Genomic DNA, 51,166 nt, shown 5'->3' on the forward strand with positions numbered 1-51,166 from the left:
TGCCAGGAGTTCATCGCCCAGTTGGGCCGCAACTTCCAGGTGATCTACGAGCAGGCCAACACCCACGGCCAGAAGGTCCAGTCGGCCGGCAACAACATGGCGCAGACCGACAGCGCCGTCGGGTCCAGCTGGGCCTGAGCCTGACACATTGACGGCGGCGGCAATTTATTTGCCGCCGCCGTTGCTATTGGCGGCACCTTCTACGGCGTGACCAGGATCTTGCAGTGTCGCCCCGGATCAGCGAGATCGTCGAAAGCGGCACCTACGCCGGCCAAATCGACCTCGCCGGTGATCATCGGGGCGACATCGATGCGGCCCTCGGCGATCGCATGCAACGCCTCGACGAATTCCTCTGGTGTATAGGCGTTGACGAATTGCAAATTGAGCTCCTTGGCGATCGCGAAGAACGGATGCACGGTGTCGGGCTGCATGCAGACACCCGCCACCACCACCCGGGTGCCGTTGCGCGCCCGCTGCATGATGTCGTCGATGATGCCGGGCACCCCGACCGCTTCGAAGACCACCCGCGTCTTGACGGTGTCGAACGGCGAACCCTGCGCCGGGTCCACCGTCTGGTGAGCGCCCATCTTGGCTGCCAGCTCACGCCGCTTCGGCGAGAAGTCGGACGCCACAATGTTTTCCACACCACGCACCCGCAGCGACGCGATGATGGAGATGCCGATCGGCCCGCAGCCGATCACCAGGGCCGTCTCACCGGCTCCGATGCCGGATTTATTCACCGCGTGCAGTCCCACCGCCATCGGTTCGGCCAGGGCGGCATGCCTGGGGTCCAGGCCGTTGGGGATGGCGAGCAACAGCCGGGCCGACAGCAACATCCGCTCGGCGTAGCCCCCGAGCGTGGTGTTGCTGAATACGATGGGTTCAACCCCCTTGTCGGACAACACCACCGGAATGGACGTGACCAGGGTCCCGGGGGGATGGGTTGCGGTATCGGGGCCGGCTTCGAGCACCTCGGCGCTGAACTCGTGACCCATGAAGACGTCCTGATCGAGATCCAGGTCCATCGCACCCCGACCGCGGGCCAGTTGATTGCTCAGCGCCACCACCTCGGCGCCGTGCGCTGCGAAATGCAGGTCAGAGCCACAGATCCCGCAGCATCGGACCGCGACGACGACCTGTCCGGGACCCGGCACGGGTTCCGGCACGTCGTCTCGGTAGACCATCCGTCCGTCGCGCAATACCGACGCGCGCATCAGGTTGGCGTACCGTCGTGTTCGGCAACATGCTGGGAGATCGCCTGCACGACGGCCTGTCCGGCACGCCCGATCAGCTCCTCACGCTTGTCTTTGGCCCATTCGTGGGAGGCGCGCGGTGCTTCCAGCTGGCCCTTGAAGTAGGGAATGACCTTGCGGGCGAACAGATCATAAGAGTGGAAGGTCGCCTGCGGTGAGGCCCAGTCGTGCCCGAGCAGCAGCAAGGTGCCGAAACCGCCCGAACGGTTCAGCAGGTCTTCGATGTGGGCGATCGCGTCCTCGGGCGTGCCGATGCAGCAATTCCCTTTGGCGGCATAATCTTCGACGAACTCGCGGGGTGACTGCGTGCCTTCGACGGTGTTCGACAACGGCACAAAGCCCGCGGCGCCGAAGTACTTGGCGAAATCCATCAGCCCGTAGGTGCAATCCTCGATCGCCTGATCACGCGTGTCGGCGATGTGCATGATGCTCAATACCCGCCAACCGGTGCGGTCCGGCTCGGGACGCCCTGCCTTGGCGGCCTGCTCGCATACCACGTCCCAGGTGTTCTCAAGGGCGGCAAAGCCACCCGGAACCGACATCGACAGCGACAGCAGCGACGTGCCCAGCGCGCCGGCCAGGCGCGGTCCGGACGGTGAAATCATTGCGGCAGTGGATATCTCGGGGTAGGGCCAGGTGTAGGGGCGGATGTGCAATTGGGCGTCGCGCAGGGTGAACCACTCCGCGTGACGGTCGATGCGCTCCTCGGGCGCCGCCCGGAACAACGCGAGGATCGCTTCGAGGGATTCCTGCATCATCCGGCGCTGGTCAACCGGGTCGATGCCCATCATGTACGCGTCGGAGGGCAGCGCGCCGGGTCCGGTGCCGAACATGACGCGGCCCCGGGTCAGGTGATCCAGTAGTACCCAGCGATCGGCCACCATCAGCGGATGGTGATAGGGCAGTGATACCACGCCGGTACCCAGTCGAATGTGCTTGGTGCGTTCGGCAGCGGCCGCGATGAAGACCTCGGGACAGGCGATCAATTCGTAACCACCGGAATGGTGTTCGCCGAACCAGGCCTCGTCATAACCCAGGCGGTCCAGCGCGACGACCCGCTCCATGTCGTATTCGAGAGCCACCGTCGGAGATTGTCCGGTCGGATGAAACGGCGTGATGAAGACGCCGAATCGCATTGGTGCGCTCACCATTCCACTCCTTCGAGGAATTCCAGCAAGGCCGAGTTGACTTCGTCGGGCCGTTCCTGTTGCAGCCAGTGCCCGGCGCCGTCGATCATGAGCTCGCGGTAGGGTCCGCTGACCACTTCCGCGGCGCGGTCGCTACGCGTGAATGCCAGCACCGGATCGGCCGTGCCGCCGATAAACAGGCACGGCACCGCAATCTTGGCGCCGTCGAGTTCCGCCGTCGTCTCCCAGTTGCGGTCCATGTTGCGGTACCAATTGAGCCCGCCGGTGAAGCCGGTGCGAGTGAATTCGGCGACGTAGTGCTCGATTTCGTCCTGGCTGATCCAGTCGGGCAGCGAGTCGGGTTCCGGAAGCCGGTCGATGAACCCCTCCGGCCCGGGCGCCACCATCCGTAAAGCCGCGTCCTGGTCGCCCGTCAACTGCAGACTGCCCATCATTCGGCGCATTACCCGCGCAGGGTCGCCGTTCAGTTCGGCGTCGGCGACGCCGGGTTCCTGGAAATACAGGATGTAGAAGAAGTTCTCACCGAAGGTGCGCCGCAAGGCAACGGTAACCGGCCGCTTGGCGCGCGGCACCGGGGGAACGCTCAGTGCTGCCACCGCGGCGACGCGATCGGGATGCAGCAGGCCCGCGTTCCACACCACCATGGCGCCCCAGTCGTGGCCGACCCACGCCGCGCGCTCGGCGCCGACATCGTCGAGCAGTCCCACGATGTCGGCGGTCAGGTGGTGGATGTCGTAGGCGTCGATCGCCTCCGGGGATGACGAGCCGCCGTAACCGCGCTGGTCGGGTGCGAGCACGTGGTAGCCGGCGTCGGCGAGCACCGGGATCTGGTGTCGCCAGGAGTAGGCAAGTTCGGGAAAGCCGTGACAGAGCACGACGACGGGCGCACCTCGGTCTCCGGCCTCGACCACCCGTAACCGCACACCGTTGGTGTCAACTAACCGTTCGGTTGATTCGCCCATCGTCTCACCAAATCACAACACCACCGGCCTGAGAAGGGGCGTTGTCGGTTCTCGACCGCTCGGCGGCGCATCATGGCTTCATGCGGCTGGACCATGTGGTGCTCTGGACGAAGAACCCGGCCAGGGCGATGGATTTCTACACCCGGGTGGTCGGACTTGCGCCGGTCCGATACGAGGAATTCCAGGCCGGTGAGGCACCTTTCCCCAGTGTGCGCGTCAGCGACGACGCCATCATCGACCTGCTGCCGGCCGACGGTGCGCCGGGCACCGAGGCGATGACGAAAGTCGAGGGCAGTGCGGGACATCCGGTCAACCACGTCTGCCTGGCCATGACGAAGGACGAGTACAACGAGCTGGACCGCCGCCTGCAGGCTGAGGGCGTGGATACCAGTGCGCGGCTGAACCACAGCTTCGGAGCTCGGGGCTGGGCGCCGCAGGGCTACTACTTCGCCGACCCGGACGGCAACGTGATCGAGGCCCGCTTCTACGAGTAGCTCCTTCGCCGAGCGTGAAGCTGGGCTTCACGGTCGATGAGTCGGGAACTCGCGATCGTTGACTAGGAGACATGCGCGATCCGCTGCGCTCCGGCGCTGCCGGAGCTTGCGGTCACCACTGGAACAAGGGTGGTGACCCGCTGCGCTCCGGCGCTGCCGGAGCTCGCGGTCACCACTGGCGGTAACCTGGACATTTCCAGCTGCGTTAATCGGAAGGACCTGGCCCCCTCGGCCGATGATTGATGAACCGTAAAAACGTGATCCGCACCGTTACGGCAGTCGCCGTGGTGGTGCTGCTCGGCTGGTCGTTTTTCTACTTCAGCGACGACACCCGCGGTTATAAACCCGTCGACACATCGGTGGCGATGGCCCAGATCAACAGCGACAACGTCAAGAGCGCGCAGATCGACGACCGCGAACAACAGCTGCGGTTGACCCTGAAAAAGGGCAACAACGACACCGAGAACTCCGACAAGGTCATCACCAAGTACCCGACGGGCTACGGGGTCGACCTCCTCAAGGGGCTGACGGCCAAGAACGCCAAGGTCAGCACGGTCGTCAACGAAGGCAGCCTGATCGGCGAACTGCTGGTCTACGTGCTGCCCCTGTTGTTGCTGGTCGGCCTGTTCGTGATGTTCTCCCGCATGCAGGGCGGCGCCCGGATGGGCTTCGGCTTCGGCAAATCCCGCGCCAAACAGTTGTCCAAGGACATGCCCAAGACCACCTTCGCAGACGTCGCCGGCGTCGACGAAGCGGTCGAAGAGCTGTACGAGATCAAGGACTTCCTGCAGAACCCGACGCGCTATCAGGCACTGGGCGCCAAGATCCCCAAGGGTGTGCTGCTCTACGGCCCGCCCGGCACCGGCAAGACTTTGCTGGCCCGCGCGGTCGCGGGCGAAGCGGGCGTGCCGTTCTTCACCATCTCCGGCTCCGACTTCGTCGAGATGTTCGTCGGCGTCGGCGCATCGCGGGTGAGAGACCTTTTCGAGCAGGCGAAACAAAACAGCCCCTGCATCATCTTCGTCGATGAGATCGACGCCGTGGGCCGCCAGCGAGGTGCGGGCCTGGGCGGTGGTCACGACGAGCGGGAACAGACCCTGAACCAGCTGCTGGTCGAGATGGACGGCTTCGGCGATCGTGCCGGCGTCATCCTGATCGCAGCCACCAACCGCCCCGACATCCTGGACCCCGCCCTGCTGCGGCCCGGACGCTTCGACCGCCAGATCCCGGTGTCCAACCCGGACCTCGCGGGGCGCCGGGCGGTCCTGCGGGTGCACTCCAAGGGCAAGCCGATCGCCCCCGACGCCGACCTGGACGGGCTCGCCAAGCGGACCGTCGGTATGACCGGCGCCGACCTGGCCAACGTCGTCAACGAGGCGGCGCTGCTGACCGCCCGGGAAAACGGCACGGTGATCACCGGCGCGGCGCTGGAAGAGGCGGTCGACCGGGTCATCGGCGGCCCGCGCCGCAAGGGCCGCATCATCAGCGAGCAGGAGAAGAAGATCACCGCCTACCACGAGGGCGGGCATACGCTGGCGGCCTGGGCGATGCCGGACATCGACCCCGTCTACAAGGTGACCATTCTGGCCCGGGGCCGCACCGGCGGACACGCGGTCGCCGTGCCGGAAGAGGACAAGGGCCTGCGGACCCGCTCGGAGATGATCGCCCAGCTCGTCTTCGCGATGGGTGGGCGCGCCGCTGAGGAACTGGTGTTTCGCGAGCCGACCACCGGCGCGGTCTCCGACATCGAGCAGGCCACCAAGGTCGCCCGGGCGATGGTCACCGAATACGGCATGAGCGCTCGCCTCGGCGCCGTCAAGTACGGCACCGAACACGGCGACCCGTTCTTGGGCCGCACGATGGGCAACCAGCCCGACTATTCCCACGAGGTCGCCCGCGAGATCGACGAAGAGGTTCGCAAACTCATTGAGGCCGCGCACACCGAAGCCTGGGAGATCCTCACCGAATACCGGGACGTGCTGGACACGTTGGCCGGTGAATTGCTGGAAAAGGAAACCCTGCACCGGCCCGAGTTGGAGGCCATTTTCGGCGACGTCGAAAAGCGCCCGCGGCTTACCATGTTCGACGACTTCGGTGGCCGGATTCCGTCGGACAAGCCGCCCATCAAGACCCCCGGCGAGCTGGCGATCGAGCGCGGCGAGCCGTGGCCGCAGCCGGTGCCCGAGCCGGCGTTCAAGGTGGCGATTGCTCGTGCCAGCAAGGCCGCCGAGGAGGCCCAAGCCGAACAGGGCAACGGCGACAGCCCGAATGCCCGGGGCGCCAATGGTTCGCACGGCACCACCCAGCCCGACTACGGTGCGCCAGCGGGGTGGCACGCACCCGGCTGGCCGCCGCCCGCGTCCGACCGGCCCCAACCCGCGCCCGGTTACACCGGTCCGGACGAGTCTGATGCCGAGGAACCCTCCGGTCAGCGGGACAAAGATGTGACTCGGTCCAACCCACCGGCCCACGGCTGACCAACGGAGGGTTCGATGACACAGCTGGAATCCAGAGAGACCGGCGCCCGCCCATTCGACCAGGAACGCGCCGAGGCTGCGGTGCGCGAGCTGCTGATCGCGCTCGGCGAAGATCCTGATCGCCACGGTCTCCGCGACACCCCGGCTCGCGTGGTGCGCGCCTACCGGGAGATCTTCGCCGGGCTCTACACGGAGCCCACCTCGGTGCTCAACGCCATGTTCGACGAGAACCACGATGAATTGGTGCTCGTCAAAGGGATACCGATGTACTCCACGTGCGAGCATCATCTGGTGGCCTTCCACGGGGTGGCCCACGTCGGTTACATCCCGGGAGTGGACGGCAGGGTCACCGGCCTGTCGAAGATCGCCCGGCTGGTTGACCTCTACGCCAAACGTCCACAGGTCCAGGAGCGACTCACCAGCCAGATCGCGGACGCCCTGGTCAACAAACTGGACCCGCGTGGGGTCATCGTCGTGGTCGAGGCAGAGCATCTGTGCATGGCGATGCGCGGCGTCCGCAAACCTGGCGCCACCACGACGACGTCAGCGGTGCGCGGCCAGTTCAAGACCGACGCTGCGTCCCGGGCGGAAGCGCTCGATCTCATCTTGCGTAAGTGAGTTCGGCACCCGTGCAGGTGATGGGGGTGCTCAACGTCACTGACGACTCGTTCTCTGATGGCGGGCGTTATCTCGATGCGGACTGCGCCGTCGAACACGGGTTGGCTTTGGCCGCCGCAGGTGCCGACATCGTCGACGTCGGGGGAGAATCGACCAGGCCCGGAGCGACGCGGGTGGCCCCCGAGGTGGAAACCGCGCGTGTGATCCCCGTTGTGAAACAGCTTGCGGCACAAGGAATCAGGGTCAGCATAGACACCATGCACGCGCCGGTGGCGCGGGCGGCGCTGGACAACGGTGCGCAGCTCGTCAACGACGTGTCGGGCGGCCGTGCCGACCGGGCCATGGCGCCGCTGTTGGCCGAGGCCGGTGTGCCCTGGGTGCTCATGCACTGGCGGCCGGTATCGGCGGACCACCCGCACCGGGTGCCGGAATACCGCGACGTGGTGGCCGATGTGCGCGCTGACCTGCTCGCCAGTGTGGACGATGCGGTAGCGGCCGGCGTTGACCCGGCCAACCTGCTGATCGACCCCGGACTGGGTTTCGCCAAGACGGGACAACACAATTGGGCTCTGCTTCGCGGCCTACCGGAGTTGGTGGCCACCGGCTTCCCCGTCTTGCTGGGTGCCTCCCGAAAACGGTTCCTCGGTACGTTGCTGGCCGGGCCCGACGGTACGCCGCGGCCGGCTGACGGCCGCGAGACCGCGACAGCGGTGATCTCGGCATTGGCGGTGTTGCACGGGATTTGGGGGGTGCGTGTGCATGACGTGCGCGCATCGGTCGACGCCCGCAAGGTCGTCGAGGCGTGGCAGGGTGCGGAAGGGACGACGACCGGTGGCTGACCGAATTGAATTGCGTGGCCTCAAAGTTCGCGGACGCCACGGCGTATTCGAACACGAACGGCGCAACGGGCAGGACTTCGTCGTCGACATCACGGTGTGGATCGACCTGGCCCGGGCGGCGGCCAGCGATGAGCTGGACGACACCTACGACTACGGAGCGTTGGCGCAGTTGGTGGCCGACATCGTCGGCGGAACGCCGCGGAACCTCATCGAAACGGTGGGAGCCGACATCGCCGAGCGGGTCATCACCGACGAGCGGGTGCACGCCGTCGAGGTGACCGTCCACAAGCCGCAGGCCCCCATCTCGCAAGCCTTCGACGACGTGGCCGTGGTGACCCGGCGGTCCCGGCGCGGCGGGCGCGGCTCCGTGATCCCGGCGGGCACGGTCGTATGACAAGCGATGAGGAGGAGCGGCGGCTGTGACTTCCGCCGGCGACGATGCAGAGCGAAGCGATGAGGAGGAGCGGCGGCTGTGACTTCCGCCGGCGACGATGCAGAGCGAAGCGATGAGGAGGAGCGGCGCCTGTGACACGAGCGGTGTTGTCCATCGGCTCCAACCTGGGTGACCGGTTGGCCCATCTACAGTCAGTCGTCGAGGGGCTCGGCGACGCGGTCGTTGCGGTCTCGCCGGTGTACGAGACCGACCCGTGGGGTGGCGTGGAGCAGGAGCCGTTCCTCAACGCCGTGCTGATTGCCGAGGACCCGGCCCGCGATCCACACGCTTGGCTACGCCGGGCTCACGAGATGGAACAGGCGGCCGGACGGGTGCGAGAACGCCGTTGGGGGCCGCGCACGCTCGATGTCGACCTGGTGGTCTGTTACGGACCACAGGGCCAGATCACCGTCGACGACCGCGACCTGACGTTGCCGCATCCGCGGGCCCATCTGCGGGCCTTCGTGTTGGTGCCGTGGCTGGACGTTGATCCGGCCGCCGAACTGTCCCGGCCGGTGCGCGAGTTGCTGACCGAATTGGATGGTGACGTGGTGCGCCCGACTGCACTGGCGCTGGGAGCCTGATGGGCCCAACGCGCAAACGTGACCTCACGGCCGTGGTGCTCGGTGCCGCGTTGCTGGGCTACCTGCTGATCACCGTGCTGTACCGGTACTTTCCGCCGATCACCGTGTGGAGTGGGGTTTCGTTGCTGGTGGTCGCCGTCGCGGAAGCCCTGTGGGCGCGCACCGTGCGCGCCAAGATCAATGACGGTGAGATCGGTGACGCCCCCGGTCGGCTGCACCCCCTGGCGGTGGCGCGCAGCCTGATGGTCGCCAAGGCGTCGGCTTGGGTGGGAGCGGTGATGCTGGGTTGGTGGCTGGGAGTCCTGGTGTACTTTCTGCCACGCCGGTCCTGGATGCGGGCCGCCGCCGAGGACACCGGGGGCGCGGTGGTGGCCGCGGCCAGCGCACTGGCTCTGGTGATCGCGGCGATGTGGCTGCAGCATTGCTGCAAGTCGCCTCCGCAGGACTCGGGCGAGCCCGGCGAGGGGGCCGAGACGTAGCCGCCCGGTCCACCTGACAGCTCTCGTCGAGAATCGCCGGACTGGCGCGACACGCCAAGTGACCTCGCCCGGGTACAGTCAGGGGCCATGACCGTTCTGTCCCGCGGCGCCCGGGTTCGGCGCGGCGGCCGCAGGCCGGGGTGGGTGCTCTTGACGACGTTGCTGGTCCTGGCGATCGGGGCCAGTTCCGCGCTGGTTTTCACCGATCGGGTGGAACTCCTCAAGCTCGCTGTGATCCTGGCGTTGTGGGCCGCCGTGGCCGGCGCCTTCGTGTCGGTGCTGTACCGCCGGCAGGCCGAGGCCGACCAGGCCCGGGCGCGGGACATGAAGCTGGTGTACGACCTGCAGTTGGACCGTGAGATCTCGGCGCGGCGCGAGTACGAGTTGACGGTCGAGTCGCAGTTGCGCCGGGAACTGGCTGCCGAGATACGGGCGCAGGCGGCCGACGAGATCGCGGCGCTACGGGCCGAGCTGGCGGCATTGCGGACCAACTTGGAGATCTTGTTCGACACCGACCTCGAACATCGTCCGGCCCTCGAGACGCTGAACAGGGAAGCGGCGCGAGCGCTGACCGATCGGTCAGCCAACGGCGTCAGAAACGGCGAGAGCCCGCCCGCGGACTGGGTGACCAGCGACCGGGTCACCGCCGTACGAAAGGACGAGCCGGAGGAACCGGAAGCCCGCGAGGAGGAAGTCGCGATCATCGACGTGCCCGAGGAACCGTTGCTGCCACCGCGCCAGCCCGTCAACGTCCGGGAGTATGCGCCGCCGCCGCAATCGCCGCCGCCCCCCGGACCTCTCCCGCCGCGACACCGGCCGCCGCCACCACCCCAACCACAGCCACAGCCACAGTTCCAACCGCAGCCGCAGTTCCAACCGCCGCCGCCCCAGCCGCAACCCCAGCCGGTGGCCTGGCAGCCGGCACCCGCCGAGGGGCAGTGGTTGCCACCCGGGGCGCCCGGCAGCCACTGGGCGCCGGCAGATGCCCCGGCAGTCGCGCCCCGCGTCGAGCCGGAGGGACGCAGAAGGCGATACCGGGACGACTCTGACGAGCCAGGTCCCGGCGCCGTCGGCGTCACTCACGACGAGCCCGCCGCGCAATACGGTGGCCGGCGGTCGCGGTCAAGGCACTCAGCGGAGTACCGGGATTACGGCGTCGGGAACCTCTCGCGGCCCCGAGACCTTTCACCCGAGCAGACCCCGGAGCCACCGGCCCCACCCGCGCCGCCCCGGCTTGCCCCCGCACCGCCGGCTCCGCGGCACCGCAGTGCCGAAGAGCCGGTTGCGACTCAGGAAGACACCGACACCCCGAGCGGTGGTCAATCGGCCGCCGACCTGCTAGCGAGATTCCAGGTGCAGCCCAGCGGAGGCGGGCGTCGGCGCCGGCGTGACGCCTGACACGCTGCGCTCGATCTGACGCATCGACTACAGTCGTAGTGACCGTCCGGTACCCCGCAGCGGGACTGGAACGTACGAAAGAAATCTGTGAGGTCGTCTGCGATGGAGCAGTTCGACGGATTGCGCCCGGCCAGGCTCAAGGTGGGAATCATCTCGGCCGGCCGGGTCGGCTCCGCGCTGGGGGTTGCGCTGGAGCGCGCCGACCACGTCGTGGTGGCGTGCAGCGCCATTTCCCGCGCGTCTGTGCAGCGGGCGCAGCGCCGGCTCCCCGATACGCCGGTGCTCTCGCCGCCAGATGTCGCCGCCGGTGCTGAGCTGCTGTTGCTGGCGGTCACCGACAGCGAGCTTTCCGGTCTGGTGGCCGGGTTGGCCGCGACCTCGGCGGTGCGGCCCGGCACCATCGTGGTGCACACCTCCGGCGCCAACGGCATTGCGGTCCTGGAGCCGCTGACCCGGCAGGGTTGCATTCCGCTGGCGATTCACCCGGCCATGACCTTCACCGGCGCAGACGAAGACATCGCCCGGCTGGCGGACACCTGCTTCGGGGTCACGGCGGCCGACGAAATCGGATACGCCATCGGGCAGTCGTTGGTGCTGGAGATGGGCGGGGAGCCGTTCTGCGTGCGTGAGGACGCCCGCGTGCTCTATCACGCCGCGCTGGCGCACGCGTCCAATCATCTGGTGACCGTGTTGGCCGATGCCCTCGAGGCCTTGCGGACCGCGCTCAAGGGGGACGAGTTGCTCGGCCAGCAGCGCGTCGACAACCAACCGGGCGGAATCGCCGAGCGTATCGTCGGCCCACTGGCCCGCGCGGCGCTGGAGAACACACTGCAGCGCGGTCAGGCCGCGCTGACGGGCCCGGTAGCGCGCGGCGACGCCGCCGCTGTGGCCGGGCACTTGAGCGCACTCGGGAATGCCGATCCTCAACTCGCCCAGGCGTACCGGGTGAACGCGCTGCGCACCGCGCAACGCGCACATGCCCCCGATGACGTCGTCGAGGTGCTGGCGCGATGATCGGCAACAAGAAGCCGCCTGCGTTCAAGCCCGGCGAACTCAACATGTACTCGGCGCCGGCCGACGTCACCGACGTCGCCCGCGCGCTGCGGCACACCGGGCGGCGGATCATGTTGGTGCCGACCATGGGAGCGTTGCACGAAGGTCACCTGACGCTGGTCCGCGCCGCCAAGCGGGTGCCGGGTTCGGTGGTGGTGGTGTCGATCTTCGTCAACCCGCTGCAGTTCGGCGCGGGCGAGGATCTCGACGCCTACCCGCGCACCCTCGACCAGGATGTGGAGCTGTTGCGGGGTGAAGGTGTCGAAATCGTCTTCGCGCCTTCGGCGTCGCAGATGTATCCCGATGGGCTGCGCACCACGGTGCAACCGGGCCCGCTGGCTGCTGAGCTCGAAGGTGGTGCGCGTCCAACACATTTCGCCGGTGTGCTGACAGTCGTGCTCAAGCTGCTGCAGATCGTGCGGCCGGACCGGGCGTTCTTCGGAGAGAAGGATTATCAGCAGCTGGTATTGATCCGGCAGATGGTCGCCGACCTGAACGTCGACGTGCAAGTGGTGGGGGTGCCGACGGTGCGCGAACGCGATGGGCTGGCGATGTCCTCGCGCAACCGTTACCTCGACCCGGCGCAACGTGAAGCGGCGGTGGCACTTTCGGCGGCACTGAGCGCCGGTGCGCATGCCGCGACCTATGGCGTGCAGGCGGCGCTGGACGCGGCGAACGCGGTGCTGCAGGCCACGCCCGAATTGGTGGTCGACTACCTGCAGCTGCGGGACACCGAGCTGGGGCAGGTCCCCACCGGCGGATCCGGCCGGCTGTTGATCGCGGCGCGGCTGGGCACCACCAGACTACTGGACAACGTGGCAATCCAAATCGGCACTTTCGCCGGCACCAGCAGTGGGCCGGACGTTCAATCACAGTGGAGGAATTGATGTTACGGACGATGTTGAAGTCGAAGATTCACCGCGCCACCGTCACCCAGGCCGACCTGCACTACGTCGGATCGGTGACCATCGACGCCGATCTGATGGACGCCGCGGACCTGCTGGAGGGCGAACAGGTCACCATCGTCGACATCGACAACGGCGCCCGGTTGGTCACCTACGCGATCACCGGTGAACGAGGCAGCGGAGTGATCGGAATCAACGGTGCCGCAGCGCATCTCGTTCACCCCGGTGATCTGGTGATCTTGATCGCGTACGGCACCATGGAGGACGCGGAAGCGCGCGCCTATCGGCCGCGGATCGTATTCGTCGACGCGGACAACAAGCAGATCGACCTGGGCAGCGACCCCGCGCATGTGCCCGACGGCGTGGACGAGTTGCTCGACCCCCGGATCGGTGTGCGGTAACCGTGCTGCTGGCTATCGACGTCCGCAACACCCATACGGTCGTCGGCCTGGTATCGGGAGTCAAGGAGAACGCGAAAGTAGTTCAGCAGTGGCGGATACGCACCGAGTCTGAAGTCACTGCGGACGAGCTGGCGCTCACCATCGACGGTCTGATCGGTGAGGATGCGGAGCGACTCACCGGCGCCGCGGGACTGTCCACCGTGCCGTCGGTGCTGCACGAGGTCCGGGTCATGCTGGACCAATATTGGCCGTCGGTCCCGCACGTGCTGATCGAGCCGGGGGTGCGCACCGGCATTCCGCTCTTGGTGGACAACCCGAAAGAGGTGGGTGCCGACCGGATCGTCAACTGCTTGGCGGCCTTCCACAAATTCGGCAAGGCCGCCATTGTGGTCGACTTCGGATCGTCGATCTGTGTGGACGTGGTGTCGGCCAAGGGCGAGTTTCTCGGCGGTGCCATCGCTCCCGGCGTGCAGGTGTCCTCCGACGCCGCGGCTGCGCGCTCGGCGGCGCTGCGCCGGGTCGAACTGGCCCGGCCGCGATCCGTTGTGGGCAAGAACACTGTTGAATGTATGCAGTCGGGTGCCGTCTTCGGCTTTGCCGGATTGGTCGACGGCCTGGTGGGCCGGATCAGGGACGACGTGACCGGATTCTCCGCTGATGACGACGTCGCGGTGGTGGCCACCGGCCATACAGCGCCGCTGCTGCTGCCCGAACTGCACAGCGTGCAGCACTACGACCAGCATCTGACGCTGCACGGATTGCGCCTGATTTTCGAACGAAACCGCGATGCCCAGCGCGGCCGGCTCAAGACCGCGCGCTGAGGGACGGCGCGATCTCATTTAAGCTGGCACGTCGTGAGTGCCGCCGATCGAGATCCCGTCGAGGATGTTCCCGAGCAGTTCCGGATCCGTCGGGACAAGCGAGCGCGCCTGCTCGCCGAAGGCCACGATCCCTACCCGGTGGCGATAGAGCGGACGCACACGCTGGCCGAGGTTCGTGCCGCCCACCCCGACTTGCCCGTCGACACCGCGACTGACGATGTGGTCGGTGTGGCGGGTCGGGTGGTGTTCGCCCGCAACACCGGAAAACTGTGCTTTGCGACACTGCAGGACGGCGACGGTGCCCAGCTGCAGGCGATGATCAGTCTTGATCGGGTTGGTCAGGCGAGCCTGGATGCCTGGAAGACCGACGTCGATCTCGGCGACATCGTCTTCGTGCACGGCACCGTGATCAGTTCACGCCGAGGTGAACTCTCTGTCCTGGCCGATTCCTGGCAGATGGTCGCCAAGTCACTGCGGCCGCTGCCGGTCGCTCATAAAGAGATGAGCGAAGAGGCGCGGGTGCGCCAGCGGTATGTCGACCTGATTGTGCGTCCGCAGGCGCGTTCGGTGGCCCGCCAGCGCATCGCTGTAATACGCGCTATCCGAAATGCACTGGAGCGACGCGGGTTCCTGGAGGTCGAAACTCCGATCCTGCAGACGCTCGCCGGCGGTGCCGCGGCACGGCCGTTCATCACTCATTCGAATGCGCTGGACATCGACCTTTACCTGCGGATCGCGCCGGAACTGTTCCTCAAGCGCTGCATCGTCGGTGGTTTCGACAAGGTCTTCGAACTTAATCGGGTCTTCCGGAACGAAGGAACCGATTCGACGCATTCACCAGAATTCTCGATGTTGGAGACGTACCAGACGTACGGGACCTATGACGATTCGGCGGTCGTCACCAGGGAGCTTATTCAAGAGGTGGCCGATGAGGCGATCGGCACCAGGCAACTCCCGATGCCCGACGGCACTGTGTACAACATCGACGGAGAATGGGCAACTCTGCAGATGTATTCCTCTCTGTCCAAAGCTCTGGGAGAAGAGATCACGCCCGAGACTACGGTCGAACGGTTACGTGAGATCGCGGCCCAACTGGACGTGGAGATTCCCGACAATCGTGGCTTTGGTCACGGCAAACTCGTCGAGGAACTCTGGGAGCACACCGTCGGCAACACGTTGACCGCACCGACATTTGTCAGGGACTTTCCGGTGGAGACAACCCCATTGACCCGGCACCACCGCAGCGTCGGCGGGGTCACCGAGAAGTGGGACCTATACGTGCGCGGAATGGAGCTGGCCACCGGCTACTCGGAATTAAACGACCCGGTAGTGCAACGGGAGAGATTTGCCGATCAGGCCCGCGCCGCAGCGGCCGGGGATGATGAGGCGATGCAACTTGACGAGGATTTTCTGGCCGCGCTCGAGTTCGGGATGCCGCCGTGTACGGGAACGGGAATGGGTATCGATCGGTTGCTGATGTGTTTGACCGGGCTGTCAATTAGGGAGACTGTTTTGTTCCCGATTGTTCGCCCGCACTCCAACTGAACTGCACAAGTTGTGTCTAGATTGAGTAATCTGCGTTTCTATGGCAGATTAGGTCAGTGGGGAGTCTATACAATCTGGATCTGTAACCGCACGGGAAGAAACGCGAGGGTAAGCCAATGGCGAAGAAAGTGACCGTCACCTTGGTCGATGATTTCGACGGTGCCGGCTCCGCCGACGAAACGGTCGAATTCGGGCTTGACGGGGTGACCTATGAGATCGACCTTTCCAGTAAGAATGCGACCAAGCTGCGCAATGACCTGAAGCAATGGGTTGCGGCCGGCCGTCGCGTCGGCGGTAGACGGCGCGGGCGTTCCGGGTCGGGTCGCGGCCGCGGCGCGATCGACCGCGAACAGAGTGCCGCGATCCGCGAGTGGGCGCGTCGCAACGGGCACAACGTGTCGACCAGGGGGCGTATCCCGGCCGACGTGATCGACGCGTTCCACGCCGCCACCTAGGCACGCACCTTCCGGCGTCCAGGCTCCAAGCCTGGGCGCCGGATTTGTGCTTTTCGCTCGTGGCGAACTGATCGGAGCCCAGACCGGGAAACGCATTGGCGCTTTTCCTCGTTAAACCGGATACGTCCAGGAACCGCTTGCGCACTGCGAGGTATGAACCCCGGCAGGCCGACCATTACAGTGGACGGCAGGTACGCGGTGCGGGCCCGGCGTCGACAAAAGGTCGGCGACGGCCGGCAAACGCCTTTCCGAGACGGAGTACCTAATGGTGAGGGAGAGCAGGTAACCGACGATGTTCGAAAGATTTACCGACCGTGCCCGCAGGGTCGTCGTCCTGGCGCAAGAAGAGGCCCGGATGCTCAACCACAATTACATCGGCACCGAACACATCCTCCTGGGTCTGATCCACGAGGGCGAGGGTGTCGCGGCCAAGTCGCTGGAGTCGCTGGGAATCTCGCTGGAGGGCGTGCGCAGCCAGGTCGAGGAGATCATCGGCCAGGGTCAGCAGGCACCGTCCGGGCACATCCCGTTCACTCCGCGGGCCAAGAAGGTCTTGGAGCTGAGCCTGCGTGAAGCCTTGCAGCTCGGTCACAACTACATCGGCACCGAGCACATCCTGCTCGGCCTCATCCGTGAGGGCGAGGGTGTGGCGGCTCAGGTGCTGGTCAAGCTGGGCGCTGAACTGACCCGGGTGCGCCAGCAGGTGATCCAGCTGCTGAGCGGCTACCAGGGCAAGGAGGCCGCCGAAGCGGGCACCGGTGGCCGGGGCGGCGAATCAGGCAGCCCGTCGACATCGCTGGTGCTCGACCAGTTCGGCCGCAACCTCACCGCCGCCGCCATGGAAGGCAAGCTCGACCCGGTCATTGGCCGTGAGAAGGAAATCGAGCGTGTCATGCAGGTGCTGTCCCGGCGCACCAAGAACAACCCGGTGCTGATCGGCGAGCCCGGCGTCGGCAAGACCGCCGTGGTCGAAGGACTCGCTCAGGCGATCGTGCACGGCGAGGTGCCCGAAACGCTCAAGGACAAGCAGCTCTACACCCTGGACCTGGGATCGCTGGTCGCGGGCAGCCGCTACCGCGGTGACTTCGAGGAACGCCTCAAGAAGGTGCTCAAGGAGATCAACACCCGCGGCGACATCATCCTGTTCATCGACGAGCTGCACACGCTGGTCGGTGCGGGTGCCGCCGAGGGCGCCATCGACGCGGCCAGCATCCTCAAGCCCAAGCTGGCCCGCGGCGAGCTGCAGACAATCGGCGCCACCACCCTCGACGAGTACCGCAAGTACATCGAGAAGGACGCCGCGCTCGAGCGCCGCTTCCAGCCGGTGCAGGTGGGCGAGCCGACGGTGGAGCACACCATCGAGATCCTCAAGGGCCTGCGCGACCGCTACGAGGCCCACCACCGGGTGTCCATCACCGATGGCGCGCTGGTGGCGGCGGCAACCTTGGCCGACCGCTACATCAACGACCGGTTCCTGCCGGACAAGGCGATCGACCTGATCGACGAGGCCGGCGCCCGGATGCGGATCCGCCGGATGACCGCACCGCCAGACCTGCGTGAGTTCGACGAGAAGATCGCCGATGCACGCCGGGAGAAGGAATCGGCGATCGACGCTCAGGACTTCGAAAAGGCCGCCAGCCTGCGGGACCGGGAGAAGCAACTGGTCGCTCAGCGCGCGGAGCGTGAAAAGCAATGGCGCTCAGGCGACATGGACGTTGTCGCCGAGGTGGATGACAACGAGATCGCTGAGGTGCTGGGCAACTGGACCGGCATCCCGGTGTTCAAGCTCACCGAGGCCGAGACCACGCGTCTGCTGCGCATGGAGGATGAACTGCACAAGCGGATCATCGGCCAGGTGGACGCCGTCAAGGCGGTCTCCAAGGCGATCCGCCGCACCCGTGCCGGGCTGAAAGACCCCAAACGCCCGTCGGGCTCGTTCATCTTCGCCGGCCCGTCCGGTGTCGGTAAGACCGAACTGTCCAAGGCCCTGGCCAACTTCCTGTTCGGCGATGACGACGCGCTCATCCAGATCGACATGGGCGAGTTCCACGACCGCTTCACCGCGTCAAGGCTGTTTGGTGCCCCTCCGGGCTACGTCGGCTACGAAGAGGGTGGTCAGCTCACCGAGAAGGTGCGGCGCAAGCCGTTCTCCGTGGTCTTGTTCGACGAGATCGAGAAGGCCCACCAGGAGATCTACAACAGCCTGTTGCAGGTGCTCGAGGACGGCCGGCTCACTGACGGACAGGGTCGCACGGTCGACTTCAAGAACACGGTGCTGATCTTCACGTCCAACCTGGGCACATCCGACATCTCGAAGCCGGTGGGTCTGGGCTTCACCCAGGGTGGTGGCGCGAACGACTACGAGCGGATGAAGCAGAAGGTCAACGACGAGCTGAAGAAGCACTTCCGCCCGGAGTTCCTCAACCGTATCGACGACATCATCGTCTTCCACCAGCTGACGAAGGACGAGATCATTCAGATGGTCGATCTGATGATCGGCCGCGTCGCAAACCAGCTCAAGGCCAAGGACATGGCGATGGAGCTGACCGACAAGGCCAAGTCGCTGCTCGCCAAGCGCGGCTTCGACCCGGTGCTGGGTGCCCGTCCGCTGCGGCGCACCATCCAGCGGGAGATCGAGGACCAGCTGTCGGAGAAGATCCTCTTCGAGGAAGTCGGCCCGGGTCAGATCGTCACCGTCGACGTCGACAACTGGGACGGCGAGGGCAGCGGTGAGGACGCGGTGTTCACCTTCACCGGAGCGCGCAAGCCGCCGGCCGAGCCGGACCTGGCCAAGGCCGGCGCACCCAGCGCCGGCTAGGGGCGGGAAGCGCCGTAGCACCCGCCTGAGAAGACGCGGCAGAGAGCGGTCACCGAGCCATTCGGTGACCGCTCTTGCCATGACGACCACCGGGCTGCCTTTGAGACAGGGTGCCTGGTGTAGACGGGCGGCGGAACCAGGGGGAGCTCGAGACGTAAGCTGACCCGAGAGCGCCCAACGCGGGACGCGAGATCCCCAGAAGGAGTTGATCGTGGCGAGTTCTGAGACGACGCGGGTCGGAGCGGTTGACCTGTCGGCGGCCAATGCGGCGCTCTGGTTGGCGGCGACCGCCTTCCTGGCGCTGCTGGCGATCTACTTCGTCGGCATCGACCAGGGTGCCGTGTCGCTGTTCGGCCGCGACACCCATGTGCACGAGTTCTTCCACGACGCAAGGCATTTGCTCGGCTTTCCCTGCCACTGATCCGCAGTCGTGGAAAAGCGTCTGATAGCGCGCGGTGTGCTGGCGGGTGCGGTCGGTGCCGTGCTGGCATTCGTATTCGCAAGGCTGTTCGCCGAGCCGGTGATAGGCCGCGCCATCGAGTTCGAGGGTGCGCACGAGCACGGTGCGGAGCTGTTCTCCCGCGGCGTCCAGGGCAACGCCGGATTAGGTTTCGGCGTGCTGGTTTTCGGTGTCGCGATGGGCGCGTTGTTCGCGGTGCTGTTCTGCGTCTACTACCCCGGATCGGGACACGTTGCGCCGCAACAACTGTCGATGAGGTTGGCGGCTGCGGCGTTCGTGGCGGTCTATCTGGTGCCGTTTCTGAAGTACCCACCGAACCCACCCGCCGTCGGCCGGGAAGAGACCATCGGCGCGCGCACACTGGAATACCTGGTGATGGTGCTGGCTTCGGTTGGGCTGGCGATCGCCGCCCGGTGGCTGGCGCGGCGCTTAGTGGAGCGGTTCGGTACGTTCAACGCCAGGCTGCTCGCGGCCGGCGCCTACGGGGCGGCGGTCATTGCCGTCATGCTGGCGTTGCCAAGCGTGGCCGAGGTGCCACCGGGCTTTCCTGCAGCCGACCTCTATGAGTTCAGGCTGGTTTCGCTGGGCACCCAGTTGGTGCTGTGGGCGAGCCTGGGTCTGGTCTTCGGCGCGCTGGCCAGGCGGCTGCTGCGCGAACAAACAAGGGCGCAAAGCGTCGTCGGGGCGTGACGCGGCCCAGCGCCCGCCTCACGTTCATCTCGCATGCGATGACCGACGCGATGGCGGGTGGACGCTTTCCGGACGACGAACCGCTCAGCGCGGCCGGCCGTCGTCAGGCCGGCCCCCTGCACACAGCTGGGCGGGCACTTGCCGGACCGGAAGTGCGGACCCGGCAGACCGCGGAACTGCTGGGTCTGCGCGCCTGCATCGAGCCGCAGCTGGCTGACCTGGACTGCGGGAATTGGCGCGGGCGGGCACTGCACGACATTGCGCCCACCGAGCTTCGCGCATGGCTGAGCGATCCAGGGCTGGCGCCGCACGGCGGGGAGTCCATCGTCGAGCTGATCGACCGGGTCGCAACGTGGCTGACGCAGTACGGCGACGCGGGTAAGACGGTCGCCGTCACTCACCCCGCGGTCATCAGAGCCGCGATCCTGGCCGCCTTGGATGCCCCGCCAAAGTCGTTCTGGCGCATCGATATCGCACCCGTCAGTCAAACCGTCCTGCATCACCGGGACGGGGCCTGGACAGTGCGGTTGTAGTCAGCGCGGTGCCACCAGCGCGAAGACCTGCTGTGCGACCTTGAGCATCCAGCTGGTCACCGTCGGCCCGTGGTCGTGCGGCCAGTTCAACTGGAAACTGACCACCCATGGCTGTCCGGTCTTGTCGACGGCGTACCAGCTGAACGTCAGATCTCCGGGCAGCCCACCGGCTTTCGCGCCGATGTAAGGCCATGCGGCGGCGTCCAGCCGGATGCCGGCGACCGCGGACAGGATCTGCCGCACCGGTGCCGCCGCGCCGACGGCGTCGGCCTGCAACGCGACGTGAACGCGGCAGATGTCCTCGGCGTTGCCGTACCACTCGGCGCCGTAGGCCGAGGCCGGCGTGTGGGCGCGGAAGGGGTCCGGTTTGTAGTCAGTGGAGTTCGCCTGCTCCAGCATCGTGGCGCGCTCCTGCTGCGAGGCGTTCTTCCACCGCTCGCGCACATCGGGCTGGCCCCAGCCGATGGAGAACAACTCGTACATGGTGGGAAAGGGCGTCATGCTGGCCGGATCGTGGTGCCCGGCGCTGGCCAGTGCCTGCTCGATGGCGCGTGTTCCCACTCGCTCGATCAGCATGTCGGTGGCCATGTTGTCACTGGTGGCGATCATCTTCTCGGCGGCCTTGCGCACCGAAACGTGGTCGCCCACAGCCAATTCGAGGCCAGACGATCCGACGGCCTTGCCCTTGGCGGTCACCGTCAACTGGTCGTCCCAGGACACCGTGCCGTTCTTGACCGCGGTCGCCACCGCGTGCAGGACATACAGCTTGAATATCGATGCCAACGGCAAGGGCTGAGCGGTGTTGGTGCCGGCTACCCGGTCGCAGTGACCGTCGTTGACCTTGGCCACCTGATAGGAGTAGCGGGCGCCGGTCTTGCCCAGCACCGCGTCCACGTCCGACCAGGTGTTGATCGGCGGCGGCGGTTGCGTGTCGAGTTCGAACCGGTCGACTTCGCCGGTATCGCCGGTATGAATCCGGACGTCTTGGCGTGCGCCGTAGGAGGAGATCAACTGCAACGTCGCCACGTTGGCCCCGATGACCACCGATTCGAGCGTGAACGGCCGATCCCACCACAGGCTCTCCATGGTGGCTTCCACGGACTCGACCTGGTCGGCAACGGCCAGGGTACGTACCCCGTCCGGGCCGATAGGCCACTCGGAATTCAGCATGTCCAGGGTCTGCTGAGCCCGCAGGCCCGGGGGAGTGGTGGTGTCGATCCGGTGGCCGACGTTCGCCGCATTCGCCGACGGCGTCGGTGAGGAGGAGCAGCCGGACGTGAGTGTCACGACCAGAGCGGCGGCGGCGCTCAGCGCCAGAGCCCGGCGCGGCGCCGCGCGCCGCCTACTTGGCCTGGGTGTTCCCGGCAACGCCGAGCACGACCTCGAACTCCAGCAGCGACGCGCCGCTGGCCACGGGGTTGGCACGCTCACCTGCATGGGCTTCTTTCGCGGGCCCGTTCGCCCAGGCCTGGAACGCTTCATCAGACTCCCAATGTGTCACCACAAAGTAGCGGTCTTCACCTTTGACCGGGCGGAGCAGCTCAAAGCCGAGAAAACCGGGCTGGTTGTCCACCGCGTGCGCGCGATGGGCGAAGCGTTTTTCCAGTTCGGGGCCAGCGCCGGCGGGCACCGAGATTGCATTGATCTTCACCACTGGCATGTGGCTAGGCTACCGTGCCGAACATGCCCGACGATCTGCTGACCCATCGCGGCGGGGCGGGCAGGCCGTTGGTTTTGGTGCACGGACTGATGGGACGCGGCACCACCTGGCCGCGGCAGCTGCCGTGGCTCGCCCGGCTGGGCGCGGTCTACACCTACGACGCTCCGTGGCACCGCGGGCGCGACGTAACCGACCCCTATCCGATCAGCACCGAACGCTTCGTCGCCGACTTGGGCGACGCCGTCGGCTCGCTGGACACTCCCGTCGTCCTTATTGGGCATTCGATGGGGGGCTTGCACTCCTGGTGCCTGGCCGCCGAGCGGCCGGAGCTGGTGAGCGCGCTGGTGGTCGAGGACATGGCCCCGGATTTCGTGGGCCGGACGACCGGGCCGTGGGAACCTTGGCTGCACGCCCTGCCCGTCGAATTCGATTCTGCCGAGCGGATATTCGCAGAGTTCGGGCCGGTCGCCGGACAGTACTTCCTGGAGGCGTTCGACCGTACCGACACGGGCTGGCGGTTGCACGGGCACACCGCCAGTTGGATCGAGATCGCCGCCGAGTGGGGAACACGCGACTACTGGGCGCAGTGGCATGCCGTGCGCGCTCCGGCGCTGCTGATCGAGGCCGGCAATACCGTCACGCCGCCCGGGCAGATGCGCCAGATGGCTCAAAGGGATTTACCGACAACGTATTTAGCGGTACCGGAGGCCGGCCACCTGGTGCATGACGACGCGCCCGAGGCATACCGCCGGGCTGTGGAATCGTTCCTGGCTGACACAGACCGGTAAAGCGAACACCGTCTCGCCACCCTCCGATCGGCGGCTGGCCTGCTCTTGTCAGGCGCGGTACCGGCCGGCGCGGGTGGTGCTACCGGAACGGGTTGGTTCCGGCGCGCGGCGCGCGGGTGAATTGGCGAAGCCGTTTACGCGAATCGGGCATGGGTATCATCAAGCGGTGGCTGTTGCGGGGAAACGCAGGGGGATAGCGCCGCCTGCGCTGGAAATGCAGGACCGGAGCTGGACGTTCCTGACCAACCACGCGCACGTCCTGCTCTGCCTCTCGACCGGCGAGGAGTTGACGGCGCGCGAATTGGCGCTGCGCGTCGGTATCACGGAGCGCTCGGTGCAGGCCATCTTGACCGACCTGACCGCCGAGGGTTACCTGACCAAGGCCAAGGTCGGCCGCCGCAACGTCTACGAGGTCAATCCCCACGGCAGACTGCGCCACCCACTCGAAGCCAACCACACTGTCGGTGAGTTGGTCGCCGCGCTGTCCTGACCGGCGCTAGGACCGACGGCCACGACCCGCTGCGCGCGGCAACGCCGCGCTTGCGGTCGCGGCTAGGGCCGATGGCCACGACCCGCTGCGCGTGGCAACGCCGCGCTTGCGGTCGCGGCTAGGACCGACGGCCGCGACCCGCTGCGCGTGGCAACGCCGCGCTTGCGATCGCCGTTAGGGATTGCACTGCGGACAGTAGCGGGGCTCGGCCGTCCCCGTGCGGGGCGTCTCGCTGCGATACTCACACGCCGGGCACCCGAGGACGTCAGCCGCGATGAGCGTGGTAGGGGATCCGCACGCTCGGCAGGGTAGCCCCTCGCGCACTGCGACCCTTCCGTATCCAGGCCCTAGACAGCCGGGGCACGGCGTGGCGAGCCGGCCGGCGAGTCGACTCGCCAGGGCCGAGAGCACCTCCCGGCGACTGGGGTTGTAGTGCGCCCGCAGATCGGGCTCCAGCCAGGCGCGGTGGTCGTCGGCAGCCGCCACCGCCGCATCGACGACCTCCACGAGCGCGAACGCGTCCGTGAGTCCTTTGCCGAATACCCGGATGCCTCCCTCAATAGTGGCTTTGACCACAGCGCCTTGCTCGGGAAACCCGAATCGCCGCGCCTCGTCGACGGCTTCGTGCCCGCTCTCGACCAGCTTCGGCAGGCCCGGGGCACGGGGGACGTTGACGCCTTCCAGCACCTGGATGCCGCGGGTGTCGTCGATGAACACCAGAATTTCCTGGTGCACGGCCAGCACGCCGTACCACGCGTCATAGCTGGCTTCGCTGGCCACGCCATAGGGCACCTTGGCCGCACTCATCGCCAGCCGGGCTTTAGCGGTGGCGGCTGCCACCGGCGTCAGCGTCCTGGTGACTTCACCGGCGAAGGTGCCGAATCGGTCGGTGTCGATCCCGGAGGGAACGATCACCTGAGCACCGAACTCCGCGGCGAAAGCAGGTGCCACCTGGCGCTCCTTGCCGTGCATGGTGCCCATGGCGATCACCGTGCCGGCGTAGCCGTCATCGCGTGTGTTCATGCGAGGTTGGCAGCAAGCTGCCGGCCCGGCGGAATCCGCCGGGCCGGGCTGCCCGTACTTCTCACACCACCCGCAGCAATGGTGTCTCACTGTCGGAAACCTGTCCGATGGTCCCGCAGACCTGGACCCGGCCGTCTGAACGGTCGAGTACGGCGCAGACGATCGCGCACCTTCCGCTGTCGACGGCCTTGGCCACCAGCGGCGATTTGTGCAACAGCGACACTCCGACGTGCGCCACGTGAGCTGTCGTCAGGTCATCGGCGGTGTTGATACCGGCGTCTTTGCGAGCCAGAGAGGAAACCGCCTGTTCGACGACGGCGCGGGTGGCGCCGTCGGGGAATTTGGCGGTGTTCCATGCATCAAGGGCCGTCTGCATGGCGCTGGAGTCCGAGTGGCCGAGGATAACGATCAAAGGCGCCTTGAGGGTGCCTACGGCGTACTCGAGGGTGGCCAGGACGCCGGTGTCGATGACGTGTCCCCAGTTGCTGATGTCGACGAGGGAGCCCCAGCTTTGACCGAACACCACCTGACTTGGCACGTCGGAATCTGCGGAGCGGAACACGACGGCGGCGGGCGGCTGTTCGCTGGCAGGGCTGTGTTGCTTGCGTAAGGTGTTGTGGAAGTGCTGATTTCCGGCTTGCAGGCTCTGCCAGGCGGATGAGGGGTTGGACATGATATTTCCTTTCTTGGTGGGTTTCAGCTGATCAGCTGAAGTACTCGGGACGGCTGACGTAGGTCTCGGTCACGAACATGACCCCAGGTGAGCCGTCCAGCAGGCGGCGCATCCCGGCGATCAGCGCCTCGGACTTGCTGTCCGGGACGACGGTGATGAGCAGCTCCAATGCCGCCTGCTGGTTGAAAAGCAGCCGGCCTTGGTGGTAGCCGTGGTGGCCCAGGCCCGAGACGCCGGAGACGCTGGTGAACCCGGTGGCTCCGGCGCTGCGGAACTGCTCGCGGACCGCGGAAGCGTGTTCGCCGGCGACGACCACTTCGATCTTGGTCATCTTGGTCAGTCCGTTCAGCGGCATGGGATTACCTCCTCAGTTGCGGTGTTGATGTCGATGTCGGCGTCCCAGCGCCGCCAGCCGGCGCGGGTCCAGCGCTGCCAGTCGTGTCCGGGGCCTTCCCGGGCCGCCAGCGCAACCCAGTCATTGCCGAACAGGTGCATGAGCACCGGGTTGCGCTCGACGATGCTGTCGATGCGCTCTAGCGGCGCCTCGACGACGGTCAGCAGACGCATCGGCTCGTGCCCGAAGGACTGACCGTCGGTGAGTGACTGCCGGGGCAGGCCCAGCTGCAGGTCGCCACCGTGGCCCGCCAGCACGCCCACGCCGGCGACGACGTTGTGGATCGTCTTGGTGCCCGCTCCGAACAGCTCGGGGGCGACCGTCGAAAAGAAGTACTGGCAGTTGATCCACTGTGCGACCACCATGGGCGCGGTCAGGATGGTTTCCAGTGCGGAGCCGTCCGGGTCCACGTCCGCTTGGTAGGAGTGCAGAAACACCCTGCGCTGCAGGTCGATCCCGCGGGTCACCGTACGAGGCCCGACGATGAAGGCGGCGTTGCCAGCCAGCCCCCACTCGGGAAAGACCTGTGCCCAGTCGGTCGATCGGTTGGCGACGTGGCGCGCTGCCCGCGTCGGGTCCGGACGGGCCGGCCCGCCCGGTAGCACCGCGCAGCGCTCGGCTGCCAACTCGGCTCCGGCCGCGGCGAGATCTGCGGTCAGCCGGGACAGGTCGGCGCGGTGACTAGCTGGGACGAGATGCTCGTCCAGGACGGTCACCCGGTCGGTGGCGGTGTCGTGCAGCGCCGCTACGAACCAGGTGTCGTCCGGAACGTCGATGCCGCGTTCGCTCAACTCTGCTCGGACGTCGGTGTTGTTGAGGATCGCCGCCGCGGTGCGTGCATTGGGACCGCCGGGCTGCCCGCCGCAGGCCCCGCAGTCCAGCGCGGCCTGGTAGGGGTTGTTCTCGGTGGTGCTGCCATGTCCGCACATCACCACCAGCCGGCCAAATTCCTTGGTGAGCCCCATGGTGGTGAGCGCCACCTGTGCGTAGAGACCGCGGTGCGCCAGGTCGACGGTGTCGTTGACCGAAAGCACCGTGGGTACCGGCGGGGCCAGCCGGTCGCGCAAGCGCCGACGCAATGTCCCGGTGGCCGTCGGACTCAGCGTCTTGGCCGCCGCCCAGGGACCGGCGGCCCAGCCGGAGGCCTCGGCCAGGGTGAACGGAGCCAGCAGCGCCTGCTTGGCGGTGTGGAAGGCCGCATCGGCACCGGCCATGATGGCGCTGCCCGCCCGCAACCGGCGAGCCGCGGCGGCGGCTGTGGCGCTTTCGTGCACCTCATGCTCGGGGCGAATCAAGACCGGGCACAGGTCGTTAGGCGCTCCGCCGACCAGGCTGGTGAACCGGATAGCGACCGCGAAAAATCCAGCGAAACCGAGCGTTTCGTACCCGTCCCGGCCCTCGATGTGGCGCCGTAGGCCCTCGGAGCGAGTGTCGATGCAGCACACGAGCTGGGTGTGCGGCCGCTCGCCGGATCGATGGGCGGTGTTGTGCGCCAGCGAATTCAGCAGTGAATCCCGGTAGTGCGCTTCGTAGGCCTGTTGCCATACCACTGACCGCGCGGTGACCGGCAACGCTGCCAGTATCCTTGCGGCAGAGTCCAACTCAGTGTCGCTCACCTGATCGAGTTGCCACTGACCGGCCAATTCCGCGGCCCGCTCCCGTGCCGACGGGATAGGCCGGCGGGTGGTCCGCCCCGGCTCAGGTAGCGGCCCGGAAGCGTGGTGCGACAACAACACTGATTCATAGGAAAGCCGCATCGCCAGGTAGTCGAGCACATCCGCGCCGACGACCCGCTCGGCATACCACCGGATATGGGCGGCCCAGCCCGGAAGCCGGGTCAGATGCGCCTGCAGGTAGGTGATGCGTTCGTCCTCGGTGACGCCCAACCGCTGCAGAGCCTGCAGAGCGGCGTCGTCAGCCCGGTCTGGCACCCTGCGCAGCTCGGCGCGCACCTGGCGGCCCAGCTTGTGGTCGCCGGAAGCCAGGGCGCGCCAGGCGTGGAAGAAGCCGCGCTCTCGTCCGGGCATCGGCCAGCCGGCCGCAGGCGAGCCGAAGAAGGCCGCACACCACTTGGCGGACTGGGCATCCACCTCCTCGGCTACCTGTGGTGCCGCCAGCTCGGCGCGGGTGACGTTGCGGCGCAGCGGCTTTGCCGCGACACGGCCGTGCAGCAGGTCGCCTAGCAGCAGCTCGGCCGGCGTCACCGTCCGAGTTCCGAGCTGGACGGGTTCCCCGTCCAGCAACGCGGGGTAGCGCAGGCGCAGTGTCGATTTGAGGTCGGCATCGGTGATCCGCCCGCGACGGTACAGCTCGCGGTAAGCGGTCTCGTCCAGCAACCCGGCCGAGCCGTAGAGATCACCGGCGCGAAGCACGGCCTGCTCGAAGGGCATCGTCTCGAGTCCGGCCAGTGGGTTGACCGCGATGAAGGTCTCCAGCGGGTAGTGCGTCGGAATAACCCGGGCCGCGAGGTTGACCTCACTGCGTAGCTGTGCTCGCAGCGTATCGGTCGAAATGTGCTCAGAAACGATGGTCATCGGGGCGCTCCTGTCAGTTGTGGAGTCAGGCGGATTGCTGGAACGTTGCCGGCCACAAGGGCTTTGGTGTAAATGACGCGCTGGAGGCGGCCAACCCAGCCGTCGCCGGGAGCCTGGCGCAGCAGCGCCAGCACCCCGAGGACGACGGCCATCACGACGATGCCGAGTGCGGAGGCAGACGGCACGGTGACCGGTGGTATCGAGGGGGCGAGGAACCCGGTCACCGCACCGAGCAACGCCAGGTAGCCGATGGCCGCGCCGAGCAGGGCCACCGCCGCGGCCATGACGGCGCGCGCGTTCGGCGACCGGCCTAGCCAGCCCAGCAGCGCCGCGGCAGCCGTGGCCCAGGCGAAGATCAGCAGCGCTTGGGCCGAGCCGTGCTCGGTGCCGTGCAGCGGCACCACGACGGCGGCCAGGTAGAGGGCGATTGCCGGTAACACCAGCGCGGTGAGCTGCACGGCTACTCGCCGGGCCGGGGTCAGCACCGGAGCAGCTGGCCGAGCGGCCTTTTGGCGTCGTTTGGCTATGGCCGACCCGGACGACAGGAAGAGGGTGGCCTTGTAGAAGCCGTGTCCCACCAGGTGGAATACCGCCGCAGCGGAGAGGCCGAGGCCGCAGGTGACGACCATGAAGCCCATCTGGGCCATCGTCGAGTATGCGAGTGAGCCCTTGATGTCGGCCTTGGTGAGCATGACGATCGCCCCGTAGACCATGCTGAGCAGGCCCGCGGTGAAGGCGATGCCCATCGCGACGGGCGATCCGCTGACTATCGGACTCAGGCGGACGAGCAGCACACCGCCGGCGTTGACGACGCCCGCGTGCAGCAGGGCCGAAACCGGGGTCGGCGCCGCGAGAGTGGCCGGCAACCAGCGGTGGAACGGAATCTGCGCTGACCGGGACAGAGCCGCCGCGACGATCAGCACCGCTATCGCCGCCAGTATTGACGAGTTCCCGATCAGGTCGGCGTTCAGCGCCGACAGACTCCGGTTGCCCCGCAGCAGCGTGATCAACGCGACCGCCGACCACAGGGCAGCGTCGCCGATCAGGAAGGCGGTGACCGTTCGGCGCACCCCGTCGCGGGCAGCCGGCAGCTCCCAGTAGGTCGCAAGCAGCAGGCACAACGCGGCGCCGGCCACGCTCCAGCTCAAGGCCAGGCCGATGAGCGTTCCAGCGGTCATCAGGCCCGCCGAGGCCGAGGTGAGCAGGCCGGTGGCGGCGGTGAACCAGCCGGACCGCCGGTCGCAGGCGAGATAGCGCAGGGCGAACAGCTGCACGACGGCACTGACCCCGTAGACCAGCACCAGCAGCAGGGCGCTGAGCCGGTCGGCTCCCACTTCGGCGATCAGGGTGCCTCGGCCGGTCTGCAGGGTGGCGCGAATGGGCCCGTGCAGCAGCACGTCGACCGTCGTCACGCACGCGGCTAGGAAGCCCGCGCCGGCGGCGGCGGCTCCCAGTCGGCTGACCCACTTTCGTGGGCCGGCTACCAGTGCGACGAGCGAGGCGAGCAGGGGCACGGACAAGGCGGCGAGGAGAACGGCGCTCGAGTACATGCGATGCAAATTACGCGAGATAAAATACGTCTGTCAAGACTCATGAAATATATTTCGTATAACACCTGGTCCGGTGCGGTCTATCCCTCCCCTGCCAGTGCAAACCGCCCGTCCGCTGTCTGGGTGACCAGACCGTCGATCAGCAACGAATACAGTGCGCGGTCGCGTTGGGCGGTGTCGGTCAGCCAGGCCACATCCAGCTGGGCACGGGTGACGGGAGAGTTGTTGTCGCGCAACACATCCAACAGCCGGCCGCGGACCTGCCGGTCGGTGCCCGCGTAGCTCTGGGTGCGCCGCGCCGGGGCGCTGTCGGCGGGAAAACCCGCCTCCCGCCACGCGCAGTGCTGCAGCGGGCACAAGCCGCACTTCGGTGCTCGCGCCGTGCACACCGTCGCACCCAGTTCCATCAACGCCACCGAAAAGGTCGGCGCCACATCGACATTCGGCAGCAGGGCGGCCACGTCGGCGTGATCGCGGGTGGCCGACGGGTTGCCGGCGTCGGCCCGGCCGTGCACGGCGCGGGCCACAACCCGCCGAACATTGGTGTCTACCACCGGAACTCGCTGTCGATACGCGAAGCACGCGACGGCCCGGGCCGTGTAGCTACCGACACCCGGCAACGTCAGCAACGTGTCCACGTCGTCTGGGACGACGTCGGCGTGGTCGTGCGCGATGACGACGGCGCACTCGTGCAGGCGTTTGGCCCGCCGCGGATAGCCCAGCTTGCCCCAGGCCCGCAACACGTCGGCCGCACTGGCCGCCGCCGTCGCCGACGGTGTCGGCCAGCGGAGCACCCAGTCCGTCCAGATCGGCAGCACCCGCGACACCGGCGTCTGCTGCAGCATGAATTCGCTGACCAGGATCTGCCACGCGCTGACCCCGGGCTCGCGCCACGGCAGGTCCCGGCGTGACCGCTCATACCAGGCGACAAGATTGGTGGCCGGTATGTGTACTGGGCCGATCACCGGCACTTCCGGCACAATAGCTGGCATGCCGAATAGCAACCCGATAAGCGCCTGGAAAGCACTCAAAGAGGGTAACGAGCGATTCGTCGCCGGCAAGCCCGCCCACCCCAGTCAGAGCGTCGACCACCGCACCAGCCTGGCCGGCGGTCAGACGCCGACCGCCGTCATCTTCGGGTGTGCGGACAGCCGGGTCGCCGCCGAATTGATCTTCGACCAGGGCCTCGGCGACGTCTTCGTGGTTCGCACCGCGGGTCAGGCCATCGATACGGCCGTGCTGGGCTCGATCGAGTACGCGGTCGCAGTGCTCAACGTCCCGCTGATCGTGGTACTCGGCCACAACAGCTGCGGTGCGGTCAAGGCGACCATCGAAGCGCTCGACGACGGCGCGATCCCGGGCGGTTTCATTCGCGACGTGGTCGAACGCGTCGTCCCGTCGGTCCTTGCGGGGCGCCGAGACGGCCTGAGCCGTGTCGACGAGTTCGAGGAGCGGCATGTCATCGAAACGCTGAAGCAACTTGCCGGCCGGTCGTCGATCATCGCGGACCGCGTGGCCGCAAGCACCCTGGCCCTCGCCGGTGTCACCTATCAGCTCGCTGAGGGCAAGGCGGAGCTGGTCGACCACATCGGCGACATCGGCGAAGAGGCGGCGCACGAACAAGCTGTCTAGCGGCGTCCTAACACGCGGACTGTCCAGCTAACCCCGCGACACGCCGAGTCGGGTCAGACGAGGATGCGTGACCTGGCCCTACCGTGGAAATGTGCTGGATCTGGAACCGCGTGGCCCGCTACCGACCGAGATCTACTGGCGGCGCAGGGGACTAGCCCTGGGTATCGCGGTTGTCGTGGTCGGGATTGTCGTCGCCACCGTCATCGCCCTCGTCAGTAGCAACGCAGGGGCCAAGCCTGCCGATAAGCCCGCCTCGGCGCAGAGTCATCCCGGCTCCAACGCGCCGCAGGCGCCGGTGACGCAGCAACCGGCCGGGCAGACCGAGGCTCCCGCCCCCGGCGGGGCCCCGGGCGTGGTGAACCCGGAGTCGGCCACACCGACCGCAGCGGTCCAGCCGCCACCGGTGCTCAAGGACGGCGACGACTGCCCCGACGCGACGCTGGCGGTCAAGGGATTGACCAACTCGCCCCAGTACTACATCGGTGACCAGCCGAAATTCACCATGGTGGTCACCAACATCGGGCTGGTGTCCTGCAAGCGCGATGTGGGTGCCGCGGTGCTGGCCGCTTACGTGTACTCGCTGGACAACAAGCGGCTGTGGTCCAACCTGGACTGCGCGCCGTCCAACGAGACGCTGGTCAAGACCTTCACCCCCGGCGAGCAGGTCACCACCGCGGTGACCTGGACGGGCATGGGCTCGGCGCCGAAATGCCCGCTGCCCCGGCCGGCGATCGGGCCCGGCACCTACAACCTGGTCGTTCAGCTCGGCAACCTGCGCTCGCAGCCGCTTCCGTTCGTGCTCAACCAGCCGCCGCAGCCGCCGGGACCGGCACCCGCACCTGGTCCGGCGCTCGCGCCGCCGCCGGAGGCCCCGCCCGCGCAGGGCGGCTAGCTAGTGTTCGGTCAGGGTGGATTCGGCCAGCTGAGATAGCCCCTCGCGGACGTGGCGGGCCCACATGGCGCCGATACCGTCCAATGACTGCAGGTCGTTCGCGCTGGCCGCGAGTAGCCCCTGCAAGGTGCCGAACGAGCGAACCAGCAGGTCGACGTGGGCGAATTGCAGTCGCGGGATACCGGCCATGGCGCGGTAGCCACGAGGGCTCAGTGCAGAATCCTGGGCTTCGGCGGTAGTCGGGTATCCGAAGACCTTGGCCAGCGCGGTGAAGTCGAGTAGCTCGGTGTCCGACAGGGAGTCCAGCTCCTCCAGCGTCGCGGCGATCTGCAGCCGGGAGGGCGGCTCCGGATTGGCGTGGTAGTCGCGCACGATCAACTCCCGGGCGACGTCGTTGCCGCCCAGTAGTTCCTCCTGCTGAAGCCGCAGCTGGCGCCCGTCGGTGCCCAGTTCGACCGCGTCGTAGTCGATCGCCAGTCCGATGCGCCGGACCAGCTCAAGGCGCTGTACCACCGTCATCACGTCGCGCAGGGTTACGAAGTCTTCGATCTCGGCCCGTGACAGCTGACGGCTGACCTCGTCGAGCCGGGTCTTGTAGCGCTCCAGGGTGGCGATGGCCTGATTCGCGCGCGACAGGATGGTTGCGGAGTCGGTGAGCACATGGCGCTCACCTCCCACGTAGACGGTCACGATGTTCATCGAGTGGCTGACCGAGATGACCGGATAACCCGTCTGGATCGCCGCGCGCTCGGCCGAGCGGTGCCGGGTGCCCGATTCGTCGGTGGGAATCGACGGGTCCGGCACCAACTGCACGTTGGCCCGCACGATGCGGCTGCCGTCGGTCGACAGCACCACCGCGCCGTCCATCTTCGACAGCTCGCGCAACCGGGTCGGGGCGTAGCGGACGTCGAGCGGAAAGCCGCCGTCGCAGATGGCTTCCACATTCTCGTCATGCCCGAGCACTATCAGGGCGCCGGTGCGGCCACGCAGGATGCGTTCCAGGCCGTCGCGCAGCCCGGTGCCGGGCGCCAGCCGGGCGACGGCCTCACGCAGGGTCGGACGTGTCACAGCGAGCATTCTGCTATGGCCGGCTGGGTAACGGGACCCCTACTGGGCGCTGCCGGGTCGGGGCAACTTCACCTCGGCCGCGGTGTGGTGCTCGGCGATGCGAATCAGATGCTGCAGGGCCTCGACGATAGTGGCCGCGCTAAGGGCCCGCACACCAGCGGGAATGGTCTTGCAGCCGGGCGGGACCAGGGCAATGGTGAAGCCCTGACGGGCGGCTTCGGCCAGCCGCCGGTCCATCCCGTGCACCCGGCGCAGATCGCCCGCCAGGCCCACTTCGCCGATCGTCACCGCGGTAGTGGGCAGCGGCAAATCGAAGTACGCCGAGGCCAGCGCGGTGGCCACGGCGAGGTCGGAGGAGGGGTCCGTCAGCCGCATGCCGCCCACGGTGGCCAGATAGATGTCGTTGACGGCGAGCCGCAGGCCGGCGTGTTTTTCCAGCACCGCGGTGATCATCGCGGCTCGGGAGTGATCGATGCCGCTCACGGCGCGGCGCGGCGAGCCGCCGTTCGGGGTGGCCAGCAGTGCCTGAACTTCGCCGATCAGCGGCCGCTTGCCGTCCAGGGTCACCGTGATCGCGGTGCCCGGGACCGGATTCGGCCGCTGATCCAGGAATAGGTTGGACGGATCGGCGACCCCTTCGATGCCGCTGTCGTGCAGCAGGAAACATCCCACCTCGTCAGCGGCGCCGAACCGGTTCTTGATGCCCCGGACCATGCGCAACGCGCCGTTGCGATCGCCCTCGAAGTGCAGCACCACGTCGACGAGATGTTCGAGCGAACGCGGGCCGGCGATGGCCCCGTCCTTGGTGACATGGCCGACGAGGATCATCGCGACACCGTTGGCCTTGGCGGCGGCGGTCAGGGCGGCGGTGACGGCGCGCACCTGGGTGACGCCGCCGGCGACGCCGTCGGCCTCGGTGGTGGACATCGTCTGCACCGAGTCGACGATGACCAGCGCCGGGCGCACCGTGTCGATGTGCCCCAGCACCGTGTGCAGGTCGGACTCGGCGGCGAGGTACACCTCGTCGAAGGCGGTACCGCCGCAGCCGATCCGGTCCGCCCGCAGGCGCACCTGTCCGGCGGACTCTTCGCCCGAGATGTATAGCGCGCGGTGACCCCGTTGCGCCCAGCAGTGGGCGACTTCGAGTAGCAGGGTCGACTTGCCGACGCCGGGATCGCCCGCCAGCAGCGTTACGGACCCGGGAACCACGCCGCCGCCGAGCACGCGGTCGAGTTCGTCCACCCCGGTGGATTTGTGCCGGCTTTTATTGGGCTCCACCGCGCTGATCGGCACCGCCGGTGACCCGGACGGCACCGAGCGCTTGCCGTTGCCGACAGCGGCCAGCACGGCCACTTCTTCGACGGTTCCCCAGCTGCCACAGTCCAGGCAGCGCCCGACCCATTTGGCGCTGACGTGGCGGCATTCCGAGCAGCGGTATTGCGATCGCGCGTTGGCCACCCCGTGACGGTAGCGGGAGGCGGTGACAGTTCCGGGGAAGGAACGCCGCAGGGCCGTCAGGGGTGGCTAGAACCCTCGTGTGCTTGAGGCATGCCGGCCGAGATCGGCACCTGCACGCTGGCCTCACCGGCCTTTTCGAACTTGAAGGTGAACTTATAGGTCAGGCCGTTGGTGATCGGCTTGGTCAGGTTGACGGTCGCCTTGGCCGCCCCGTTGCCCTCGGCCGGTCCCGGTGCTACCACCTGACCCTCCGGTGTGCCGATGATCAGCATCTTGCCGGCCGGGAGCTTGGCGTCGCCGGCGACCGTGACGTTGCCGATGTCGCTCGTGATGCCCGTCAGCCGGTCGTTGACGTCCGGTGAGTTGTTGACGGCCACCAGCACCAGATCAACCGTCTTGCCGGGCTGCAGGAAGTCACCCGTCTGCGCGGCCTGGATGCGGATGTCGCGCAGCGCCACGTTGTTGATGGTGACCCGGTTGCCGTTGACGGCGGGCTCCTGGGCGGCGGTCTGGGAAATCTGACCGGTTCCGCAACCACTGAGCGCGACCACGGCCAGCGCCACAGCGGCCAACCAGGCGGTCAGCTTCGCCGTGCGGAACGGCAGGCGGATGTTCGAGTGGTTCACGCAATGCCTCCTGGTCGGCCCCGTCGCAATTCAGGCGCAATTCAACTATGCAGAGTAGTAGCAAGCTACCGCTGACGGTAGCGGCGGGATGCTCGGTGTCGGCCCCGGACGCGCTGCCGGTGCCCGCCGCCGGCTGGTCCCGGCGCCGCCCCACTGCACGTCTGAGCTCGCCTGTCAACCCCTAAATTGTGCGTGCAGTGCCCCTGACCTGCACCGTTGATCTACACGCGGTGAGCCGGCGTGTTAGAATGAACTAACGAAAGGGGCTCGAATCATATGATCTTCAAGGTCGGTGACACCGTTGTCTACCCACACCACGGTGCTGCGTTAGTAGAGGCGATCGAAACTCGGACCATCAAAGGGGAGCAAAAAGAGTATCTCGTCTTGAAAGTTGCGCAGGGTGACCTGACTGTTCGAGTGCCCGCCGATAACGCCGAATACGTCGGTGTTCGTGACGTCGTCGGCCAGGAAGGCCTCGACAAAGTTTTCCAGGTGCTGCGCGCTCCGCACACCGAAGAACCCACCAACTGGTCGCGTCGTTACAAGGCCAACCTGGAGAAGCTCGCTTCCGGCGATGTGAACAAGGTGGCCGAGGTCGTCCGCGACCTGTGGCGTCGTGACCAGGAGCGCGGCCTGTCGGCGGGCGAAAAGCGGATGCTGGCCAAGGCCCGGCAGATTCTGGTCGGCGAGCTGGCGTTGGCGGAGAGCACCGACGAAGCCAAGGCCGACACCATCCTGGACGAGGTCCTGGCCGCCGCGTCCTGAACGGCAACGTAGTAGCGGTCGTACCGGCCGCGGGGTCCGGGCGGCGATTGGCCGCCGGGGTGCCCAAGGCTTTTTATCAGCTCGAAGGGCAGTCCCTTGTTGAGCGTGCCGTAGCGGGTCTACGGGCGTCCGGCGTCGTCGACACCGTTTACGTCGCGGTCCCCCCGGACCGAACCGACGAGGCCAAACTGATCCTGGGACACCTCGCCACCATCGTGGCCGGCGGAGCCAGTCGCACGGAGTCCGTGCGGCTGGCTTTGTCGGCGATGGACGACTCCTTACCCGAGTTCGTATTGGTGCACGACGCCGCCCGGGCACTGACGCCGCCCGCGCTGATCGTGCGCGTGGTGGAGGCGCTGCGGGACGGCCACGGCGCGGTGGTTCCGGGCTTGCCGCTCTCCGACACCGTCAAGGCCGTCGACGCCAACGGGCTGGTCCTCGGCACACCGGAGCGTGGGGGCCTGCGTGCCGTGCAAACGCCGCAGGGTTTTGCCACCAATGTCCTGTTGCGTGCATTCGACCAGGCCGCCGACGGCGATTTCACCGACGATGCATCCCTCGTCGAACACATCGGCGGCCAGGTGCAGGTGGTCGACGGCGATCCACTCGCCTTCAAGATCACCACGCAGCTCGACCTGATGCTGGCCAAAGCTATAGTGCGCCAGTGATGCAGACGCCGCGCGTCGGTATGGGCGTCGACGTGCACCCGATCGAACCCGGGCGACCGTGCTGGCTGGTGGGTCTGCTGTTTCCCAGCGCGGACGGCTGCTCGGGGCACTCCGACGGTGACGTCGCCATTCATGCGCTGTGCGACGCCGTGCTGTCCGCCGCAGGTCTAGGCGACATCGGCGGAGTGTTCGGCGTCGATGACCCCCGCTGGAAAGGCGTCACCGGTGCCGACATGCTGCGCCACACCCTCGAGCTGCTCACCGAAAACGGCTTCATGGTCGGCAACGCGGCCGTGCAGGTGATCGGTAACCGGCCGAAGATCGGCTGGCGCCGATACGAGGCCCAAGCGGTGCTCTCCCGCCTGCTCAATGCGCCGGTGTCGGTGGCCGCCACCACCACCGACGGGCTCGGCCTCACCGGGCGCGGAGAAGGCCTGGCAGCGATTGCGACGGCGCTGGTCATTCCGCTCCGATGAACACCGGCCACCGGGGGGCTGCGGGTGCAGGCAGTAAGCTGGCACGTCGTGACCGATCGTGCCCAATTGCGGCTTCATGACACGGCGACGGGGGCCGTGCGTGATTTCGTGCCGCTGCGCTCCGGGCACGTCTCCATCTACCAGTGCGGTGCCACCCCGCAGGGCCTCCCACACATCGGGCATGTCCGCAGCGGCGTTGCCTTCGACATCCTGCGCCGCTGGCTGACGGCCCGCGGGTACGACGTGGCGTTCATTCGCAACGTCACCGACATCGACGACAAAATCCTGAACAAGGCCGCCGCGGCCGGACGCCCCTGGTGGGAATGGGCCGCCACCCACGAGCGGGCATTCACTGCGGCTTATGACGCACTCGACGTCCTGCCGCCGTCGGCGGAGCCGCGTGCGACCGGGCACATCACCCAGATGGTCGAATTAATGGAACGGCTGATCGAAACCGGCCACGCCTACCCCGCGGCCGGTGACGTCTACTTCAACGTGCTCAGCTACCCGGACTACGGCCAGCTGTCCGGGCACCGGATCGACGATGTCCATCAGGGCGAGGGAGTGGCCACCGGCAAGCGCGACCAGCGTGACTTCACCCTGTGGAAGGGTGAGAAACCCGGGGAACCGTCCTGGCCGTCGCCCTGGGGACGGGGACGTCCGGGCTGGCACATTGAGTGCTCGGCGATGGCCCGCACCTATCTAGGGCCCGAATTCGATATCCATTGCGGCGGCATGGATCTGATCTTCCCGCACCACGAGAACGAGATCGCCCAGAGCCGCGCGGCCGGGGACGGGTTCGCTCGCTTCTGGCTGCACAACGGCTGGGTGACCATGGGCGGCGAGAAGATGAGCAAGTCGCTGGGCAACGTAGTCGCCATCCCGGCGATGCTGCAGCGCGTCCGGCCGGCCGAGCTTCGTTACTACCTTGGCAGCGCCCATTACCGGTCGATGCTCGAGTACACCGAGGTTGCGCTGCAGGACGCGGTGAAGGCGTATGTGGGAGTGGAGGACTTCCTGCATCGCGTGCGCAGCCGGGTGGGCACGGTCTGCCTCGGTGAGTGGACCCCGCGGTTCGCCGCGGCGCTCGACGACGACCTGGCGGTTCCGACGGCACTGGCCGAGATTCACCAGACACGCGCCGACGGCAACCGTGCCCTTGATGCCGGTGATCACGAGGGCGCTTTGAAGAGCGCATCTGCAATCCGGGCGATGATGGGCATTCTCGGTTGCGACCCGCTCGACGAGCGCTGGGAGACCCGCGACGAGACCTCAGCCGCACTGGCGGCGGTCGACGTGCTGGTCCAAGCCGAACTCGAAAACCGGAAAAAGGCCCGGGAACAACGCAATTGGGCGTTAGCTGACGAGATCCGCGACCGGCTCAAGCAGGCCGGCATCGAGGTTACCGACACCGCCGACGGCCCGCAGTGGACGTTGGGCGGTGACGGCAAATAGATGGCCGGTAACTCGCAGCGCCGGGGTGCGATCCGGAAGGCCGGCTCCAAGAAGGGGCCCACCGTCGGCTCGGGTGGCCAGCGCCGTCGGGGCCTGGAAGGTCGTGGTCCGACGCCGCCGGCGCACATGCGTCCCAACCATCCCGCCGCCAAGCGCGGCAAGCCCCAGCAGCAGCGCCCGAGTAAGCCGGTGGATGAGGCCGAGACGGTGCTCGGCCGCAATCCGGTGGTGGAATGCCTGCGGGCCGGTGTTCCGGCGACCGCGCTCTACGTCGCGCTGGGCGTCGAGGCCGACGAACGGGTGACCGAATCCGTCGCGCGTGCCGCCGACAGGGGGATCGCCATCCTGGAGGTGCCGCGCAGTGATCTGGACCGGATGACGGCCAACCACTTGCATCAGGGCATCGCCCTGCAGGTTCCGCCCTACGACTACGCCCACCCAGACGACCTGGTGGCAAGCGCCCTGGAAGCGCCGCCGGCGCTGTTGGTCGCACTCGACAACATCTCAGACCCCCGCAATCTCGGCGCGATCGTGCGATCAGTGGCGGCGCTGGGCGGGCACGGGGTGGTGATACCGCAACGCCGATCCGCCCCGGTCACCGCCGTCGCGTGGCGCACCAGCGCCGGGGCCGCAGCTCGGATCCCGGTGGCGCGGGCCACGAATCTCACCAGGACCCTCAAGGATTGGGCCGACCGCGGGTTGCGGGTGGTCGGACTTGATGCCGGTGGCGACACGGTATTGGACGATCTGGACGGCAACGACCCGATGGTGGTCGTCGTGGGTTCCGAAGGCAAAGGGTTGTCCCGGCTGGTCCGGCAGAACTGCGATCAGGTGGTCTCCATCCCGATGGCTGGTCAGGCCGAATCGCTGAACGCCGCGGTGGCCGCCGGAGTCGTGCTGGCCGAAATCGCGCGGCAACGCCGAAGCTGAGCCGCCTCCGCCGGGGGCTGCGCGGCCGTACACCGCGGCGGCATTTCTATGAGTGCTCATAGGAATCGTGTCGACATAGTGAACTCCTGGGCAGCCTTGCCAACGATCTAGGCACCGCTGCGGCGGCGGCCGAGGAGGCCGGATCCGGGGTGACGGCGGTCAGCAACGCCACCTCGATTTCGGCAGCCGCGGAAGGGGCCGTCGGCGGCAACATGCCGGTGGCGCCGCATACGGGCACCGGCTGACGTTCGTGACGAGGCCGCCGGCGGCGGGTTAGACCCCGAAGACCCGCACGCTCGCCCACAGGGCGAGCACCGCCACCAGCAGCGCGGCGGGCACGGTGCACAGGCCGAGCCGGGTGTATTCGGCGGCTCCGGCCTGCACTTGGTACTGGTGTAGCACCCGTCGCCACAGCAGGTTGGACAGGGAACCGACATAGGTCAGGTTGGGGCCGATGTTGACCCCGATCAGCACCGCCAGCACGGCCGCGGGTCCGCTGGCCGCCACCAGGGGCACCAGCACCAGTGTCGCGGGCAGGTTGTTGACGAGGTTGGCTAGCGCCGCGGCCAGCACCGCGATGCCCAGCAGCGCGGCCAAGCCGGACCCACGCGGCACCAACGCCGACATCCTGGCGGTCATCCCGTTGAGCATGACGGCCTGCACGACGATGCCCAGCGCGAGCACGAACACCAGAAACGGGATGTTCACCGATGCCACGATCTCGCCCAGCGTGGTGCGCCGGTGCCGCAAGCTGCGCACCGCCAGCACCGAAGCACCAGTCAGCGCCGCCCAGGCGGGAGCGATGCCCAACCACTCGGCCACGGCGAATCCCACGAGCGTCAGCCCGACCACGGTAAGGACGAAAACCGGCGGTCGCGGCGGCTGGGCGGCGTGCTGGGGATCGGGCTGGGTTCGCAGGTCGCGGGCGAAGAACAGGCGAAAGACAAGGTAGACGGTGGCTATTGAGCACAGCCAGGGCAGCGCCATGAGCAGGGTGAACTTCGTGAAAGAAATATTGGCGCCGCGGTAGACGAGTAGGTTGGTCAGATTCGACACCGGGAGCAACAGCGACGCCGTGTTGGCCAGGTGGGCGGTGGCATAGGCGTACGGCGGCACCGGGGTTCGCAACTGGCGCACGGTGGCCAGCACCACCGGGGTCAACAGCACCACGGTGGCGTCCAGGCTGAGCACCGCGGTGATGGTGGCGGAGATGACGAACACCTGGCGCAGCAGCCCGTGAGACCCGGAGCTGGTGCGCGCCATCGCCGCCCCGGCGGCCTCGAAGAGGCCTTCGTCGTCACAGAGTTTGGCCAGCACCAGCACGGCGCCCAAGAACGCGACCACCCGGGCGAGTCCGGACACCTGGGCGCCGGCCTGGTGTGGCGAGATCGCGCCGAGCGCGATCAGCAGGGCCGCCGCCGGCACGGCCGCAGCCGCCTCCGGCCAGCCCCGGGGACGCGCCACCGCGAATCCGAGCACGACCGCCAGCGATGCCAGCGAGAGGACCAGGAGCAACGTCTAAGCCCAGGGGTCTTCGCGCCGAAAGACCGTGGGCATTTGCAGGGCAACTCCGTCCCACGCGGCCAGTTCGTCCAGCGCGCTCATCGACACGTTCAAGTTGTCACCGGCGAAAGGCAACGCCCGCAACGGCTTTGTCAGCGGGCGGAAAAAGTCGTCCCAGTGGATCGGGATGACCCGGCGGGCGCCCACCGCGCGCACCGTCTCATCCCAGTATTCGGCGATGTAGGACTTCGGCTGCAGGCCGAGCTGCCCGACGCTGAGATAGACCGCGTCGGCGCGCTGGCCGTCCAACGCGCCGGTGACGTAGCCGGCGCTGCCCTGAATGAGCAGACGCCGGCCGGACGGACGGTGGTGAATCAGTGCCGACCATGATTCACCGCAGCGGTAGACGGATGCCCTCACCGGTGGTCGCACCGGGGCGGTGATCGCACCAGGAAACCGGTCTGGGGGACAGTGGTGTGACTCGATCAGCGTTACGTCGTAGGCACCCAACGTCATTGGTACACCGGACGCCGCCACGACGATCCGCTCCGCGGGCAGTCCGTGGCCGCGGCCGACGTTGGCGGCGGATTCGCCGCCGACCAGTTGGGCGCCGGTGCGATCGGCCACCAGGGCGGAATCCAGCGCGTGGTCGATGTGAGTGTGCACGGGGATGACCGCTTCGAGCCGAGATACCTTGGCGCGGGCCAGACACCCGTCCACGCGCGCCGCCGACGGAGCCACCTTCCCGGCGGCCACCGCGGCCAGTCCTGGTCTTGAGAAGTAGCCGTCGGTCATCAACGCCGAGGTGCCGTCGTCCACGAGTAGTGTGGCCACTCCCATCCAGGTCACCGCTAGCGGCGAATCCTGTTCTGCCACCGGCACATTGAAGCGATCGGCATACTGGGCGAGGTCGGGGCGCCCGAGTTTGAGTCGCATCAGCAGAACGCCCCGATCTCGACGCCGGCGGTGCGGAGCTGTTCGTGCACGGCCGCCGCGATCTGTACGGCGCCGGGGGAATCGCCATGTACGCAAATGGATTCCGCGGCGACCGGCAGCACCGTTCCGTCGGTCGCGGTCACCTGCCCGGTAGTCACCATGTTCACCACCCGGCGCGCTATCAGCACCGGGTCATCAAGCACCGCACCGGGTTCCCGGCGGGGGACCAGGCGGCCGTCGGGCTGGTAGGCGCGGTCGGCGAACGCCTCGGTGACCGTGCGCAGGCCACGTCGATCGGCTTCTTCGAAGAAGGCCGAACCCGCCATGCCCAGCACGGGCAGTGAAGCGTCCACCGTGGCCACCGCCTCGGCGACGGCCGCCGCCTGATCACGATGGGAGACAATCGAGTTGTAAAGTGCCCCGTGGGGTTTGACGTATCCCACCGCAGAGCCGGCGGCCTGTGCGATGGCCTGCAGGGCGCCGATCTGGAAGACCACGTCGGCCAGCAGATCCTCGGGGGCGACATCGATGAAGCGTCGGCCGAAGCCGGCCAGATCCTGGTAGCTGACCTGTGCGCCGATCCGTACGCCGCGCTGCGCCGCCGATCTACAGACGCGCAGTAGCCCCGCCGGGTCGCCGGCGTGAAAGCCGCACGCGACGTTGGCACTGCTGACGATTCCGAGCATGGCGTCGTCGTCGCCGAGTTGCCAGACCCCGAATCCTTCGCCCAGGTCGGCGTTGAGGTCGATGCGGGCCACCTAGCCAGCTTAGAAGGCCCCGCGACCTACAGCTTGGCGACCTTGGTGGCGATCTGGCTGGCGATGTGGGTCGCGGACGGACCGCTTTCGTCGTAAGCGCACGTGACGATGTCGATGGCCAGGTTGTTGCGAACGGTCAGCGCACGCTGGCACGACCAGCCGTCCCCGCCCTCCTGGACCTGCGAGCTGGTCAGCATGCCGTTGTCGTTGGTCACCTCGCCCACCGACCAGATGGTGGCGGGCTGATTGGGGCTGACGTCGTTGAACCGGCGGTTGGAGCAGGCCTTCCAGCTCTGGACCGAGGAGTTGTAGAAGTTGCTGGCGTCCTGGGCGTTCGGGAAGGCGACCACCGCCTGGATGGCGTAGTGCTTGCGCTTCTTGGAGTCGTCGATGCTGTCATCGAGGCGCTGGCCGCGCATCGACGTCCACCCGGTGCCCGCGTAGACCTTGTCTTGCGCGGCGCCGTCCACGGCCAGGCAGTTCTTGTCGTCGATGTTCTTGCTCCAGTCCCACATCCCCTTGGCCTTGAACCAGACCTTCATCGAGGTGGCGCCCAGTGCGTCGTTGATCTGGCCGGCGTCCAGCATCAGGTCGTCCAGCGCACTCACGGGTATCGGTGTCTGGTTCGCCAGGCCGGCCTTCTCGCCGGCGACAGCGTTCCCGTCGACGACGTTGGTGCAACCGGCCACCAGCAGGCACGCGGCGGCCAGGACGGCACTCTGCAGGCGCACTCGATTCCCCCTCCCCGCGGCCCCCTGACGCGGCGTTCTGCCAGCTTAAATGCTGTTCAGCGCCGTCGCCCGAGTAACCAGCAAATCAGGTAGATCAGGAACGAGATGGTGGCCACGAACACCGAGACGGGGACGCCGGGAGCCAAAGACAACACGATTCCCCCGACCGCGGCGAACTCGGCGAACAGAACCGAGGTGACGATGGCCGCCGCCGGCGCGGTGACCACCCGGGCGGCCGCCGCCGCGGGAGTGATCAGCAACGACATCACCAATAGCGCCCCGACGATCTGGACGGCCTGCGCGGCCACCACCCCTACCAGCGCGGCGAACACGATGCCCAATACGCGCACCGGCACGCCGCGGGCGGCGGCGACGTCCGGGTCGACCGTGGCAAAAAGAAGTGGGCGGTAGCAGACGGCCAGAACGACGATGACCAGCGCGCAGACCACCGCCAGCATGACCAGCCCGGAGTAGCCAACCCCGACGATCTGGCCGGTGAGCAACGCGAAGCTGGTCCCGGTCCGCCCCGGGTAGAGGTGGATGAACAACACCGCCAGGCCCATTCCGAACGCCAGCACCACCCCGATCACCGAATCCCGCTCCCGGGCGCGCTGGCCCAGGATCCCGAACAGGGCCGCCGCCAGCGCACTGCCGACCAGCGCGCCGATCCCCACCTCGAACCCCGTGAGCAGCGCGAAAGCCGCTCCGGTCAAGGACAATTCGGCCGAGCCGTGCACCGCGAAGGACATCTGCCGCATCACGATGAACGGTCCGATAAGCCCGGCCACCAAGCCCAGCAGAGCCGCGGCGATCAGGGCCTGCTGCACGAAGTCATGCCGGAGCAGATGGGCCGTCAGGTCGAAGGCGAACAGGTGCTCCAGCATCTCGGTGAGGCGCTCGTTCATCGCACCTGCCCGTCCGGAGCTCCGACCACGAAGTAGCGGTCCTTCGCCTTGACCACCTCAACGTCGGCCCGGTACAGCTCGGACAGCGTCTGCGCCGTCATCACCTGCTCGACGCCGCCGATGCGGAATCTCCCGTCGACCAGGTACAGCACCCGGTCCACGTACGGCAGGATCGGGTTGAGCTCGTGGGTGACCATGAGGACGGCTGTCCCGGCATCGTGCCGGCGCCGGTTGATCAGCTCCGCGACCAGTTGCGCGTTGGCAGGGTCCAGGGTCAGCAGCGGTTCGTCACACAGCATCAGCGCGGGGTCGCTGACGAGCGCCTGCGCGATCCTTATTCGCTGCAGCTCGCCGCCGGACATCAGCCCCACCCGGACGTCGGCCAGGCGTGCACCGTTGACTTGCTCAAGGGCCGCGCGCACGGTCTCGTGGCGGCGTTCCCGATCGACTCGGCGCAGCGGCCACGCACCCCACCGGTGCCCGTCGACACCCAGGGCCACCAGGTCGCGTCCGCGCAGCATCACCTCCCGGTCGATCGGATGATGTTGCGGCACATACCCGGTCGGGCCGTTCACCCGCGCCGACCCGGCACTGAGCGGCTGTTGTGCAAGAAGCACCTTGAGCAGTGACGTCTTGCCGGTGCCGTTGGGTCCGAGCACCGCAATGAACTCGCCGGCCGCCACCGACAGGTCGAGGTGGTCCCAGAGCACGCGGTCGCCGAAGGCAAGCCGGGCACCGGTCAGCGCAACGACATGGCTCACGGGAGGTCAGTGGCCTGACTGCAGGGCGGCCGTGAGCTGGGTGACGGTAGCGCGCTGCCAGCTCAGGTAGTCCGAGCCGCTGGGCAGGGTTTCGGAGACCTCGGTCACCGGCACCCCGGCGTGCCGGGCGGCGTCCTGCAGGTCGGCGGTGGCGGCGGTTGCGGTCTGCGGATTGATCAACAGCGCCGCCACCTGCCGGCGGTTGATCAAGTCCAGGGCGGATGCCATGTCCGCAGGCGCGGGATCGGCGTCGTTCTCGTTGGCCACCGCGAACCCGACGGGAGTGCGGTTGATCAGGCCCGCGGCGGTCAGCAGGTAGTGCACGACCGGCTCGGTGGCGATGACACCGGTGGCCGGGTATGTGGTGGCGATCGCGCGCTCGGAGTTGGCGATCGCGTCGGCGCCGCGGCCGAACTGGGCAGCATTGGCCTGGTAATCCGCCGAGTTGGGCGGGTCGATGATCGCCAGTCGCTCGGCGATGGAGATGGCCACGGCCTTGGCGACGGCGAGGTTGTAGAACACGTGCTCGTCGGGCGCCTCGCCCACCGGCCGCAGGAACGAGTACGCGTCGACGGCATGGATACCCGGGTGGCCCGCCAGCACCCGGTCGACCCATGGGTCGTATCCGCCGCCGTTGTAGACCACCAGGTCGGCGTCGGCCAGCGCTGCCGCGTCGGCGGGTGTCGCCTGATACGAGTGAGGATCGGTGTCCGCGCCGGTCAGGATGGACTTGACGGGGACGTGACCGCCGGCGACAGCACGCGCCACACTGCCCCATACCTCGGTGGATGCCACGACGGCGACCGCGCCCGGGTGCTCCGCACCGCCGGTCGCGCAGGCGGTCAGAGTCGCCGTGCAGACCAGGCACGCCGCAAGCCACATCCGCACGTCGCATCCTCTCACCCGGCCGGGTGGCCGACCCACAATACTAATGAAAATCGTTTCCATTAGAAAGTCGAGGTGGTAGCCCGGTAGCCTCACGGAACGTGAGTCCCACACCGCGTAGGCGGGCGACTCTGGCGTCGTTGGCAGCCGAGCTCAAAGTGTCGCGCACCACGATCTCGAACGCCTTCAACCGGCCGGATCAGCTCTCGCCAGAACTTCGCGACCGGGTGTTCGCCACAGCCAAGCGGCTGGGCTATGCGGGGCCCGACCCGGTGGCGCGCTCGCTGCGCACCCGCAAGGCCGGCGCGGTCGGACTGGTGATGACCGAGCCGCTGACTTACTCGTTCAGCGACCCGGCGGCACGCGATTTCGTTGCCGGAGTGGCGCAGTCGTGCGAGGAACTCGGGCAGGGCCTGCTGCTGGTGGCGGTGGGTCCCAACCGCAGCATCGAGGACGGCACGTCGGCCGTGCTGGGGGCCGGGGTGGACGGCTTCGTGGTGTATTCGGTGCGCGACGACGATCCCTATCTGCAGGTCGTCCTGCAGCGGCGGCTACCGGTGGTGGTGGTCGACCAGCCGGTGGACCTGCCCGGAGTGTCCCGGGTGGGCATCGACGACCGGGCGGCGATGCGCGAGCTCGCCGAGTACGTGCTCGGTCTGGGTCATCGGGAGATCGGGCTGCTCACCATGCGGCTGGGCCGGGATCGGCGCCAAGGCTTGGTCGATGCCGAGCGGTTGAAGTCGCCGACCTTCGACGTGCAGCGCGAACGCATCATCGGTGTCTGGGAGGCGATGACAGCCGCCGGCGTGGATCCCGACTCGCTCACGGTGGTGGAAAGCTACGAGCACCTGCCCACCTCCGGCGGAGACGCCGCGAAGGTTGCCCTGGAAGCTAATCCGCGGATCACTGCGCTGATGTGCACGGCCGACATCCTTGCTCTGTCAGCGATGGATTACCTTCGTGCACATGGCATTTACGTGCCCGGCCAGCTGACGGTCACCGGCTTCGACGGTGTCGAGGACGCGCTGAGCCGCGGGCTGACCACGGTGGCGCAGCCCAGTCTGCAGAAGGGCCGCCGGGCGGGTGAATTGGTGCTCAAGCCGCCGCGGTCCGGATTGCCCGCGGTGGAGTTGTTGGCCACCGAGCTGATCCGGGGGCGTACCTCGGGACCGCCCGCGTAGCCAGATGGTCGCCGACTAGCAGTTCTCGTGGTCGCCGATCAGCAGGCGCACGGCCAGATCCAGGCGCTTGCTTACGTCGGTGGCCGAGGCGCGACGGGTGAGCCAGGCCAGCAGGTTGGACAGCCACACGTCCGAGATCACCCGGGCGATGTGGTACTGGTCCTCGGTCGGCTCGCCGTCGCTCATGGCGCGGGCGAACATGCTGTCAATCAGCTTTTCCACCTGGTCGACTTCGCTGGCCGCCGATGCGTCGGCGAACACGTATGCGCGCGTCATCGCTTCGGTCAGCAGCGGATTGCGCTGCATCGCGCGATTGAGCTTGCCCACCATGAAGTTCAGGCGCTGGAACGGCGTGCCACCGGCCATCGAGGAACGGTCCGTCTTGGCATCGATGCGGCTGAACTCCCGGCCCAAAGCCGACACCAGCAGGTGCACCTTCGACGGGAAATACCGGTACAGCGTTCCGACGGCCACATCGGCGCGGTCCGCCACCGCGCGCATCTGCACCGCCTCGTAGCCACCCTTCGACGCGATGGCCATGGTGGCGTCCAGGATCCGCTTACGACGTTCGCGTTGTGCTTCCGAGCCGAGTTCGGATTCAGCCAATACGGCCATGTTCACAACCTCGCGCGGTTGGCCGTCGGGCGACATGTGGCAGGCAGCTCCTCGTGCGGGCGATTCAATCGCAAACGATACGCATTCTTCGCGGTAATCTCCCACCTCCCTAACGCCGGGCCACCTCGTTGTACTGGCTCGATGACGACCAACTTGACGGTTGATCGGTTCCACTATTAGAACACGTTCTAGTGTGGAGGAAAGATATCTTGGTATGTGAATTTGATGACGCGGAGGACTGCTGGTGGTAGCGACCGTCACCGATGAACAGTTCGCGGCCCGTGAGCTGGTGCGCGACTGGGCCCGCACCGCGGCGTCGGGGGAGACCGCGAGCGTAGCGGTTCGGGCCGTGGAGCAGGGGGACCCGGACGCGTGGCGGCCGGTCTACGCCGGACTGGCCGAGCTGGGTCTGTTCGGCGTCGCCGTGTCGGAGGACAACGGCGGCGCCGGGGCCAGCATCGGCGACCTGTGCGCCATGGTCGAGGAGGCGGCCAAGGCTCTGGTTCCGGGGCCGGTTGCCACGACCGCGCTGGCGACGTTGGTCGTCACCGATCCCGGGGTGCTGAGCGCGCTGATGACCGGTGAACGCGTTGCCGGCTTGGCTCTTGAGGGTGACGTGTCCTTCGACGGACAGACGGCGTCGGGCACGCTGCCGTGGGCACTGGGTGCTCTGGCCGGTGGTGTCCTGTTGCTGCCCGCCGACGGGAAGTGGCTGCTCGTCGACCTGGACGTCGACGGGGTCACGCTGGAGCCGCTGGAGGCCGCCGACTTCTCCCGCCCGCTGGCCCGGGTCGAGTTGACCGGCGTGCCGGCCACGGTGACCGAGTCGGTCGCGGTCTCGGATCTGGCAGCGACCCTGCTGGCCGCCGAGACCGCCGGCATCGCCCGCTATGCGCTGGAAACCGCCGTCGCCTATGCCAAGGTGCGAGAGCAGTTCGGCAAGCCGATCGGCAGCTTCCAGGCGATCAAGCACATCTGCGCGGAGATGCTGTGCCGCGCCGAGCAGGCTGAGGTGGCCGCCAGCGATGCGGCCAGGGCGGCGTCCGAATCGGATTCCCAGCAGTTCGCCATCGCCGCCGCGGCGGCGGCGAGCATCGGCATCGCTTCGGCGAAGGCCAACGTCAAGGACTGCATCCAGGTGCTCGGCGGAATCGGCTGCACCTGGGAACACGACGCGCATCTCTATCTGCGCCGCGCCCACAGCATCGGCCGCTTCCTAGGTGGACTCGAGCACTGGCTGCGCCGGGTCGCCGCGCTGACCCAGGATGGGGTGCGGCGCAAACTGTCGATCGACCTGACCGAGGTCGAAGGGCAGCGCGCCGAGATTGCCGCCGCCGTTGCCGAAGTGGCTTCATTGCCGGCCGAAAAGCGGCAGGTGGCGTTGGCGGAGGCCGGGTTGCAGGCGCCGCACTGGCCGGCGCCCTACGGGCGCGGAGCCGGTCCGGCCGAGCAGTTGTTGATCGATGAGGAGATGGCCGCGGCGGGCGTCGAGCGGCCGGACTTGGTCATCGGATGGTGGGCGGCGCCGACGATCCTCGAGCACGGCACGCCCGAGCAGATCGAGCGATTCGTGCCGGCCACACTGCGTGGCGACTTCCTGTGGTGTCAGCTGTTTTCCGAGCCGGGCGCCGGCTCGGACCTGGCGTCCCTGCGGACCAAGGCGGTACGCGGAGACGGTGGTTGGCTGCTGACCGGTCAGAAGGTGTGGACGTCGGCCGCGCAGAAGGCCGCGTGGGGTGTGTGCCTGGCCAGGACTGATCCGGATGTACCGAAACATAAAGGCATCACGTACTTCCTGGTCGATATGAAGTCGCCGGGCATTGAGATCCGGCCGCTGCGGGAGATCACCGGCGACTCGCTGTTCAACGAGGTCTTCTTGGACAACGTCTTCGTTCCCGACGAAATGGTGGTCGGTGGGGTCAACGACGGTTGGCGGCTGGCCCGCACCACTCTGGCCAATGAGCGGATCGCGATGGCCACCGGAACCGCGCTGGGCAACCCGATGGAAGAGCTGCTGCGGGTGCTGGCCGAGATGGAAATCGATGCGGCGCAACAGGATCGGCTTGCCAGGCTGATCCTGCTGGCGCAGGCCGGCGCGTTGCTGGACCAGCGTATCGCTCAGTTGGCGGTCGGTGGCAAGGACCCCGGCGCGCAGTCCAGCGTGCGGAAACTCATTGGCGTGCGCTACCGGCAGGAGTTGGCCGAGTTCGCTATGGATGTGTCGGACGGCGGTGGGCTGGTGCGCAACCGCGCCGTGTTCGACTTCCTGAACACGCGGTGTCTGACGATTGCCGGGGGGACCGAGCAGATCCTTCTCACGGTGGCGGCCGAGCGGTTGCTGGGCTTGCCGCGCTAGTCCGAGCAACGAGCGGCCGGTGGCCGTCAAAGTCTGAAAACCCTTCCCGCTCAGTGTTTTCAGCATAAGAATCGACCCGGGCGGTACAGGTTTGACTGCCCGATCACCGCAGGCTACGCGTCGAGCGCATCAGGTAGCGAAACGGAATGCCTTTGCGCTAGCAGCATTACAAGATCAATACTCGTATCACCCTATTTTACAGAGCTTTTCGCTGTCACAGGCCGATGAAGCCATGCCTGGACTAACGCGCAACCTGCACATCACCGCCTAGGTCAAGATCGCCCGGCGGTGACGGCCGCGGTGAAGGCCGCCCACACCGACTCCACCGGGGTCGCACGCACACCGCTTCGGCAACAGTCACAACCCGGTGCGAAAGCCGCCGTGGCCGCACTCCTGCAGGGGCCGGTGATAGGCACCGCGCGGTGATCAGATGCGCCGGCGCATGCGATTTCGCTCTCTCCGGCGAGGCAAGGCGGACGTCGCCAGCCGAGCGTCCCGATTTTGCCCGACAAAAGGTACGGAAAACCCTATTAATCCGACTGAATGTCGTTCTAATATGTCGCCTGTTTTCATCTGGCGATCTACCGGTCTAGGAGGCTCCGCAGATGTCGTTTCTCATCGCCGTTCCAGCCGAGTTGAATGCGACAGCCGTCCACTTGTCTGGTATCGGATCAGCGATCAGGGAGGCCGGCTCAAGCGCGGCAGGGTCAACAGCGCAGATTCTGCCGGCGGCTGAGGATGAGGTGTCGGCGGCGATTGCGGCCTTGTTCGGGTCCTACGCCCGGGAGTATCAGGGTCTGAGTGCGCAGGTGGCACGGTTTCACGATGACTTCGTGCAGGCGTTAGGTCGCGGCGGGGCGGCGTATGCAGCCACAGAAGCGGCGAGTGTCGGGCCGCTGCAAGGTCTGTTGGATCTCATCAACGCGCCCACGAATGCGCTGCTGGGTCGGCCGCTGATTGGTGATGGCGCCGATGGGGCGGCTGGTACCGGTCAGGCCGGTGGCGCCGGGGGTCTGTTGGTCGGTAACGGTGGGCGGGGAGGGTCGGGAGCGGCGGGCAAGGCGGGCGGCGCGGGCGGCTCGGCCGC

General features: G+C 67.3%; 52 protein-coding genes and 1 pseudogene. 31 read left to right on the forward strand and 22 right to left on the reverse strand.

What is annotated here, in order from left to right; genetic code table 11:
- Positions 1 to 138, forward strand: a pseudogene (locus AWC08_RS13970) (type VII secretion protein EsxI); the annotation flags it as partial.
- Between the two features lie 62 nt (positions 139 to 200).
- Here AWC08_RS13970 and AWC08_RS13975 read toward each other — a convergent pair.
- The 3 genes from AWC08_RS13975 to AWC08_RS13985 are packed head-to-tail and all read right to left on the reverse strand — an operon-like array spanning position 201 to position 3,363.
- Entirely contained in the window at positions 201 to 1,214 is a 1,014-nt protein-coding gene (locus AWC08_RS13975; RefSeq protein WP_069435280.1) for a zinc-binding dehydrogenase, read from the reverse strand.
- Positions 1,214 to 2,401, reverse strand: coding sequence for an LLM class flavin-dependent oxidoreductase (locus tag AWC08_RS13980; protein ID WP_142283566.1), 1,188 nt, complete (start codon positions 2,399 to 2,401; stop codon positions 1,214 to 1,216). Before AWC08_RS13980 ends, AWC08_RS13975 begins: the two co-directional genes overlap by 1 nt.
- Positions 2,398 to 3,363 (reverse strand): alpha/beta fold hydrolase, encoded by a 966-nt coding sequence (locus tag AWC08_RS13985; RefSeq protein ID WP_065132043.1) that lies wholly within the window; start codon positions 3,361 to 3,363, stop codon positions 2,398 to 2,400. Before AWC08_RS13985 ends, AWC08_RS13980 begins: the two co-directional genes overlap by 4 nt.
- Before the next feature lie 80 nt (positions 3,364 to 3,443).
- Here AWC08_RS13985 and AWC08_RS13990 point away from each other — a divergent pair, with 80 nt between their 5' ends.
- The 18 genes from AWC08_RS13990 to AWC08_RS14075 all read left to right on the forward strand — a co-directional run bounded on the left by AWC08_RS13990 (position 3,444) and on the right by AWC08_RS14075 (position 20,366).
- A complete protein-coding gene (locus AWC08_RS13990) occupies positions 3,444 to 3,857 on the forward strand; it encodes a VOC family protein (protein WP_065132125.1) in 414 nt (137 codons plus the stop codon).
- A 242-nt stretch (positions 3,858 to 4,099) separates the two neighbouring features.
- Entirely contained in the window at positions 4,100 to 6,334 is a 2,235-nt protein-coding gene (gene ftsH / locus AWC08_RS13995; RefSeq protein WP_065132044.1) for an ATP-dependent zinc metalloprotease FtsH, read from the forward strand.
- Between the two features lie 15 nt (positions 6,335 to 6,349).
- A complete protein-coding gene (gene folE, locus AWC08_RS14000; protein ID WP_065132045.1) occupies positions 6,350 to 6,952 on the forward strand; it encodes a GTP cyclohydrolase I FolE in 603 nt (200 codons plus the stop codon).
- Positions 6,949 to 7,791, forward strand: coding sequence for a dihydropteroate synthase (gene folP / locus AWC08_RS14005; RefSeq protein ID WP_142283568.1), 843 nt, complete (start codon positions 6,949 to 6,951; stop codon positions 7,789 to 7,791). Before folE ends, folP begins: the two co-directional genes overlap by 4 nt.
- Positions 7,784 to 8,185, forward strand: coding sequence for a dihydroneopterin aldolase (gene folB, locus AWC08_RS14010; protein WP_065132046.1), 402 nt, complete (start codon positions 7,784 to 7,786; stop codon positions 8,183 to 8,185). Before folP ends, folB begins: the two co-directional genes overlap by 8 nt.
- 131 nt (positions 8,186 to 8,316) lie before the next feature.
- A complete protein-coding gene (gene folK, locus AWC08_RS14015) occupies positions 8,317 to 8,808 on the forward strand; it encodes a 2-amino-4-hydroxy-6-hydroxymethyldihydropteridine diphosphokinase (RefSeq protein ID WP_065132047.1) in 492 nt (163 codons plus the stop codon).
- Positions 8,808 to 9,287, forward strand: a complete 480-nt coding sequence (locus AWC08_RS14020; RefSeq protein ID WP_065132048.1) for a DUF3180 domain-containing protein — start codon at positions 8,808 to 8,810, stop codon at positions 9,285 to 9,287. Before folK ends, AWC08_RS14020 begins: the two co-directional genes overlap by 1 nt.
- 87 nt (positions 9,288 to 9,374) lie before the next feature.
- Positions 9,375 to 10,685, forward strand: coding sequence for a DUF6779 domain-containing protein (locus tag AWC08_RS14025; RefSeq protein WP_085087888.1), 1,311 nt, complete (start codon positions 9,375 to 9,377; stop codon positions 10,683 to 10,685).
- 102 nt (positions 10,686 to 10,787) lie between these two features.
- Positions 10,788 to 11,699, forward strand: coding sequence for a Rossmann-like and DUF2520 domain-containing protein (locus AWC08_RS14030; RefSeq protein ID WP_065132050.1), 912 nt, complete (start codon positions 10,788 to 10,790; stop codon positions 11,697 to 11,699).
- The gene (gene panC / locus AWC08_RS14035; RefSeq protein ID WP_069434256.1) at positions 11,696 to 12,625 is read left to right on the forward strand and encodes a pantoate--beta-alanine ligase; all 930 of its coding nucleotides are present in this window, start codon (positions 11,696 to 11,698) and stop codon (positions 12,623 to 12,625) included. Before AWC08_RS14030 ends, panC begins: the two co-directional genes overlap by 4 nt.
- Positions 12,625 to 13,044 (forward strand): aspartate 1-decarboxylase, encoded by a 420-nt coding sequence (gene panD / locus AWC08_RS14040; protein WP_065132127.1) that lies wholly within the window; start codon positions 12,625 to 12,627, stop codon positions 13,042 to 13,044. The genes panC and panD overlap by 1 nt, the downstream gene beginning before the upstream one ends.
- 2 nt (positions 13,045 to 13,046) lie before the next feature.
- The gene (locus AWC08_RS14045) at positions 13,047 to 13,865 is read left to right on the forward strand and encodes a type III pantothenate kinase (RefSeq protein WP_069434255.1); all 819 of its coding nucleotides are present in this window, start codon (positions 13,047 to 13,049) and stop codon (positions 13,863 to 13,865) included.
- Positions 13,866 to 13,898: 33 nt separating this feature from the next.
- Positions 13,899 to 15,410 (forward strand): lysine--tRNA ligase, encoded by a 1,512-nt coding sequence (lysS, locus tag AWC08_RS14050; RefSeq protein ID WP_069434254.1) that lies wholly within the window; start codon positions 13,899 to 13,901, stop codon positions 15,408 to 15,410.
- Between the two features lie 116 nt (positions 15,411 to 15,526).
- Positions 15,527 to 15,865 (forward strand): histone-like nucleoid-structuring protein Lsr2, encoded by a 339-nt coding sequence (gene lsr2 / locus AWC08_RS14055; RefSeq protein ID WP_055577626.1) that lies wholly within the window; start codon positions 15,527 to 15,529, stop codon positions 15,863 to 15,865.
- Between the two features lie 292 nt (positions 15,866 to 16,157).
- Complete coding sequence (clpC1, locus tag AWC08_RS14060; protein ID WP_065132054.1) at positions 16,158 to 18,683, forward strand: ATP-dependent protease ATP-binding subunit ClpC; 2,526 nt, start codon at positions 16,158 to 16,160, stop codon at positions 18,681 to 18,683.
- 211 nt (positions 18,684 to 18,894) lie between these two features.
- Positions 18,895 to 19,104 (forward strand): CbtB domain-containing protein, encoded by a 210-nt coding sequence (locus tag AWC08_RS14065; protein ID WP_065132055.1) that lies wholly within the window; start codon positions 18,895 to 18,897, stop codon positions 19,102 to 19,104.
- 9 nt (positions 19,105 to 19,113) lie between these two features.
- Entirely contained in the window at positions 19,114 to 19,833 is a 720-nt protein-coding gene (locus AWC08_RS14070; RefSeq protein WP_069434253.1) for a CbtA family protein, read from the forward strand.
- Positions 19,830 to 20,366: a histidine phosphatase family protein gene (locus tag AWC08_RS14075; RefSeq protein ID WP_264076615.1), complete on the forward strand. Its 537-nt coding sequence runs from the start codon at positions 19,830 to 19,832 to the stop codon at positions 20,364 to 20,366. The genes AWC08_RS14070 and AWC08_RS14075 overlap by 4 nt, the downstream gene beginning before the upstream one ends.
- On the opposite strand, the gene AWC08_RS14080 is transcribed toward AWC08_RS14075, so the two are convergent.
- Positions 20,367 to 21,734 carry a serine hydrolase gene (locus AWC08_RS14080; RefSeq protein WP_069434252.1) on the reverse strand — a complete coding sequence of 456 codons (1,368 nt, stop codon included), beginning with the start codon at positions 21,732 to 21,734 and terminating at the stop codon, positions 20,367 to 20,369.
- The gene (gene mhuD / locus AWC08_RS14085) at positions 21,709 to 22,026 is read right to left on the reverse strand and encodes a mycobilin-forming heme oxygenase MhuD (RefSeq protein ID WP_065132058.1); all 318 of its coding nucleotides are present in this window, start codon (positions 22,024 to 22,026) and stop codon (positions 21,709 to 21,711) included. Before mhuD ends, AWC08_RS14080 begins: the two co-directional genes overlap by 26 nt.
- 14 nt (positions 22,027 to 22,040) lie before the next feature.
- Between mhuD and AWC08_RS14090 the strand changes: the two genes are divergently transcribed.
- Both AWC08_RS14090 and AWC08_RS14095 read left to right on the forward strand, forming a co-directional pair.
- The gene (locus tag AWC08_RS14090) at positions 22,041 to 22,814 is read left to right on the forward strand and encodes an alpha/beta fold hydrolase (RefSeq protein WP_142283570.1); all 774 of its coding nucleotides are present in this window, start codon (positions 22,041 to 22,043) and stop codon (positions 22,812 to 22,814) included.
- A gap of 214 nt (positions 22,815 to 23,028) precedes the next feature.
- Complete coding sequence (locus AWC08_RS14095; protein WP_142283575.1) at positions 23,029 to 23,304, forward strand: helix-turn-helix transcriptional regulator; 276 nt, start codon at positions 23,029 to 23,031, stop codon at positions 23,302 to 23,304.
- A gap of 174 nt (positions 23,305 to 23,478) precedes the next feature.
- On the opposite strand, the gene AWC08_RS14105 is transcribed toward AWC08_RS14095, so the two are convergent.
- From AWC08_RS14105 to AWC08_RS14130, 6 genes are all read right to left on the reverse strand, one after another.
- Complete coding sequence (locus AWC08_RS14105) at positions 23,479 to 24,327, reverse strand: DUF6671 family protein (RefSeq protein ID WP_069434251.1); 849 nt, start codon at positions 24,325 to 24,327, stop codon at positions 23,479 to 23,481.
- 61 nt (positions 24,328 to 24,388) lie between these two features.
- On the reverse strand, positions 24,389 to 25,000 hold the full coding sequence (locus tag AWC08_RS14110; protein WP_065132061.1) for a carbonic anhydrase: 612 nt from the start codon (positions 24,998 to 25,000) through the stop codon (positions 24,389 to 24,391).
- A 31-nt stretch (positions 25,001 to 25,031) separates the two neighbouring features.
- The gene (locus tag AWC08_RS14115) at positions 25,032 to 25,355 is read right to left on the reverse strand and encodes a P-II family nitrogen regulator (RefSeq protein WP_065132062.1); all 324 of its coding nucleotides are present in this window, start codon (positions 25,353 to 25,355) and stop codon (positions 25,032 to 25,034) included.
- The gene (locus AWC08_RS14120; protein ID WP_069434250.1) at positions 25,346 to 27,928 is read right to left on the reverse strand and encodes a DUF2309 domain-containing protein; all 2,583 of its coding nucleotides are present in this window, start codon (positions 27,926 to 27,928) and stop codon (positions 25,346 to 25,348) included. Before AWC08_RS14120 ends, AWC08_RS14115 begins: the two co-directional genes overlap by 10 nt.
- Positions 27,925 to 29,478 carry a proton-conducting transporter transmembrane domain-containing protein gene (locus AWC08_RS14125; RefSeq protein WP_069434249.1) on the reverse strand — a complete coding sequence of 518 codons (1,554 nt, stop codon included), beginning with the start codon at positions 29,476 to 29,478 and terminating at the stop codon, positions 27,925 to 27,927. The genes AWC08_RS14120 and AWC08_RS14125 overlap by 4 nt, the downstream gene beginning before the upstream one ends.
- A gap of 80 nt (positions 29,479 to 29,558) precedes the next feature.
- The gene (locus AWC08_RS14130; RefSeq protein WP_069434248.1) at positions 29,559 to 30,470 is read right to left on the reverse strand and encodes an HhH-GPD family protein; all 912 of its coding nucleotides are present in this window, start codon (positions 30,468 to 30,470) and stop codon (positions 29,559 to 29,561) included.
- Between AWC08_RS14130 and AWC08_RS14135 the strand changes: the two genes are divergently transcribed.
- Positions 30,469 to 31,110: a carbonic anhydrase gene (locus AWC08_RS14135; RefSeq protein WP_065132066.1), complete on the forward strand. Its 642-nt coding sequence runs from the start codon at positions 30,469 to 30,471 to the stop codon at positions 31,108 to 31,110. The genes AWC08_RS14130 and AWC08_RS14135 overlap by 2 nt on opposite strands.
- Before the next feature lie 91 nt (positions 31,111 to 31,201).
- On the forward strand, positions 31,202 to 32,002 hold the full coding sequence (locus AWC08_RS14140; protein ID WP_142283576.1) for a hypothetical protein: 801 nt from the start codon (positions 31,202 to 31,204) through the stop codon (positions 32,000 to 32,002).
- On the opposite strand, the gene disA is transcribed toward AWC08_RS14140, so the two are convergent.
- The 3 genes from disA to AWC08_RS14155 are packed head-to-tail and all read right to left on the reverse strand — an operon-like array spanning position 32,003 to position 35,154.
- The gene (gene disA / locus AWC08_RS14145; RefSeq protein ID WP_142283571.1) at positions 32,003 to 33,079 is read right to left on the reverse strand and encodes a DNA integrity scanning diadenylate cyclase DisA; all 1,077 of its coding nucleotides are present in this window, start codon (positions 33,077 to 33,079) and stop codon (positions 32,003 to 32,005) included.
- Positions 33,080 to 33,109: 30 nt separating this feature from the next.
- Positions 33,110 to 34,528 carry a DNA repair protein RadA gene (gene radA, locus AWC08_RS14150; RefSeq protein ID WP_069434247.1) on the reverse strand — a complete coding sequence of 473 codons (1,419 nt, stop codon included), beginning with the start codon at positions 34,526 to 34,528 and terminating at the stop codon, positions 33,110 to 33,112.
- Positions 34,529 to 34,584: 56 nt separating this feature from the next.
- Positions 34,585 to 35,154 carry a copper chaperone PCu(A)C domain-containing protein gene (locus AWC08_RS14155; RefSeq protein ID WP_142283572.1) on the reverse strand — a complete coding sequence of 190 codons (570 nt, stop codon included), beginning with the start codon at positions 35,152 to 35,154 and terminating at the stop codon, positions 34,585 to 34,587.
- A gap of 276 nt (positions 35,155 to 35,430) precedes the next feature.
- Between AWC08_RS14155 and carD the strand changes: the two genes are divergently transcribed.
- The 5 genes from carD to rlmB are packed head-to-tail and all read left to right on the forward strand — an operon-like array spanning position 35,431 to position 39,448.
- Entirely contained in the window at positions 35,431 to 35,919 is a 489-nt protein-coding gene (gene carD, locus AWC08_RS14160; protein ID WP_065132069.1) for an RNA polymerase-binding transcription factor CarD, read from the forward strand.
- Positions 35,916 to 36,587, forward strand: a complete 672-nt coding sequence (gene ispD / locus AWC08_RS14165) for a 2-C-methyl-D-erythritol 4-phosphate cytidylyltransferase (RefSeq protein ID WP_065132070.1) — start codon at positions 35,916 to 35,918, stop codon at positions 36,585 to 36,587. Before carD ends, ispD begins: the two co-directional genes overlap by 4 nt.
- Positions 36,584 to 37,063, forward strand: a complete 480-nt coding sequence (gene ispF, locus AWC08_RS14170; protein ID WP_142283573.1) for a 2-C-methyl-D-erythritol 2,4-cyclodiphosphate synthase — start codon at positions 36,584 to 36,586, stop codon at positions 37,061 to 37,063. The genes ispD and ispF overlap by 4 nt, the downstream gene beginning before the upstream one ends.
- A 48-nt stretch (positions 37,064 to 37,111) precedes the next feature.
- A complete protein-coding gene (cysS, locus tag AWC08_RS14175) occupies positions 37,112 to 38,518 on the forward strand; it encodes a cysteine--tRNA ligase (protein WP_065132132.1) in 1,407 nt (468 codons plus the stop codon).
- Positions 38,519 to 39,448 (forward strand): 23S rRNA (guanosine(2251)-2'-O)-methyltransferase RlmB, encoded by a 930-nt coding sequence (rlmB, locus tag AWC08_RS14180; RefSeq protein ID WP_085087891.1) that lies wholly within the window; start codon positions 38,519 to 38,521, stop codon positions 39,446 to 39,448. It abuts the gene before it with no gap.
- A 273-nt stretch (positions 39,449 to 39,721) separates the two neighbouring features.
- On the opposite strand, the gene AWC08_RS14185 is transcribed toward rlmB, so the two are convergent.
- From AWC08_RS14185 to AWC08_RS14215, 7 genes are read right to left on the reverse strand one after another with little or no spacing between them, the layout of a single operon-like run.
- Positions 39,722 to 40,963 carry an SLC13 family permease gene (locus AWC08_RS14185; protein WP_069435366.1) on the reverse strand — a complete coding sequence of 414 codons (1,242 nt, stop codon included), beginning with the start codon at positions 40,961 to 40,963 and terminating at the stop codon, positions 39,722 to 39,724.
- A 3-nt stretch (positions 40,964 to 40,966) separates the two neighbouring features.
- Positions 40,967 to 41,887, reverse strand: a complete 921-nt coding sequence (locus AWC08_RS14190; protein WP_069435367.1) for an MBL fold metallo-hydrolase — start codon at positions 41,885 to 41,887, stop codon at positions 40,967 to 40,969.
- Positions 41,887 to 42,645 (reverse strand): LamB/YcsF family protein, encoded by a 759-nt coding sequence (locus tag AWC08_RS14195; protein WP_065132075.1) that lies wholly within the window; start codon positions 42,643 to 42,645, stop codon positions 41,887 to 41,889. The genes AWC08_RS14190 and AWC08_RS14195 overlap by 1 nt, the downstream gene beginning before the upstream one ends.
- A 26-nt stretch (positions 42,646 to 42,671) precedes the next feature.
- Complete coding sequence (locus tag AWC08_RS14200; RefSeq protein WP_065132076.1) at positions 42,672 to 43,376, reverse strand: sensor domain-containing protein; 705 nt, start codon at positions 43,374 to 43,376, stop codon at positions 42,672 to 42,674.
- A 56-nt stretch (positions 43,377 to 43,432) separates the two neighbouring features.
- Positions 43,433 to 44,281 (reverse strand): metal ABC transporter permease, encoded by an 849-nt coding sequence (locus AWC08_RS14205; RefSeq protein WP_065132077.1) that lies wholly within the window; start codon positions 44,279 to 44,281, stop codon positions 43,433 to 43,435.
- Positions 44,278 to 45,042: a metal ABC transporter ATP-binding protein gene (locus AWC08_RS14210; RefSeq protein WP_069435368.1), complete on the reverse strand. Its 765-nt coding sequence runs from the start codon at positions 45,040 to 45,042 to the stop codon at positions 44,278 to 44,280. The genes AWC08_RS14205 and AWC08_RS14210 overlap by 4 nt, the downstream gene beginning before the upstream one ends.
- A 6-nt stretch (positions 45,043 to 45,048) precedes the next feature.
- Positions 45,049 to 45,924, reverse strand: a complete 876-nt coding sequence (locus AWC08_RS14215) for a metal ABC transporter solute-binding protein, Zn/Mn family (RefSeq protein ID WP_085087894.1) — start codon at positions 45,922 to 45,924, stop codon at positions 45,049 to 45,051.
- Positions 45,925 to 46,028: 104 nt separating this feature from the next.
- Between AWC08_RS14215 and AWC08_RS14220 the strand changes: the two genes are divergently transcribed.
- Complete coding sequence (locus tag AWC08_RS14220) at positions 46,029 to 47,108, forward strand: Rv3575c family transcriptional regulator (protein WP_065132080.1); 1,080 nt, start codon at positions 46,029 to 46,031, stop codon at positions 47,106 to 47,108.
- A gap of 15 nt (positions 47,109 to 47,123) precedes the next feature.
- Here AWC08_RS14220 and kstR read toward each other — a convergent pair whose 3' ends face one another.
- Complete coding sequence (gene kstR, locus AWC08_RS14225) at positions 47,124 to 47,723, reverse strand: cholesterol catabolism transcriptional regulator KstR (RefSeq protein WP_065132133.1); 600 nt, start codon at positions 47,721 to 47,723, stop codon at positions 47,124 to 47,126.
- Between the two features lie 244 nt (positions 47,724 to 47,967).
- Between kstR and AWC08_RS14230 the strand changes: the two genes are divergently transcribed.
- Complete coding sequence (locus AWC08_RS14230; RefSeq protein ID WP_085087897.1) at positions 47,968 to 50,079, forward strand: acyl-CoA dehydrogenase family protein; 2,112 nt, start codon at positions 47,968 to 47,970, stop codon at positions 50,077 to 50,079.
- 605 nt (positions 50,080 to 50,684) lie between these two features.
- The coding region (locus AWC08_RS14235; RefSeq protein ID WP_142283574.1) for a PE family protein at positions 50,685 to 51,166 on the forward strand (482 nt) is incomplete at its 3' end.

Source organism: Mycobacterium gordonae (genome assembly GCF_002101675.1).
Lineage (GTDB): Bacteria > Actinomycetota > Actinomycetes > Mycobacteriales > Mycobacteriaceae > Mycobacterium > Mycobacterium gordonae.

What these genes read in the sequence shown, in the direction of transcription:
- AWC08_RS14105 (WP_069434251.1), bottom strand. Translation starts at nt 24,327, where the DNA reads ATGAACACACGCGATGACGGCTACGCCGGCACGGTGATCGCCATGGGC.
- carD (WP_065132069.1), top strand. Translation starts at nt 35,431, where the DNA reads ATGATCTTCAAGGTCGGTGACACCGTTGTCTACCCACACCACGGTGCT.
- AWC08_RS14190 (WP_069435367.1), bottom strand. Translation starts at nt 41,887, where the DNA reads ATGCGACTCAAACTCGGGCGCCCCGACCTCGCCCAGTATGCCGATCGC.
- rlmB (WP_085087891.1), top strand. Translation starts at nt 38,519, where the DNA reads ATGGCCGGTAACTCGCAGCGCCGGGGTGCGATCCGGAAGGCCGGCTCC.
- lsr2 (WP_055577626.1), top strand. Translation starts at nt 15,527, where the DNA reads ATGGCGAAGAAAGTGACCGTCACCTTGGTCGATGATTTCGACGGTGCC.
- AWC08_RS14020 (WP_065132048.1), top strand. Translation starts at nt 8,808, where the DNA reads ATGGGCCCAACGCGCAAACGTGACCTCACGGCCGTGGTGCTCGGTGCC.
- AWC08_RS14125 (WP_069434249.1), bottom strand. Translation starts at nt 29,478, where the DNA reads ATGTACTCGAGCGCCGTTCTCCTCGCCGCCTTGTCCGTGCCCCTGCTC.
- AWC08_RS14025 (WP_085087888.1), top strand. Translation starts at nt 9,375, where the DNA reads ATGACCGTTCTGTCCCGCGGCGCCCGGGTTCGGCGCGGCGGCCGCAGG.
- kstR (WP_065132133.1), bottom strand. Translation starts at nt 47,723, where the DNA reads ATGGCCGTATTGGCTGAATCCGAACTCGGCTCGGAAGCACAACGCGAA.
- ftsH (WP_065132044.1), top strand. Translation starts at nt 4,100, where the DNA reads ATGAACCGTAAAAACGTGATCCGCACCGTTACGGCAGTCGCCGTGGTG.
- AWC08_RS13990 (WP_065132125.1), top strand. Translation starts at nt 3,444, where the DNA reads ATGCGGCTGGACCATGTGGTGCTCTGGACGAAGAACCCGGCCAGGGCG.
- panD (WP_065132127.1), top strand. Translation starts at nt 12,625, where the DNA reads ATGTTACGGACGATGTTGAAGTCGAAGATTCACCGCGCCACCGTCACC.
- AWC08_RS14120 (WP_069434250.1), bottom strand. Translation starts at nt 27,928, where the DNA reads ATGACCATCGTTTCTGAGCACATTTCGACCGATACGCTGCGAGCACAG.
- AWC08_RS14030 (WP_065132050.1), top strand. Translation starts at nt 10,788, where the DNA reads ATGGAGCAGTTCGACGGATTGCGCCCGGCCAGGCTCAAGGTGGGAATC.
- AWC08_RS14130 (WP_069434248.1), bottom strand. Translation starts at nt 30,470, where the DNA reads ATGCCAGCTATTGTGCCGGAAGTGCCGGTGATCGGCCCAGTACACATA.
- AWC08_RS14215 (WP_085087894.1), bottom strand. Translation starts at nt 45,924, where the DNA reads ATGTGGCTTGCGGCGTGCCTGGTCTGCACGGCGACTCTGACCGCCTGC.
- AWC08_RS13975 (WP_069435280.1), bottom strand. Translation starts at nt 1,214, where the DNA reads ATGCGCGCGTCGGTATTGCGCGACGGACGGATGGTCTACCGAGACGAC.
- panC (WP_069434256.1), top strand. Translation starts at nt 11,696, where the DNA reads ATGATCGGCAACAAGAAGCCGCCTGCGTTCAAGCCCGGCGAACTCAAC.
- AWC08_RS14135 (WP_065132066.1), top strand. Translation starts at nt 30,469, where the DNA reads ATGCCGAATAGCAACCCGATAAGCGCCTGGAAAGCACTCAAAGAGGGT.
- clpC1 (WP_065132054.1), top strand. Translation starts at nt 16,158, where the DNA reads ATGTTCGAAAGATTTACCGACCGTGCCCGCAGGGTCGTCGTCCTGGCG.
- folE (WP_065132045.1), top strand. Translation starts at nt 6,350, where the DNA reads ATGACACAGCTGGAATCCAGAGAGACCGGCGCCCGCCCATTCGACCAG.
- AWC08_RS14110 (WP_065132061.1), bottom strand. Translation starts at nt 25,000, where the DNA reads ATGTCCAACCCCTCATCCGCCTGGCAGAGCCTGCAAGCCGGAAATCAG.
- AWC08_RS14205 (WP_065132077.1), bottom strand. Translation starts at nt 44,281, where the DNA reads ATGAACGAGCGCCTCACCGAGATGCTGGAGCACCTGTTCGCCTTCGAC.
- disA (WP_142283571.1), bottom strand. Translation starts at nt 33,079, where the DNA reads ATGCTCGCTGTGACACGTCCGACCCTGCGTGAGGCCGTCGCCCGGCTG.
- AWC08_RS14095 (WP_142283575.1), top strand. Translation starts at nt 23,029, where the DNA reads ATGCAGGACCGGAGCTGGACGTTCCTGACCAACCACGCGCACGTCCTG.
- AWC08_RS13985 (WP_065132043.1), bottom strand. Translation starts at nt 3,363, where the DNA reads ATGGGCGAATCAACCGAACGGTTAGTTGACACCAACGGTGTGCGGTTA.
- mhuD (WP_065132058.1), bottom strand. Translation starts at nt 22,026, where the DNA reads ATGCCAGTGGTGAAGATCAATGCAATCTCGGTGCCCGCCGGCGCTGGC.
- AWC08_RS14115 (WP_065132062.1), bottom strand. Translation starts at nt 25,355, where the DNA reads ATGCCGCTGAACGGACTGACCAAGATGACCAAGATCGAAGTGGTCGTC.